The sequence below is a fragment of the Arenimonas alkanexedens genome (assembly GCF_054781355.1).
Map to the genome: position 1 here is coordinate 55309 of NZ_BAAGUO010000002.1, position 52364 is coordinate 107672.

69 protein-coding genes, 1 tRNA gene and 1 pseudogene (2 of these 71 only partly in view) are annotated in these 52364 nt (G+C 67.2%); 28 read left to right on the plus strand and 43 right to left on the minus strand.

Features of this window, described 5'->3' with window-relative positions; all coding sequences use genetic code 11:
* The 9 genes from ACYVGY_RS04665 to ACYVGY_RS04705 form a co-directional block, all read right to left on the minus strand.
* Positions 1–2009 carry the 5' portion of a glycosyl hydrolase 108 family protein gene (locus ACYVGY_RS04665; protein ID WP_460456306.1) on the minus strand. It extends 598 nt beyond the left edge of the window, so 2009 of the gene's 2607 nt are visible here — the first part of the coding sequence; it begins with the start codon at positions 2007–2009; its stop codon lies off the left edge, out of view.
* Complete coding sequence (locus ACYVGY_RS04670; RefSeq protein WP_460456307.1) at positions 2006–4033, minus strand: hypothetical protein; 2028 nt, start codon at positions 4031–4033, stop codon at positions 2006–2008. Before ACYVGY_RS04670 ends, ACYVGY_RS04665 begins: the two co-directional genes overlap by 4 nt.
* A 1-nt stretch (position 4034) precedes the next feature.
* Positions 4035–4547: a hypothetical protein gene (locus tag ACYVGY_RS04675; RefSeq protein ID WP_460456308.1), complete on the minus strand. Its 513-nt coding sequence runs from the start codon at positions 4545–4547 to the stop codon at positions 4035–4037.
* Positions 4548–4563: 16 nt separating this feature from the next.
* Positions 4564–5055, minus strand: a complete 492-nt coding sequence (locus ACYVGY_RS04680) for an HNH endonuclease (protein ID WP_460456309.1) — start codon at positions 5053–5055, stop codon at positions 4564–4566.
* Entirely contained in the window at positions 5048–5515 is a 468-nt protein-coding gene (locus tag ACYVGY_RS04685; protein WP_460456310.1) for a hypothetical protein, read from the minus strand. Before ACYVGY_RS04685 ends, ACYVGY_RS04680 begins: the two co-directional genes overlap by 8 nt.
* A gap of 3 nt (positions 5516–5518) precedes the next feature.
* On the minus strand, positions 5519–7951 hold the full coding sequence (locus ACYVGY_RS04690; RefSeq protein WP_460456311.1) for a phage tail protein: 2433 nt from the start codon (positions 7949–7951) through the stop codon (positions 5519–5521).
* A complete protein-coding gene (locus ACYVGY_RS04695; RefSeq protein ID WP_460456312.1) occupies positions 7951–8517 on the minus strand; it encodes a hypothetical protein in 567 nt (188 codons plus the stop codon). The genes ACYVGY_RS04690 and ACYVGY_RS04695 overlap by 1 nt, the downstream gene beginning before the upstream one ends.
* Before the next feature lie 78 nt (positions 8518–8595).
* The gene (locus ACYVGY_RS04700) at positions 8596–9108 is read right to left on the minus strand and encodes a hypothetical protein (RefSeq protein ID WP_460456313.1); all 513 of its coding nucleotides are present in this window, start codon (positions 9106–9108) and stop codon (positions 8596–8598) included.
* Positions 9109–9164: 56 nt separating this feature from the next.
* Positions 9165–10028 (minus strand): phage capsid protein, encoded by an 864-nt coding sequence (locus ACYVGY_RS04705; RefSeq protein WP_460456314.1) that lies wholly within the window; start codon positions 10026–10028, stop codon positions 9165–9167.
* 221 nt (positions 10029–10249) lie between these two features.
* On the opposite strand from ACYVGY_RS04705, the gene ACYVGY_RS04710 reads away from it, so the two are divergent.
* A complete protein-coding gene (locus ACYVGY_RS04710) occupies positions 10250–10432 on the plus strand; it encodes a hypothetical protein (RefSeq protein WP_460456315.1) in 183 nt (60 codons plus the stop codon).
* A 69-nt stretch (positions 10433–10501) separates the two neighbouring features.
* Here the strand turns inward: ACYVGY_RS04710 and ACYVGY_RS04715 are convergent, their stop codons facing one another.
* From ACYVGY_RS04715 to ACYVGY_RS04810, 20 genes are all read right to left on the minus strand, one after another.
* Entirely contained in the window at positions 10502–11389 is an 888-nt protein-coding gene (locus ACYVGY_RS04715) for a hypothetical protein (RefSeq protein ID WP_460456316.1), read from the minus strand.
* Positions 11373–11621 carry a Bbp19 family protein gene (locus ACYVGY_RS04720; protein WP_460456317.1) on the minus strand — a complete coding sequence of 83 codons (249 nt, stop codon included), beginning with the start codon at positions 11619–11621 and terminating at the stop codon, positions 11373–11375. The genes ACYVGY_RS04715 and ACYVGY_RS04720 overlap by 17 nt, the downstream gene beginning before the upstream one ends.
* Positions 11618–11902 (minus strand): hypothetical protein, encoded by a 285-nt coding sequence (locus ACYVGY_RS04725; RefSeq protein WP_460456318.1) that lies wholly within the window; start codon positions 11900–11902, stop codon positions 11618–11620. The genes ACYVGY_RS04720 and ACYVGY_RS04725 overlap by 4 nt, the downstream gene beginning before the upstream one ends.
* 106 nt (positions 11903–12008) lie before the next feature.
* Positions 12009–12536, minus strand: coding sequence for an HNH endonuclease (locus ACYVGY_RS04730; protein WP_460456319.1), 528 nt, complete (start codon positions 12534–12536; stop codon positions 12009–12011).
* Positions 12533–13816, minus strand: coding sequence for a hypothetical protein (locus ACYVGY_RS04735; protein ID WP_460456320.1), 1284 nt, complete (start codon positions 13814–13816; stop codon positions 12533–12535). The genes ACYVGY_RS04730 and ACYVGY_RS04735 overlap by 4 nt, the downstream gene beginning before the upstream one ends.
* Before the next feature lie 110 nt (positions 13817–13926).
* Positions 13927–15543 (minus strand): portal protein, encoded by a 1617-nt coding sequence (locus ACYVGY_RS04740; RefSeq protein WP_460456321.1) that lies wholly within the window; start codon positions 15541–15543, stop codon positions 13927–13929.
* Positions 15543–15725, minus strand: a complete 183-nt coding sequence (locus ACYVGY_RS04745; protein ID WP_460456322.1) for a hypothetical protein — start codon at positions 15723–15725, stop codon at positions 15543–15545. The genes ACYVGY_RS04740 and ACYVGY_RS04745 overlap by 1 nt, the downstream gene beginning before the upstream one ends.
* Before the next feature lie 50 nt (positions 15726–15775).
* Complete coding sequence (locus ACYVGY_RS04750; protein ID WP_460456323.1) at positions 15776–16192, minus strand: hypothetical protein; 417 nt, start codon at positions 16190–16192, stop codon at positions 15776–15778.
* Between the two features lie 65 nt (positions 16193–16257).
* Positions 16258–16509: a hypothetical protein gene (locus tag ACYVGY_RS04755; RefSeq protein ID WP_460456324.1), complete on the minus strand. Its 252-nt coding sequence runs from the start codon at positions 16507–16509 to the stop codon at positions 16258–16260.
* Positions 16506–16724, minus strand: a complete 219-nt coding sequence (locus tag ACYVGY_RS04760; RefSeq protein WP_460456325.1) for a hypothetical protein — start codon at positions 16722–16724, stop codon at positions 16506–16508. Before ACYVGY_RS04760 ends, ACYVGY_RS04755 begins: the two co-directional genes overlap by 4 nt.
* A complete protein-coding gene (locus tag ACYVGY_RS04765; RefSeq protein ID WP_460456326.1) occupies positions 16711–17208 on the minus strand; it encodes a hypothetical protein in 498 nt (165 codons plus the stop codon). Before ACYVGY_RS04765 ends, ACYVGY_RS04760 begins: the two co-directional genes overlap by 14 nt.
* Positions 17205–17537: a DUF1064 domain-containing protein gene (locus ACYVGY_RS04770; protein ID WP_460456327.1), complete on the minus strand. Its 333-nt coding sequence runs from the start codon at positions 17535–17537 to the stop codon at positions 17205–17207. Before ACYVGY_RS04770 ends, ACYVGY_RS04765 begins: the two co-directional genes overlap by 4 nt.
* The gene (locus tag ACYVGY_RS04775; RefSeq protein ID WP_460456328.1) at positions 17534–17701 is read right to left on the minus strand and encodes a hypothetical protein; all 168 of its coding nucleotides are present in this window, start codon (positions 17699–17701) and stop codon (positions 17534–17536) included. The genes ACYVGY_RS04770 and ACYVGY_RS04775 overlap by 4 nt, the downstream gene beginning before the upstream one ends.
* On the minus strand, positions 17698–17991 hold the full coding sequence (locus tag ACYVGY_RS04780) for a hypothetical protein (protein ID WP_460456329.1): 294 nt from the start codon (positions 17989–17991) through the stop codon (positions 17698–17700). The genes ACYVGY_RS04775 and ACYVGY_RS04780 overlap by 4 nt, the downstream gene beginning before the upstream one ends.
* The gene (locus ACYVGY_RS04785) at positions 17988–18548 is read right to left on the minus strand and encodes a hypothetical protein (RefSeq protein ID WP_460456330.1); all 561 of its coding nucleotides are present in this window, start codon (positions 18546–18548) and stop codon (positions 17988–17990) included. Before ACYVGY_RS04785 ends, ACYVGY_RS04780 begins: the two co-directional genes overlap by 4 nt.
* Entirely contained in the window at positions 18529–19407 is an 879-nt protein-coding gene (locus ACYVGY_RS04790) for a hypothetical protein (protein ID WP_460456331.1), read from the minus strand. Before ACYVGY_RS04790 ends, ACYVGY_RS04785 begins: the two co-directional genes overlap by 20 nt.
* Positions 19404–19706, minus strand: coding sequence for a hypothetical protein (locus tag ACYVGY_RS04795; RefSeq protein ID WP_460456332.1), 303 nt, complete (start codon positions 19704–19706; stop codon positions 19404–19406). Before ACYVGY_RS04795 ends, ACYVGY_RS04790 begins: the two co-directional genes overlap by 4 nt.
* A complete protein-coding gene (locus ACYVGY_RS04800) occupies positions 19706–19903 on the minus strand; it encodes a hypothetical protein (RefSeq protein ID WP_460456333.1) in 198 nt (65 codons plus the stop codon). The genes ACYVGY_RS04795 and ACYVGY_RS04800 overlap by 1 nt, the downstream gene beginning before the upstream one ends.
* Positions 19900–20226, minus strand: coding sequence for a hypothetical protein (locus ACYVGY_RS04805; protein ID WP_460456334.1), 327 nt, complete (start codon positions 20224–20226; stop codon positions 19900–19902). The genes ACYVGY_RS04800 and ACYVGY_RS04805 overlap by 4 nt, the downstream gene beginning before the upstream one ends.
* 191 nt (positions 20227–20417) lie before the next feature.
* A complete protein-coding gene (locus ACYVGY_RS04810; protein WP_460456335.1) occupies positions 20418–20633 on the minus strand; it encodes a hypothetical protein in 216 nt (71 codons plus the stop codon).
* A gap of 104 nt (positions 20634–20737) precedes the next feature.
* Between ACYVGY_RS04810 and ACYVGY_RS04815 the strand changes: the two genes are divergently transcribed.
* The 17 genes from ACYVGY_RS04815 (at position 20738) to ACYVGY_RS04895 (ending at position 28763) form a co-directional block, all read left to right on the plus strand.
* A complete protein-coding gene (locus ACYVGY_RS04815) occupies positions 20738–21070 on the plus strand; it encodes a hypothetical protein (protein ID WP_460456336.1) in 333 nt (110 codons plus the stop codon).
* Positions 21067–21252 carry a hypothetical protein gene (locus ACYVGY_RS04820; RefSeq protein WP_460456337.1) on the plus strand — a complete coding sequence of 62 codons (186 nt, stop codon included), beginning with the start codon at positions 21067–21069 and terminating at the stop codon, positions 21250–21252. Before ACYVGY_RS04815 ends, ACYVGY_RS04820 begins: the two co-directional genes overlap by 4 nt.
* Positions 21253–21699: 447 nt before the next feature.
* Complete coding sequence (locus ACYVGY_RS04825; protein WP_460456338.1) at positions 21700–21879, plus strand: hypothetical protein; 180 nt, start codon at positions 21700–21702, stop codon at positions 21877–21879.
* On the plus strand, positions 21876–22097 hold the full coding sequence (locus ACYVGY_RS04830) for a hypothetical protein (protein ID WP_460456339.1): 222 nt from the start codon (positions 21876–21878) through the stop codon (positions 22095–22097). Before ACYVGY_RS04825 ends, ACYVGY_RS04830 begins: the two co-directional genes overlap by 4 nt.
* Positions 22098–22203: 106 nt before the next feature.
* Positions 22204–22479: a hypothetical protein gene (locus ACYVGY_RS04835; protein WP_460456340.1), complete on the plus strand. Its 276-nt coding sequence runs from the start codon at positions 22204–22206 to the stop codon at positions 22477–22479.
* Entirely contained in the window at positions 22476–22700 is a 225-nt protein-coding gene (locus ACYVGY_RS04840; protein ID WP_460456341.1) for a hypothetical protein, read from the plus strand. Before ACYVGY_RS04835 ends, ACYVGY_RS04840 begins: the two co-directional genes overlap by 4 nt.
* On the plus strand, positions 22693–22905 hold the full coding sequence (locus tag ACYVGY_RS04845) for a hypothetical protein (protein WP_460456342.1): 213 nt from the start codon (positions 22693–22695) through the stop codon (positions 22903–22905). The genes ACYVGY_RS04840 and ACYVGY_RS04845 overlap by 8 nt, the downstream gene beginning before the upstream one ends.
* Positions 22906–22919: 14 nt before the next feature.
* Entirely contained in the window at positions 22920–23783 is an 864-nt protein-coding gene (gene bet, locus ACYVGY_RS04850; protein WP_460456343.1) for a phage recombination protein Bet, read from the plus strand.
* 3 nt (positions 23784–23786) lie between these two features.
* A complete protein-coding gene (locus ACYVGY_RS04855) occupies positions 23787–25388 on the plus strand; it encodes a YqaJ viral recombinase family protein (protein ID WP_460456344.1) in 1602 nt (533 codons plus the stop codon).
* Between the two features lie 3 nt (positions 25389–25391).
* Positions 25392–25871, plus strand: a complete 480-nt coding sequence (locus tag ACYVGY_RS04860; protein ID WP_460456345.1) for a hypothetical protein — start codon at positions 25392–25394, stop codon at positions 25869–25871.
* A gap of 46 nt (positions 25872–25917) precedes the next feature.
* Positions 25918–26079: a hypothetical protein gene (locus ACYVGY_RS04865; RefSeq protein WP_460456346.1), complete on the plus strand. Its 162-nt coding sequence runs from the start codon at positions 25918–25920 to the stop codon at positions 26077–26079.
* A 34-nt stretch (positions 26080–26113) separates the two neighbouring features.
* A complete protein-coding gene (locus tag ACYVGY_RS04870; RefSeq protein WP_460456347.1) occupies positions 26114–26638 on the plus strand; it encodes a hypothetical protein in 525 nt (174 codons plus the stop codon).
* Positions 26638–27516, plus strand: coding sequence for a phosphoadenosine phosphosulfate reductase domain-containing protein (locus tag ACYVGY_RS04875; protein WP_460456348.1), 879 nt, complete (start codon positions 26638–26640; stop codon positions 27514–27516). Before ACYVGY_RS04870 ends, ACYVGY_RS04875 begins: the two co-directional genes overlap by 1 nt.
* Positions 27509–27889, plus strand: coding sequence for a hypothetical protein (locus ACYVGY_RS04880; protein ID WP_460456349.1), 381 nt, complete (start codon positions 27509–27511; stop codon positions 27887–27889). Before ACYVGY_RS04875 ends, ACYVGY_RS04880 begins: the two co-directional genes overlap by 8 nt.
* Before the next feature lies 1 nt (position 27890).
* A complete protein-coding gene (locus tag ACYVGY_RS04885; protein ID WP_460456350.1) occupies positions 27891–28124 on the plus strand; it encodes a hypothetical protein in 234 nt (77 codons plus the stop codon).
* On the plus strand, positions 28114–28527 hold the full coding sequence (locus ACYVGY_RS04890; protein WP_460456351.1) for a hypothetical protein: 414 nt from the start codon (positions 28114–28116) through the stop codon (positions 28525–28527). The genes ACYVGY_RS04885 and ACYVGY_RS04890 overlap by 11 nt, the downstream gene beginning before the upstream one ends.
* On the plus strand, positions 28524–28763 hold the full coding sequence (locus ACYVGY_RS04895) for a hypothetical protein (RefSeq protein ID WP_460456352.1): 240 nt from the start codon (positions 28524–28526) through the stop codon (positions 28761–28763). The genes ACYVGY_RS04890 and ACYVGY_RS04895 overlap by 4 nt, the downstream gene beginning before the upstream one ends.
* On the opposite strand, the gene ACYVGY_RS04900 is transcribed toward ACYVGY_RS04895, so the two are convergent.
* Both ACYVGY_RS04900 and ACYVGY_RS04905 read right to left on the minus strand, forming a co-directional pair.
* A complete protein-coding gene (locus ACYVGY_RS04900) occupies positions 28760–29725 on the minus strand; it encodes a tyrosine-type recombinase/integrase (RefSeq protein WP_460456353.1) in 966 nt (321 codons plus the stop codon). The two genes, ACYVGY_RS04895 and ACYVGY_RS04900, sit on opposite strands and share 4 nt — an antisense overlap.
* Positions 29726–29878: 153 nt before the next feature.
* Positions 29879–29954: transfer RNA gene (locus ACYVGY_RS04905), tRNA-Thr, on the minus strand.
* Between the two features lie 250 nt (positions 29955–30204).
* On the opposite strand from ACYVGY_RS04905, the gene ACYVGY_RS04910 reads away from it, so the two are divergent.
* Positions 30205–30681, plus strand: a complete 477-nt coding sequence (locus ACYVGY_RS04910) for a PA2169 family four-helix-bundle protein (protein ID WP_460456354.1) — start codon at positions 30205–30207, stop codon at positions 30679–30681.
* 127 nt (positions 30682–30808) lie between these two features.
* Here the strand turns inward: ACYVGY_RS04910 and ispH are convergent, their stop codons facing one another.
* From ispH to murJ, 5 genes are read right to left on the minus strand one after another with little or no spacing between them, the layout of a single operon-like run.
* Entirely contained in the window at positions 30809–31759 is a 951-nt protein-coding gene (gene ispH, locus ACYVGY_RS04915; RefSeq protein WP_460456355.1) for a 4-hydroxy-3-methylbut-2-enyl diphosphate reductase, read from the minus strand.
* A gap of 7 nt (positions 31760–31766) precedes the next feature.
* Positions 31767–32279 (minus strand): signal peptidase II, encoded by a 513-nt coding sequence (lspA, locus tag ACYVGY_RS04920; RefSeq protein WP_460456943.1) that lies wholly within the window; start codon positions 32277–32279, stop codon positions 31767–31769.
* Positions 32276–35053, minus strand: a complete 2778-nt coding sequence (gene ileS / locus ACYVGY_RS04925; RefSeq protein ID WP_460456944.1) for an isoleucine--tRNA ligase — start codon at positions 35051–35053, stop codon at positions 32276–32278. The genes lspA and ileS overlap by 4 nt, the downstream gene beginning before the upstream one ends.
* A gap of 59 nt (positions 35054–35112) precedes the next feature.
* A complete protein-coding gene (locus ACYVGY_RS04930; protein ID WP_460456356.1) occupies positions 35113–36069 on the minus strand; it encodes a bifunctional riboflavin kinase/FAD synthetase in 957 nt (318 codons plus the stop codon).
* A 23-nt stretch (positions 36070–36092) separates the two neighbouring features.
* Complete coding sequence (gene murJ / locus ACYVGY_RS04935) at positions 36093–37652, minus strand: murein biosynthesis integral membrane protein MurJ (RefSeq protein ID WP_460456357.1); 1560 nt, start codon at positions 37650–37652, stop codon at positions 36093–36095.
* Positions 37653–37792: 140 nt separating this feature from the next.
* Here murJ and rpsT point away from each other — a divergent pair, with 140 nt between their 5' ends.
* Positions 37793–38062, plus strand: a complete 270-nt coding sequence (rpsT, locus tag ACYVGY_RS04940) for a 30S ribosomal protein S20 (RefSeq protein WP_034215061.1) — start codon at positions 37793–37795, stop codon at positions 38060–38062.
* Positions 38063–38180: 118 nt separating this feature from the next.
* Here rpsT and cgtA read toward each other — a convergent pair whose 3' ends face one another.
* The 3 genes from cgtA to rplU all read right to left on the minus strand — a co-directional run bounded on the left by cgtA (position 38181) and on the right by rplU (position 39993).
* Entirely contained in the window at positions 38181–39254 is a 1074-nt protein-coding gene (gene cgtA / locus ACYVGY_RS04945; protein ID WP_460456358.1) for an Obg family GTPase CgtA, read from the minus strand.
* Between the two features lie 148 nt (positions 39255–39402).
* Positions 39403–39663, minus strand: coding sequence for a 50S ribosomal protein L27 (gene rpmA / locus ACYVGY_RS04950; protein ID WP_460456359.1), 261 nt, complete (start codon positions 39661–39663; stop codon positions 39403–39405).
* An 18-nt stretch (positions 39664–39681) separates the two neighbouring features.
* A complete protein-coding gene (gene rplU / locus ACYVGY_RS04955) occupies positions 39682–39993 on the minus strand; it encodes a 50S ribosomal protein L21 (RefSeq protein WP_460456360.1) in 312 nt (103 codons plus the stop codon).
* Positions 39994–40297: 304 nt separating this feature from the next.
* Here rplU and uvrA point away from each other — a divergent pair, with 304 nt between their 5' ends.
* Both uvrA and ACYVGY_RS04965 read left to right on the plus strand, forming a co-directional pair.
* Complete coding sequence (gene uvrA, locus ACYVGY_RS04960; protein WP_460456361.1) at positions 40298–43198, plus strand: excinuclease ABC subunit UvrA; 2901 nt, start codon at positions 40298–40300, stop codon at positions 43196–43198.
* Positions 43195–43593, plus strand: a complete 399-nt coding sequence (locus ACYVGY_RS04965; RefSeq protein ID WP_460456362.1) for an acyl-CoA thioesterase — start codon at positions 43195–43197, stop codon at positions 43591–43593. Before uvrA ends, ACYVGY_RS04965 begins: the two co-directional genes overlap by 4 nt.
* A 3-nt stretch (positions 43594–43596) precedes the next feature.
* On the opposite strand, the gene ACYVGY_RS04970 is transcribed toward ACYVGY_RS04965, so the two are convergent.
* Positions 43597–44049, minus strand: coding sequence for a copper chaperone PCu(A)C (locus tag ACYVGY_RS04970; protein WP_460456363.1), 453 nt, complete (start codon positions 44047–44049; stop codon positions 43597–43599).
* 38 nt (positions 44050–44087) lie between these two features.
* Between ACYVGY_RS04970 and ACYVGY_RS04975 the strand changes: the two genes are divergently transcribed.
* The 3 genes from ACYVGY_RS04975 to ACYVGY_RS04985 are packed head-to-tail and all read left to right on the plus strand — an operon-like array spanning position 44088 to position 46697.
* Complete coding sequence (locus ACYVGY_RS04975; protein ID WP_460456364.1) at positions 44088–45551, plus strand: DUF4139 domain-containing protein; 1464 nt, start codon at positions 44088–44090, stop codon at positions 45549–45551.
* Between the two features lie 10 nt (positions 45552–45561).
* On the plus strand, positions 45562–46311 hold the full coding sequence (locus ACYVGY_RS04980) for an enoyl-CoA hydratase/isomerase family protein (protein WP_460456365.1): 750 nt from the start codon (positions 45562–45564) through the stop codon (positions 46309–46311).
* A gap of 8 nt (positions 46312–46319) precedes the next feature.
* On the plus strand, positions 46320–46697 hold the full coding sequence (locus ACYVGY_RS04985) for a hypothetical protein (protein ID WP_460456366.1): 378 nt from the start codon (positions 46320–46322) through the stop codon (positions 46695–46697).
* Position 46698: 1 nt separating this feature from the next.
* On the opposite strand, the gene ACYVGY_RS04990 is transcribed toward ACYVGY_RS04985, so the two are convergent.
* The 3 genes and pseudogenes from ACYVGY_RS04990 to ACYVGY_RS05000 all read right to left on the minus strand — a co-directional run bounded on the left by ACYVGY_RS04990 (position 46699) and on the right by ACYVGY_RS05000 (position 49129).
* A complete protein-coding gene (locus ACYVGY_RS04990; RefSeq protein WP_460456367.1) occupies positions 46699–47550 on the minus strand; it encodes a sulfurtransferase in 852 nt (283 codons plus the stop codon).
* Positions 47547–48349, minus strand: a pseudogene (locus ACYVGY_RS04995) (NUDIX hydrolase). Before ACYVGY_RS04995 ends, ACYVGY_RS04990 begins: the two are co-directional and overlap by 4 nt.
* A gap of 51 nt (positions 48350–48400) precedes the next feature.
* On the minus strand, positions 48401–49129 hold the full coding sequence (locus ACYVGY_RS05000) for an FKBP-type peptidyl-prolyl cis-trans isomerase N-terminal domain-containing protein (protein WP_460456368.1): 729 nt from the start codon (positions 49127–49129) through the stop codon (positions 48401–48403).
* Positions 49130–49292: 163 nt separating this feature from the next.
* Here ACYVGY_RS05000 and ACYVGY_RS05005 point away from each other — a divergent pair, with 163 nt between their 5' ends.
* The 3 genes in view from ACYVGY_RS05005 to ACYVGY_RS05015 are tightly spaced (at most 15 nt apart) and all read left to right on the plus strand, a layout consistent with a single transcriptional unit that may run on beyond the window.
* Positions 49293–50075 (plus strand): enoyl-CoA hydratase/isomerase family protein, encoded by a 783-nt coding sequence (locus ACYVGY_RS05005; RefSeq protein WP_460456369.1) that lies wholly within the window; start codon positions 49293–49295, stop codon positions 50073–50075.
* Positions 50076–50090: 15 nt separating this feature from the next.
* On the plus strand, positions 50091–51596 hold the full coding sequence (gene rsxC / locus ACYVGY_RS05010; protein WP_460456370.1) for an electron transport complex subunit RsxC: 1506 nt from the start codon (positions 50091–50093) through the stop codon (positions 51594–51596).
* Positions 51593–52364, plus strand: the 5' portion of a protein-coding gene (locus ACYVGY_RS05015; RefSeq protein WP_460456371.1) for an RnfABCDGE type electron transport complex subunit D. It continues 275 nt past the right edge of the window; the window shows 772 of its 1047 coding nt (coding positions 1–772); it begins with the start codon at positions 51593–51595; the stop codon falls past the right edge of the window. The genes rsxC and ACYVGY_RS05015 overlap by 4 nt, the downstream gene beginning before the upstream one ends.

Sequence of the window (52364 nt, forward strand, 5' to 3'; positions counted from 1 at the left end):
TCGCCTTCGTACCGCTTCGCCAGATCCTCCATGACGCCACGCACGCCCATATGTGTCTTGGCATGCTCGCTCAGCGGCACCGTTCGACCGCTGCCGAACTCCTTGGCCTGACGCTGCGCCCGAGTGATGGCGCCGCTGGTGAGCGATTCGACAGGGTCGCGGTAGACGTAGGCGATCTTGACGTCGCGCCCAGCCACCAGCGCCTGCTCGACCTTTTCGACGGCCGAACCCAGCGTGTTCATGTTGGTGTCGTAAACGATCTCGGGCCTGCCCAGGCCGGCGCCCATCGCCTCGACGCCAGTGGTCTTGCCGGCGCCGGTGCCGCCGGCGGTGAACAGCACCCGTCGATCCATGCCCTCCGGGGTGGGGCGGGCCAGTCGCTCGGCGTAGAGGTTTTTCACGAAGTCGCTGGCGGCCTCGTGCACGTCCGCTGAGCGGGTGCGATCGGACAGGTACTCGGGCGACAGCTCGCGCGCCACGTCGGTGTTGAGCACCTGCCCGCCCTTGGCATCCGGCCGGGTGGCGTACTCCGCCTCGAGTTGGGCCGGCTCACGCACCAGGCGTTCGCGCAGGGCCCGGCCCGCATCGTTGGTTTCCTTGTAGCGGCCCACCCGGTTAAGCCAGCCGCGTAGGAACTTGGCCTGACTGGGATCATTAGCGACGATCTCGCGGTAGCGCGCCTCGCGCAACTTGATGAATGCGGCCGTGTCGCCGTCCGCTTCGGCGAGCGCGCGACGGGTCCAGCCCACGCCCTGATTCACCGCAGCGTCAAAGGCCACGCCCTGCATGTCTGCCGGCAGCGCGTCGGCGGCGATGGCGTTCCAGTACCGCTGACGGTAGATGTTCGCCGCGCCCTCCCGGGTGAGCGTGGTTACGTCCACGTCCGGGTTGGCGCGCGTGCTGATGCCGAAGTTGGTGGCGCCGCCGCGATCGGCCGGGTCGTCCACGAAGCCCCCCTCGTCGTCGAGCACACGAGCCACCGCCGAATCGAACCCTGGCGAATCCGGCTCATACCCCGCCCGCAGCTCCGGCGACACCTCGACCTGCGGCCGGCGCAGGAACGTGGCGCCCCGTATGGCCTCGCCAATGTCCACGCGCTCCCCGCGCAGCAAGGAGTCGATGGCGGTGTCGATCGCGTCCCCGTGCGCACGCGCCGAGGAAGGGTCCACGGGCAGGCCCGGGCCAGCACCCCGGCGCTGCAGGTCGGCGTTCAAAGCCAGCGCCGCCTGGACCTCGACCTTGCTCGGCACGCTCGGCGCCTGCGTGGCCCGCCCAACGCCCCAGAAGGCCGCGCCAAGTACTGCGTCCACGGTCATGGCCGTGCGGTCGAAGGTTTCGTACTGCGCGGCCTGGGCCTCGTAGCCGCCAGATCGCAGAATCTCGGCCGATGCGTAGCGGTCTGCCACGCCCAGCCCGACGTTCAGGCCCGTGGTAGCCACGAGGTCAGCGACGGCGCCCTTGACCACGCCCGAGCCCGGAAGGACGGCGCCAATGCCGGTGCTAAGCCCGCGGGTGACGCCGAGCTTGAGGGCGGTGTCTTCGTCGATGCCGCTGTCGATGGCGTCGTCGGTCACGGCCATGCCCTCGGGGGCGCCGGCCGCGAGGCCCCCGCCCAATGGCCCGGCAATGGCTGAGCCCACGACGGTGCGCGGGATGATCTTGTTGACCTCATAGAGGATTTGCCCGGCCGTGCCCACCGTCGCGGCGTCGATCCCGTACTCGCGGCGGTACTGGTCGCGCATGATTTGCTGGCGGTCTTCCTGCCCCGTCCTGTCGCCCATGGACCCGGGCACGGCCTCGATGCCAGCTGCGCCTTCGATGGCGGCCCCCACGCGACTGAACCCGGCGTCGGCAAAGTTCACCGCATCGATCAGCCCCTTGGGAACCCCCTTGAACCCCTGGCTGGCATTGGTCAGGAAGCCCGGCGCCGGGGCCGCGTCGGTGTACGTCAGCCCAGCGGCCGCGTTGGCCTTTTCCTGCTCCGTCGAGAGGTCGTCGAGCCAGCTCATTGGACGCGCACCACGATGGGCTTGCGGGTTTTCGGGTCGACTTGGATGGCCCCGTCGTTGACTAGGTGATACGCCCCCTCATCCCCTGGCACCGGCATGACCGGCAGATCATCGAGCACGCTTGCCTCGAGCCCGCTGGCCTCGGCGGCGGCGCGCACCCCGCGCCCCAGCCGGTCCTCGAACTGCTGTTCATCCATGCCGTAGGGACGCAGCACGCGCACGTCGTTGATTTCGGTCACGCCGCCGGTGGCCATTTCAATGGCGGCATCAGCCACCTTCCGGTCAGCTTCGATGGTGCCGCCGGCGTCTTCGTGCCGGACGCCGGTGGACTGGGCCCGCCCGGCGTACACCGCTGCGAACACGTCAAACGCCTTTTGCCGGGCCGGGCTGCCATCGGGAAGGGCCTCGCCGACACGCTCATCGAACGCCCGGCGCAGCTCCCGGTCCCCCGGCTGGGGCACCGACTTGTCAGCACGAATGCGCGCGCCCGCCAAAATCAGCGTGGGCACGTCGGAGCCGTCGGCCCCTTTGAGCTTGCGGAACTGCGCCAGACCGGCAGCCATGAACAGCGGCTCATCGGCCGCGATGGGCTTGAGCGCCGAGGCGTAGCTTTGTGCGTCCGGCGTGGTGCCCGAGAGCACGGACAGGAAGCTCAGCCGCGCGCGGTCGTCGGCCTGGGAGAAGAACGAGCGCACCATGGCCGCTTCCTCGGGCAGCCACGGGTTGCGGGCGACGTCCTCACCGTAGGATTTTCGCAGCGAGCCCAGGATAGCGAACCGCGACTGCAGCTGCGCAGCCACCAGCCCCGGGTCACCGCCGGCCAAGGACTGGATATCCAGCGGCGGCACCACGATACCTGTCTGGTTCTGCACGAACGACAGCGGCGATTCTTGGGCCTGCTTCTTGGCGGCGTCGAACGCCGAGCGCAGGGTGCTCAGTCGGGACAGGTCGCGCTTGGGGTCGTCGCTGGGGGTGGTCTTGGTCCTCGACTCCAGCGCGCGCAAATACGCTTCCTGGTCGGCAAACGGCTGGGACCGGAACTGCTGAATCTCGGATGCCATGGCCCGGGCCTGCTGGAACGCGCCTTCCTGTGCGGTGCCCTGCACGTTGGCAATGCCTTCCTGCCAACGTTCGCCGGTGATCTCCACGCCGGTCACCAGCTGGTCACGGAACCAGGTTACCTCACGCTCGGCCACCGCTTCGCGCCTATCGGCATCCACGCCGGCCTTGGCCTCCAGCCGCGTGCGCCCCCCCATGACCTGGGACAGGAGCGCATTGCGCTTGTCGGTATCGAGCCGCGCGGCGTAGAAGCCATCCTCGGCGGTCAGGTCGGTTTCGAGCTGCGTCAGGCTCTCCACGTCGTCGCGGCCGTTGATGTACCGCTGGGTCGCGTGGTTGGTCCAGTTCTTGTCCGAAAAGTCCTGCAGCGCCTTGTCCACCTGGTCGGGCGGCAGCTCGGCCTGCAGCGCCAGGGCCCGGAACGCCCGGGCCTTGCCGTTGATGGCGTCGATGTCGGCATCCGGCGCCGCAGCCAGCTTCCCCAGGCTGTCGAGCGCCGTGGCGAACTGGCTACGGAAGTCTGCGCGCTTTGCGGCTCCGGTCACGCGGGCGATCGTGGTCCGGCCACTGACAGCGTTTCGGGTCAACCCGCCGCGCACCTGCTCAGCCAGCACCGGATCCAGGTTGGTGAAGTCGGGGGCCTTTATCTTCTCGACCTCAGCCTGATAGAACGAATCAGCCTCGCGGTAGTCCAGTTCCCCTGTGCTCACTCGGCTGGCTACGTCGTCCGCACGCGCCTGAATGGCCAGCTCGTGGTCGAGCAGCGCATTGGACGCCTTGGCCCGGGCCAGCGCGTCGTCGTCTGCGCGGGCTTTCTGGAGCTGCTGCTGGGCCATGCCGCCGATCTGGCGGGCCAGCCCGCCCAGCGCATCGAGGCCCGCCGTGCCGGGGTTCCGAGCGGCGCCACCCTGCGGCCGCACCGGCCCAGCGTTGCCGAAGCCGCTGCCGTCGGGGATGCGGGCCATATCAGCCGCCCCCCTTCATGTTGCTACCGTAGGTGCCGCTGGATACCTTGAACCCCGTGCCCGCCGACTTGCTGGACTTCCAGCCACCGGCGACCGCCGATGCGCCTTCCAGCATGGAGCCATACGCGCTCATCTTGCCGGCGTATTGGGCATTCGCCCCACTCAGCCGGGCGCCTTGCGCCCCGGCGTCGAGCCGTGCGCCGCGATCATCTCCGGCCACGATGGCCATGTACGCATCTGCCTCGGCGCCGGCGGCGATGTCGCGGTTGATGTCCAGCGGCGTCCCCTCGCCCACCCCAATACCGGCGCCGGCGAACGCCGCTTGAGCTTCGGCCTGCTGCCGCTTGCCCATCTTTCGGATTCGCTCGGCCTCGACCTGGCCCGCGCCGCGCTCGGCGTTGGCATCGGCCTCGCCTTGCTTGGCTTCGTAGTCGGCCCAGGCCGCCTGCTGCTTGCCGGCTTGATTGGCGGTGTGCGCAGCCATGCCCGCAGAAAGCAGGCTGACGGTAATCATGGCGATGGTCGCAGGCTCACACAAAATGGCTTCTCCTTTTCACCAGTTCCCACGCGGGGCACGGGCCGTCAGCCCAGAATTTGCCGCGAACAATACTGCTCACATGGCCCTGCGAAACGCCGTAGCGCCTGCCAGCTTCAATTTGGGTCGCACCGGCCGCCACCAAAGCGCGAATTGCTTGCACGTCGTCGGACGTCAACTTCGTGCAACTCCCGCGCCGGACGTTTTCGGCTGCGTCCACCGGCTCCAGATGCTCCGGGTTGCAGCAGGCGCGCACGCGGCACAGGTGGTCGATCATCTGGCCTGGCTGTAGCGCGCCGCGCACGGCTTCGAAGCGAACGCGGTGGGCGCGCCGGGTCACGCAGCAGCCCGCCACCTTACGGTTGATCTCGGCATAGCCGTCGCGGTTGAGCCGAATGGCGCGGCCTGGGCGGCTTACCGGGATATGGCAAGGCGTCGGCATCGGCCCCGCCTGCTCGGCGTGCGAGAAGTCATTCAGCTCACACATATTGGTTTCCCATCCAGAAGGGGAGGAACGTAAGGCCGCCGCGGCGTTGCGGCTGGTCGAAGGCAACCGTGAAGCCCAGCCAGATCAGCCAGCGAATGGCGGCGTGATGTCGGTCGTGCACGATGTTGATGAGGAAGGGGAAGCCGGCCAGCATCAGCTCGACTTCGGGCACCGAATGGGTCAGCAGCTCACGGCGCAGGCGGCGGGCCTCGTCGGTGGCCAGCAACCACGGGGCGCCCCATCGCGGGTTCTGCCCGTGCGGGTTGACGCCGTAGACAGCGGCGGGGACGCCATCCACGTGCGCAACGTGGCACCACCGCGCAGCCTCGGCTGACTCGAGCAGGACGTGCACGCCGTCCTCGTTCTTGCCCAAGCCCAGTTCGATGCGGTCCGCGCGCCGAAGCCTCTGGCCGATATAGGCCAGGGCGTCCGTGGTGGCAGGCTGGATCCGGACGTCCATCCGTCAGCCCTCGTTGACCGTGATCTTGTAGAACACGGCCAGAAGGTGGAACGGCATGGGCCGCGACTGGGTGATCTCGAGCTGCGCCACGCCCTTTTCCCAGCCAAGGTTGGTGAGCTGCACGTCGCCGGTGTACGGCGCCAGCGGGGCGTCGAGGTTGGCCGGAACCAGCCGGCGTGCCTGGAGCTGGGTTCCGTCGAGCTCGCCGCCGATCGTCTCGAGCAGCCGAATGGTGACCTTGTTGATTTTGCAGTTGTCGCCCTGGGAACTGCCCGAACCGGTGCCGATCTCAGGGGTCAGCGTCTTGATGCGGGTCACGTAGTTGAGTCCGATCTCGACCGCGTAGGCCAGGCGCGGGAGGGTGATGGAGCCGCCCGTGACCGTGAACTGGCCCATATCCACCCCATCAGCCACGCAGTCCACCGTCTTGCCCTCCAGATGGTCCAGGCCGGTCCAGACCGCCGATCCCGGGCCGCTGGTCCCGGTGATGGCGCTGTCGGTATGCAGGCCCGGCACAAAGCGCTCGATGTAGCGCTTGGTCACGCCGTTGATGGTCCTGTTGACGATCACCCACGTCTGTTCGCCGTCGCCCGTTGGCAGCGTGGCGACGTCCTCGTAAATGCCGTCTGTGATGATCTGGCTGGTGGCAATCAGGGATTGCTCCCGATCAACCGACAGCAGCCCAATGCGGCCGTCGGCCAGGACGTGCCACAGCAGCGGCTCCGGGTCTTTCTGGTAGGCGATCTGCTCGATGCCGACGCGGTACAGGTGCTCGGCCAGCGCCGACATATCGAAGGCGCCGTAGTTGCGCTGGTCGTACTGGTCCGGAGACATCGCCCGGATGCGGTTGCCACCGGCCTGCACGAAGAACAGCTCGTTGCCCACGCGCTCGGGGGCGATCTTCTTGGCGCCGTAGTTGGATTGCTCGTCGATCTTGGGGACGTTCGTCGGACCGAGCGCGGTTTTGCTGCCCGCGGCAAAGGTGAACTCGCCGCCGCCCGTGAGCGCGACCAGGGCCTTGCAGTGGGTGATGTGCAGGATCGGGTCGTACCGGTCCGTGCTCACCAAATAGCTGACCGGGTCGGTCGCCAGCGGTCCGCCCACGAACTCCAGCGATTCCGCAAGCGCTGAACCCCACACGGTCAGCGGGTAGCCGGCGGACCCGGCCAGCCACAGCCGCTGCTGGTAAAGCGTTCCGGTGCGCGGCCAACCGTTGACGGTGCTCCAGACGCTTTCCTCGATCGTCCAGGCATAGGGCGGGGCCGAGACCGTGCTGGTCAAGTCCTGGACGATCTCGGCATTGACCGTGGTCGTGCTCACATAGGCGGTGATCTTGACCAGCCCGCCGTTGATGCGTAGGTACTTGCCCACGTCGCCCGTCCGGAAGCCGCCCGCCCCGGTGAACAGGATCAGCTCGGCCGTGCCGAAGGTCGACGCGGTGCCCGGGGTGTCGAGGGTTGCGTACTGGAACGTGGTGGAAAGCGGCACGGCGGTAATCGTGAACGAGCCGTTGTACTCGGGCGGGTCGTTGCCGAAAACCACCACGGTCTGGCCCACCATGAAGCCATGGGGCACGCTGGTGGTGACCGTCACCGTGCCCGAGAAGAACGCCAGCCCGGTAATGGTCTGGGTGGCACTTCCGGCCAAGGTGGTGATCGTCACCGTGATGATGCCGCCGGCCGGCGACTTCGCAGAAGGCTGCGCGTAGGCCAGCGGGCTGCCGTCGATCACCCATTCCCCCGAGGACAGGGAGGTGCTTTCGAAAGCCTGGGTCACGGCAACCGTGACCACGGTGTCGCTGATGTATGCGGTGATCTCGCCGATGCCGCTGGCCGAATAAATGGCCCGGCCGATGTCGGACTCGAAGAACGCCGCGGCGCCGGCGGTGAAGGTGCGCGAGCCTACCGCCTCTGAGGACAGGGTTAGCGTGGTGGCCGGGCGCACGCCCAGCTCGGCGATGGGGTGGCTGGTGAAAGGCGCGGCTGCAAAGACCCATAGGTCGTCCGCAAACCGCTGCAGCCGATAGGGCGCCACGCCCTGGTGCAGCAAGAACATGGTGTCGCCGCCCTGGGTGTAGTCCACTTCCAGGATCTGCGCGGTGTTGTAGGGGGTGGCGATCTCGTAGGGGCTCACGCCGTCGAGGATCTGGGCGCCATCTTGGTTGTAGAACCGGGCGTAACTATCCCCGACCTCGATCATGTAGGCCTGGTCGTTGTTGAACACGAACGGGATCAGCCGCGTCCGCTTGGTGCTGTCCTTGACCTCGGCGACGAAAGCCTTGCCCCACCGGCGCAGCACGCCGCCCTGGGCCACGCAGATGCCGTTGATGATCGTCTCGGCCCCATTCTGCACCGGAGGGATATCAACGCGCCCTCGGAGCTTTGGCGAGACTTCGCCTCCCGTGAAGTTGGTGAGGGGGTAGTTGACCTTTGGCATCAGCCACGGACCTGCTGGAACCGGAAATTGCCCAGCGTTTCCGGTGGATTCTCCTGCCCATCCACGGCCTTGGCCGTCTTGAGCATGTTCTGGAACTGCCCGGCCATGGCCTCGGCCAGAGAGGTCGAGCCCGTGATGGCGTAGGCCGCGCGCGCTGCCATGGCGTAGGTCATCACGTCCACCAGAAGCGAATCCCACTGACTCGGGTCTTCCTGGTCGAACACGTAGCGCAGGTGGCAGATGGAAGTATCCATCAGCAGCTTTCGGCCCTCGAGCATGTAGGGGTCTTCGCAGCCGTCGATGCCTACGCTGTTCACCCGCACGAAGTCGCCAGGGACGGTGAACTGGTACGTCCAAGGCCCGAATGCCGGGCCGGCCGCGTCAGGAGATAGGACGACGCGCTTGCACGCGCTGTTCCACGGGTGAGCGCGCAAGACCGACAGCCGCACGAGGGGCCAGAGGTTCGACACGACGGTCACCCGGTCCGGGTCCTCGTTGAAGGACGCCACGGTCTTGTCGCCCAGCATCACCAGGGCGTTGGAGCAGATTTGTACGGCGCTGGTCACGGGCGGCTCCTAATAAACCTCGGGGCGCACTTGGCGCCCCGAGTTGTGCAACGGTCAGCAGCAGACCTCTTCGGAGCATCAGTCGTTGCTGACGAACTGCGCCCGGAGCGCCACGTCACCCGCCGGCGTGGTGGCCGCGGTGAAGGTGAGCGCGATGTCGTACTGCTTGCCCGGGTCGGCGGTCAGGCCCAGCAGCTGCCAGACCGGCTCTTCCAGACGCGCCACCGTGATGGTGCCGGACTCGCGCAGCACGTCCGTGTTGGCCAGGGCCGTGGCGATGGACTGGGCCGAGGCGAACAGATCGACATCCACGACCGCGCCGGCGTTGACCGTCGGGATGTCGTAGAGGCCGACGTCCGCGGCGGCGCCGGTGAGGGCCGTGCAGGACAGAAGCAAGGCGCCCACACGGTCGCTGGACTTGATGCGGAGCACGCGGGCGATGGACCCGATGGAAGCGGACGCGGGGATGGCGGCGCGGCCGATGCTTTCACGCACGCGGGCATTGGCCAGGCGCATCGGCACCTGGTTCGGGAGGGGCGGGGCAGCGTCTGCGGTGGTGATCGCAGCGCTCTTGACGTTTTCAACAGCCATGGTGTTCTCCTAAAGCGGGGATGGGGTCAAGGGGCTGGCGAACCAGCCCCGGCAGATCAGGACTCGATGGCCTGCACCTCGACGACCTTTTCTTCCTCGACGCGAACCGCGCCCAGGGACTGCTTGGCGTAGATGCGGACATTGAAGCCCTTGCCCGGGTCTTCACCGACGCGGGTCACCACGTCCTCGCCCTTGCCCAGCACGACACCGGACTTAGCCCAGGCGTACAGGAAGCGGGTGGTGGACACCTTGGCGAAGCGCTCGGTCGGCACCCAGGTGAAGCCCATCCAGCGGCCCTTCATCGTGCCGTTCTGCAGCATCTGCACGGCCAGGTAATCGGCCGAAGTCAGCTGCACGTCGGTCAACACGTCCGACAGGGCGGTCGCGCTGTAGCCAAAGTGCAGGTCCTCGCCCGCCTCTTCGTCGGCCTCGTTGGTGCGGAAAATCTTCTTGGTCTGGATGATCTTGGCCTTGGTCAGGCCGGTGCCGCCCACGACGATCTTCTGCGTGGCCGGGAGCGCGATGTTGCCGGAGGAACTGCGGCTGTTGCCGCCCAGGGACGAGATCACGATGTCGTCCTTGGAGCGATTCATGCCCGCCACCATGGCGTTCACGTAGTCGCTCGTCGGGTCGATCAGGGTGCGGACCTTGTCTTGGTCGTCCACCATGTCGCCGTCTTCCCAGTCGTAGAGGTCCACGAACCGGGTGGAGTGCGGCTGCTCGTTCAGCGGGGTGTCGCCATGGCGGGTGAGGCGGCGCTGGGCGGAACGCTGGCCGAGTCGGTTGATCGACTTGGACATCCCTCGGATGCCGCCCTCGATGGTCACGCACGACTCAAGGCGCGACATTTTCTGCTGCGCCACGTGCATGAAGTTGTCGCCAAATGCCTGGCGGAAGGCTTCGGTGATCTGGTTGCTCATAAGAAACTCCGGAAAGGGTTGAACAGGGGTTGTTCGTGCCGTTCCGGGTGTCCGTTTGCACGGGCCGGGTTTGCGCGGGGCAACGTCTCGCGGGCTGGTGCTCCGGGTATCCGCTGCCAAGCGGGCCGGTGCTGGGATGCTCACGGATGTACGCGGTCGGAATCCCGACTATTGGCCCCCGTGGTAGGCTCGGCGCGTCAAGTCGTGGCCGGGAGGTCGAAATGGTCTGGGTTTGGATCCTGCTGGCGCCTATCGCCATCGGCTTGGCGGCCACGGCCTATCTCATGGGCCTGCACTGGCTGGGTCGCCGTCTCGGCTGGAACGTCGAGAGCCCGTGGCTCCCGGTGCTGTGTATGACGGCCGCTGGCGTCGTCGCCGCCATGTTCCTTGGCCCGATCGGCTGACAAAGAAAGGCCCGGTTGCCCGGGCCATTCCCTACCGCTACCGGGGGACCAGGCCCGGTTCTTGCGATCTCAGACTTTCGTGACCCCGGGGGCCGGGGCCGTGCCGTAGCGCTTTGCGTACAGGTCTTGTTTGCGCTGCATCAGCGCCTTGTGCTGCGGGTGGTTCGCGTCGTTGTAGCCCTCCTGGCTGCGAATCTCCTGGAGCTGGCTGTCGAAGTCCGCGGCCGCGATGCTGGTGCCCGAGGACAGGGACTGCGCTTCCGAGAACTCGGGCCCCAGAGCCGCCATCAGCCGCAGGAAGCGCGGGTCGTTGGCGATCGGGGAGCCTTCGATCTCGGCCATGGGGATGCCGGCCTTCTCAGCCACGGCCGCGGTGACCCGGTAAGCGGCCTTGAGGTTGGTCTGGAACGTGGCTTCGTCCTTCCACTCGGCCTTGAGCTGGGTGGCGCAGGCTTCGACGTCGATCGTTTGGGCGCCCTTGGCGATGTCCGGAGCACGCGCCATGTACTCATTGAGCACATAGCTCACCTGCTCGTTGCTCAGGCCCTTGGCGTGGGCGCCCTTGAGGAAGGACTGATACAGCGGGTCAGCCTTGAGTTCTTCGATGTTGACGCCTTCGGGCAGACCCTCGGGGGCGTACTCGTCGGCCGATGCTGGTGGCAGGTCGCCCTTGCCGATGCGCTTGGAGAGCTCGTTGTAGCCGTCGGCCTGCTTTGCCAGCGTGGCGTCCATGTCGAGCGTGCCGTCGGCTTTGAGGACGCGGTACTTCTCCTGGACGCGCTCGATCAGCGCGGGGGCTTCGGTGCCTTCCTTGCCGCCGGCGAGAACGCTGCCGGTCGCTTCGCCAGTCGCCGCTGGATCCGCGGGGACAGCCGCGGCACCGTCGGCGGCGCCACCAGCGCCAGCCCCATCATCAGCCATCGCGCGATACGCATAGCGGTTATTCCTCAGTTTCATGGTCCTGAACTCCGTTGGCTTGGTTGATTTTCAGCGCGATAAACTCGACCACCGACCGCGCGCCGGCGTTGAAATCTGAACGGCGCACGCCGTCAATGCCGCCTTCGAACACCGGGCCCCGGCTGAACCGGCGCTCGAGTTCGGCCAGGATGATCGCGCCCTCGGCATGCTGTTCGAACACCCGCACGTACATGGCGGGGTCGAACGGCTCCGGGCCGGCGGGCTGGCTCACGCATCCACCAGCACGGCAACGTTCACGCCGTAAGCGCTGATGTCCGGGCGATCGGCGTAGAAGTCGCCGGGGGCGTCCGCGACCCAGTTGCGGTAGAGGTCGGACAGGCTGCCCACCACCTGCTTCTCGGTGCCCTGCTTGAGGTACACCGGGATCGTGATGTTTCCGGGGATGCGCACGCCGGCAGCGGTCGCCAGCGAGAACGTGGCGCGGCTGGTGACGGAAACCGGAGTGCCTGCGAGAGCGGTCTGGCCGGCGGCGATGTGGGTGGTCTGGGTCATGGGGTGCTCCTGGTGAAATGGTTGATGTTGTCAATGGCCTCGCGCCGCCCGCCCGCCACAGCGCCGGGGTCGGTGTTGGAGTGGCCCGCAGACAAGTACACGGACTTCATGCTACCGCCCTCTCGCCTTCGGTGTGGCCCGCCCAGAAGTGGTGGTATCTGGCCTTGGCGACTAGATACGCTTGGCTTGCTTCTTCCGGTGTCGCAAAGAATCCGAGGTGCTTAACTTTGCCCTCGGCGCGTATCTGCGCGTGCCATGCCTTCGATTGTTCCGACCACGAAACACCGATGTAACCCGATGTTGAGCCTTTCTTGGCGCGAAACTTGTTTTGCATGTTCTGCGAGTGAGTGGCCGCCCTTAGATTGGCAATGCGGTTGTTCGCTCTATCCCCGTCCGTGTGGTCAACCTCATTCTCCGGCCACTCGCCATAGTGGAGAAGCCATGCGACTCGGTGCGCCTTAAGTTGGCGACCTAGAAGTTGAATATTGATGTACCCCTGCTGGCTCACGTTGCCCGCGACCTGTCCGACAGTTATCCGGCCATTGGGCGAAACAAGCCATGTGAGCAGGCCGCTTTCCGGGCAGTAGGACAGGAACTTGCCGACTTCTTCGGCTGAGAGGTAGAGGGATTTCATGCCGCAACCCCCAAGCCAATATTGACGCCCGATGTGCCTGCCCCGATGCACGGAGAACCCGACTCAACCTTCCAGTTGTCTTGGTCGGAACCGGAGCCGGTGACGAGTAGCGGGTCTTGGCCGGTAACGTCTACGCCGTCAGCGGTGAGTCCCGCCGTGTAGTTGGCCGTGTTGTTGAAGAAGCAGTTGTTTTCAAATGACCAAATCGCGTTTACTCGGGCAATTGCGCCAGCCGTGGTTACGCTGCTAATCGCGGTAGTGGCGTCCTCAAAGATGTTGTTCCTGACGCTCCCGCCCGGCCCTCCGTTCCACGTTGCGCCGCCGTCGTAGAAGTGCCATTCCAGAATAGGCGCTCCGGTGCGGCTGAACACGCAGTTCTCGATGATTGCAGGGCCTTGCGTTCCGGTGCCGCGCCCCATGCGAATTTTCCAGTCACCATAGCAACGGAGAAAGCGACTGGCGGCGTTCGCCTCGGCGTTCAATCCTTCGGCATAGCAATCTGTCATGCGGACGGGGGAATTCGCAGCGCCGCTATCGTTTGCGGCCCATGTGCCAGCGCCCTTAATGAATCGGCAGCGAACAAAATCAGCCTCGCCAGCGTTGAATCCGATGCCGATGCCGATGCCCTTGGCACTAGCTACGTCCGCGATGAAAACGCAGTCCTCAAAGTAAGCGACTGGGACTTCTGGCGAGTTGTCTGCGACAAGCACGTTTGGGCTGCTGGTCGTGCCGCAATTGACGGTGCATCGGTAGTGATAGGTTCGGCTGTTATCAATGTGCGCGATTGCGGCCTTGTTGCTGGCCGTGGTCATTGTGCAATCGTAGGCGTAGCCGATGGAATCTCCGTGAGCCGAGAAGCAATCGCCGGAAGCGCCCGGCGCGGTCATGGTCACATTCCGGCAAATTACCGTGCATTCAAGACCTACACCATAAGCGCCGCCGAAGTTCACGTTATCGTTTGTGACGTTGGTAAGCGTGCAAGGGCCGACCACTTCGAGGGTTAGGTTTTGCGCGTAGACCCGCACATTATTGGCGAAGTTCGCAGCCGCATCGTCTTGGTTGTCCACGGTGACGCCAGCCATGTAGAACTTAATCGCACGGCGAGATGCGTATGCGCTAGAAGCTGCCGCCCAATCCGGGCCGCCCTTGTACGTCCCCGGCGCGACATAGACGGCCTTATTGCCTGACGCCGCATCGAACAACGCCTTGACCGACTGAATCGTGAGTTTCGGCGTGCTGGGCGTAAGGCCGTCGTTGGAATCGATGCCCGTGGTGGACACGAAGTAATCAGCCTGCGTGGCCGGGTCAAACCCGCCCCCCCTCCCAGCAGACGTAATTGCGCCAACACGTCCACCCAGGCCAGCCCTGCCCTGCCCGATGCGCCGGCCGATCATCGCGCGACCCCTTGCTGCTTGGTCGCGCCCTTGACGGCCTCCATCTGCATGGCGCCCGCTTGCTCTTGCTGCTGCGCGGCTTGCGCGGCTTCGGCCCGGCCCTGGCGCCGCTTGGCGATGTCGTCAGGCTTGCGACGGATGGCCGTAGGCACCCCCAGAGCCTCGCCCTTGAACTGCATGGCGGCGTCGAGGTCGATGTTGTCGAGCATTTCGGCGGCGGTTTCCGGGCTGGACTCCGCGGCGACCAGCACGCCCTGGAGGAACGTGTCCACGGCCTGCACTTCCTCGAGCTTCTGCGCGCGCGCCATGGGGCTGATGTACTTGGCCGTGAAGGTCCGGTTGCCCAGCGACTGGGGTGGCGTGCCGAGGGCGCCGGCCCGATAGGCCAAGCCAAAGCAGCGGTCAATCAGGGGCCGCAGGTACTCGGCCTGATAGCGGCCGTACACCGGGCCCAGCTTCTGCCGCAGCATCTGCATGTTCTGGTAAATCTCGGTGGCCGAACGCACCGGGCCGTCCTGCGGGGTCAGCTCGTCGGTCATAAGGCGCCGGCGCACAGCGGCCTGGAGGCGTTCCTCGGCCGTGAACCCGACGTTGAAGTCGGCGCCGGTGAGCAGCGGCTTCATCGAATCAACGGAATTGGCCACGATGATCTTGCGCGGGCCGACCTTGACGGACCGGGCGTTGAGCACGCCGTCGTCCTCGGCAATCCACATGCCGGCGATGGCCAGCTCCATGGACGCCTTCTGCATGAACTTGGTGTCGTTGAGCTCCTGCATATCCGGCAGCGCGTCATACACCGGGCCGACGCCATAGGCCGACTCGGGGATGCGCAGCCAGCGGGGCACGACACACGGGAACTCGTGGTATCCACTCTCGCGCAGCAGTTTCTGCGCCTTGACCTCGCCGTGCAGGGAGGCAAAGGGCAGATTCTTGGCCCGCAGCGCACCCACCGCACTCAGGGCCCGGGGCTCGATCACGTGGACCAGGTCCACCATGGTGTCGGGCTTGTCCTGGGCGAGCTTGCGCGTCTCGACGCTGACAGTTTCCTCGCCAAACTCGCGGACCACGGCGACGGCGGGGAGCTGGTAGTAGTGGTAGATCGTGTCGATGCGCCCGTCTGTCCGGGTGCTGGCGCAGTAGCAGCTGGCTAGCGTCCACTTCTCGAACACATAGCCGCCCTGCTCGCGGTCGTCGTCGATGTAGAGCACGCACCAGCCGGCGATCACGCTGTCGAGCACGGCCTCATAGGCCGAGGCGTCGAAGTTGGAGTTGTGGATGTTCTCCCAGATGGCCACGGCGGCGTCGTAGAGCCAGCGCTCTTCTTCGCTCGTCTCGCTGCCCACGTCCAGCAAGGCCCACAGGGTCGAGCTCGGGGTGAGGCCCTGCATGATGGCGCTGGTCAGGGTGCGGGCGCCCTCGGTGCCGGTGCCATCGAGCAGGGAAGCATTGCGGCTAAGGCCCTGCTGGGCGTCGATCTTGTTGCCCTGCAGGCCGCTGCCCAGGATCGGGTAGGTGTAGTCGTAGCACTTGCGCCACACGTCCTCGTGCGGCTGGCGCAGGGACTTGAGCGCGGATCCACGCTGCAGGCATCGCTCGAAGTTGGTGGCGCTCATCAGCCACCGCCAGGGGCAGCTGACGCCAGCATCGACGCGCCCGCAGGCCCGGTGTACCCGGCCGCGCCCATGGTGAGCAGGGACGACCGTTTCTGCCGCTTACGCTTGACCGCCAGCTCCTGATTGGCCACCCGCTGACCCTGCGTCTCGGCCGCCTGGGCTTCGGCGACGGGATCGCGCACTACGATCGCTGGGGTTTTTTGCTTGGGCGCGGAGCACATGCGGCGTTCTCTCAGCGGATGATCGGTGGGGTGGCGGTGGACGGCATCAGCCAGCCATCTGCGGTCAGCACGGGCCGGATGAGGGTCGAGGGGTCAATGGCAGCGGCTCCGGGGCGGCTGGGGATGGGCGCGATGGCGGAGACATCCGCAAGCGCCTCGGCCACCACGCTGGTGCCATATTCCGCCTTTACCGCCAGCCCGCCCTGCCGGGCAATGCGTGGCTGCAGCTCGGCCTCGATCGCGGCCAGGTACTCGGGGCGGTGCTCGCCGCTGCGCTCGGCGGTGTCGAGCGAGATCAGCCCCTCGTCGGACAGGACGGCGATCTCGGCGAGGAAGGACTCGGGGACGGTGGGCAGCGGCTCGGGCGACGGCGTGATGGGCGCGGCGCCCGGAATCTGCGGAACGAGGGCGGGTCGGTTCTTGGCCATGGGCTGGTCCTTGGGTGAGGTTGCGCAAGGAGCGTGCCGCGCTCGGCCGGTCGGGTTCCCGACTTTCACCCCAGCCAGTTCGGCGCATGGGTACGCGGCGCCTTGGCTACGTCGTGCTCGGTCGCGCGCGCCCAGAAAATCAGCAGGCGCTCCCCTTCGACGTGCCGGGGCTCGTGGCCTTGGTTCTTCCACCCCATCAGCGTGGACTTGGGGACCGCGATCTGCGCGGCGATGGCCTGCAGGGCGTAGCCGCGGCGGGAGAGGTCCAGCAGCACCTGGAACCAGTCCACGCGCTCGACGGGCCCCTTGTGGCTCACTCGCGGCTCCGAATGTCGTAAAGCCGCCTGGCCCCAGGGATGGTGATCTCGTAGTGCCGGCCGCGCGGGGCCAGGTAGCCCTGGCTCAGGCAGGCGGTGAGGAGCTGGTCGGCCGCGCGCTTGAACCGGCGCTGGAACCCCTCCCGGGTGCCGTCGCGGTTGGCGTCGAACCAGGTCAGGGCGTCGTGCAGCCGGTCGGGGCTAAACGTGCGCACGCGCGAGGCCGTCATGCGCGAGGCCGGGCGCAGGAGCGGGTCGGCCCGGCTCACTTGGCACCACCAGGAACCACGGCGTGAACCGCCACGCCGGCTTGCGGCGGATCTTGCCCTTGGCTTCCAGGCGCAGCAGCACCTGCCAGACGGCGGTGGGCTTCTTGCCCATGCGAGCGCCTAGGCTGAACGAGGTGTCACCGTCCACGAACGCTTGCAGGGTCTCGGTCATAGCGGGCGAAAGCTCGGTGGCCGGCTTGGCCTTGAATGGCGCCGGTCGCTCCCTGCTGCGCTCCGCCCCTGCCCGTTCCATCTTCGCGGCGGTAGCGCGGCTGGTGACCAGCTGCACGAGCTGGTTCCCGGTGTAGCCGGTTTCCTTCATGGCGCCGACCGGCAGGCGCTCGGGCTGCTCACCCCGGGCCAGGAAGTCGGCATAGGCTGCGGCCAGCTCGGCGCGCTCGCGCTCTTTGGGGTTAAGGCTCAGGCTCAAGAGAACTCCTCCGTCGCCCAGCCGCCCTTACTGGCCTTCACCGCCACGAACCGGAAGGGGTACATGCCGGACGCCACCTTGATCTTCACGCGGGCGTCGTCGGTCCAGTGGCCCTTCACTTCGTGGCACTCCATCGTGCCGTCGGCCAGCATCACCGCGAAGTCGGGGGTGTAGAACGTCGCGTCGGCCAGTCGCAGCTTCAGGCCCTCGAACCGGCGCCAGACAATGGTCCCGGCGTGCTGCAGCAGGGCCAAGTGTTGGTCATACCGGGCCTCGGTCTTGTTCATCGTGCCGCGCGGCAGGCGGCCCAGGGCGTAGTTCTGGGTCATACCGCCCTCGCCTGCCGCAGGAACGTCTTAAGCCCGACGCGCAGCAGCGGGGCCTTTGGCATGCCGATGCGGCTCAGACGCACCATCTTCGACTTCGGGCTGTAACTGGCCACCTCGACCCACCAGGGCGCCAGGTAGAACGGGGTTCCGACGGTCGGGCTCATGAATTCTCCAATGCGGCCACACGGCCCAGTGTCAGGTTGAGCGCGGCCAGCTCCGCCCGAAGGCCGGCGGTCTTGAACCGCAGCCGGAGCATCGTCTGGTCGCCGTGGATGCCATGGGGGCCGCGATGGCACAGCGGGCAGACGCCGATGGACGTGAAGTGCTGCCCCTGCTCGACGTGGTGCGCCTCCACCGGCGCCGGGCCGTCGCACAGGGCGCAGCTGGTCGCCTTGACCTTGGCTAGGTGCGCGGACTCGGCGCGGGTGAAGCTGGCGGCGTTTTTCGTCCTCATGCGTCCGGACCCGCGGCCTCGGTCTTGCGGTCGACGCCAAGCCGCTCGGCTATTTCGTCCAGCGCGCGGCGGGCGACCTCGGGCGATGCCGGCGTCCGCTCGGCCTCGGCTTCCTTCGCGATCGCCAGCGCGGCGCCGGGCAGTTCCACGCCGGCCATCACGAAGGCGGCGGCCAGTTCATAGGCATCGCGCAGCATCCGGTCGGCCTTGTCGGCGTCGGCGCGGCGGTAGGCGTAACCGTCCAGGTACTGCCATATCAGCCGGGCGAATGGGCTGGGCTCGGGGTTGCCGGCGCGCAGCTCGATGCGCACCTGCGGCAGGGTCGGGATGCCGAGGCACAGCGACCGGAAGCGGGGCGCCGTCGGCGGCCAGTCGCTCGGGACTAGCGAAACGGCGCGCAGGCCGGCGGCGACCTGGTGCGGCGTCAGCCCCGCCAGCACCGCGGCCCAGGTGTCACCCGCAACACCGTCCGGGGCGGCGCCGTACTGGCTCACCCACGGGTGGCCGAACATGGACGCCATGCGAAGCCAGAAGCCGTCAAGCGTCGAGGCTGACACTCTCGCCCTCGATGGTTCGGGCTTCGCGCTCTCGGCGCTCGGCAATGGCGTGCTCGACTTGCTCGACGGCAGATAGGCGACGAGATCCGCCGCGTTCACGGGTTTGGACATGGTTGGCTCCGGGGGCGGGCCTGGCGCCGTCGGCATGACGGCCCCTGGCGGTCTGGATGGCGTAGGCGAAGGGCTTACGGACGCCGGCGGCGATGGCTTCGCGGGCGGTGTCGGCCAAGGCTTCCGGCGTCACCCCCTCGGCAAGCGCCGCCTGCAGGTCGGGGTGGCTGGGGTTGGTCTGGCCGCAGCCGGCGTCCCGCATAGCCCGGCAAGCGAGCCCGGCAAGCGACGGCGAGGCCGGCGCGCTGCTCTCTGGCTTCTGCTCTTTGGTGTTGGTGTTGGTGTTGGTGCTAGTGGGGTCGGGTGCGGCGGATTTGTCGGAATCTGTCGGATTCGCGTCGGATTGTCCGGAAGTCTCGGCGCTGTCGCGTTCCGCCCTGGCCGACTTGCTGCGGTGCTTCCGATCCCACTCGCGCTTATAGTCGGCGCGCTCGGATTCGTTCCGCATAGCGTCGTATTTGGCGTGATTCAGAAGCACCCATCCGCCGTCAATTTCGGCGATCCTGCGGCCTTCGTTCTCTTTCGTGCGGCTGTAGGGGTCGGGCGACATCATGCTTTCGAGGCCCTTCTCGACCTCGGTGATTGTGATGTTCGCCAGCCGGGCCAGGCCGGGAATCGAGCCATAGACGTTCCCGGCCTTGTCGCATTGCGAAAGCAGCGTCACCCATAGCCAGCGGGTCGCCAGCGGCTCGGAAACGATGGTCGACGCAGCGATCGACCTGAACAGCTTGGTGTATGTGTCGCTCACTGGCGCAGTTCCCATACCGTCGCGGCCCGGCCCGTGGCGGTCGGCCTGGTTGTGCCCGAATCGCGCACGAGCAGCTGGTCGCGCAGGGTCGCCATCCGGCGCGCGACCGCGACCGAGTCCAGCCCGGTGTTCGCGGCCAGCTCGTCTTTCGTCTGCGGTCCGTGCTGGCGCAGAGAGTCCAGAATCTGGCGACAGTGGCCGGCGGCGAAGTTTTGGGCCTGGCGCGCGGCCTGCTTGCTGGTGCCAGGGTCATGCCGGCGCGCGAGGGTGAAGTCGAAGGTGACCTGAAGGGCTTCCATCACAGCCTCCCCTTCCGTACGTCCGCGATCAGCGGCGAGCGCCACTTCCGGGCCAGCAGGTGGCAGACGTGGGCGCCCAGGACGGCGAGGCCGGCAGAGATCAGCAGGAAGGCCGTGGCGGACACATCGCCGGCGCGCCAGTACCAGCCGGCGGCGAAGGCGAGCGCGACGGCGCAGGCGAGCAGGAGGCCCCTCACGACGCCACCCCGACCAGCACGCGGCGCAGCGCGGCGTTCTCGTCACGCAGGCGTCGGTTCTCGCTCTCGGTCTCGGTTTCCAGTCTGCGGATGCTGTGCAGGTCATACCCGCGGTCGTGGAGCATCCACAGCAGCGGAGCGTCATTGCCGCAGGCGTCCATCAGGGCGGTGAACTTGTCCCACTTGATGCCCTCGCCGCCCGACTGCCAGCGGCTGAACTGGCCCTTGTCCACGCCCAGGGCCTGCTGCAGCTGCTTGTCCAGGTCGAAGCCGGCGACCTTGGCGCAAAGCTCGAGGGCGCCGCCAAGGCTGCGCTCGCGCATGACCTCTTCCGGGCGCAAGGGAACGGGGATAGCGAGTTGGGTACTCATCACTTCGCAACCTTGTTGAGTGGCGTTGAGAGGCTCCGGCGGGCAACGCTGAGGCCATGAACGCAGCGAACAGAAAGCCCCGCCCCGCCCAGCCGTGCTCCGACAGGGGCAGCGACGATCAGGGCGTGGGCGAGGCGGGGCATTCAGGCAGCCTTCTCGACCGCACGCACCCACAGCAGCAGGGACGCATCGAGGGCGGGATCAGCAGCGGCCATGCGCGCGGCCAGGTCGCGGCCTATGCCGCGGCTGCCGTTGCACACGCCGGCGATCGTGCTGTAGGGGATTCCGAGCAGTTCGGCCACCTTGGTGGGGCCGCCTTTCTTCTCGACGTAGGCTTTCCAGTAAGTTCGTGCGTCCATATTCCGACCAGTGCGCGTTACGCGTTGTGGTGAAGTATGCACAGCGCGTACCCGCTACGCAAGGGGGGCTCTTACGCTGATAGCCCCCGAAGGCTTCTCACTCCATGACACAGCTATCAGTCAATCTCACCGCCCGGCGAGAACAACTAGGGCTCAGCGTTCCCGAAGTACATGCAGCCCTGAATAGGCTGGGCTTCGATGTCGCTTTCTCCACTGTTGCCGGTTGGTTTAATGGCAGAAGGGGAGTGCGAAAGATGGAGCACCTGAAAGCGCTGTGCATGGTCTTGGAAACCGACCTCAGTGCACTGGCGGGCGACGAGATCGAGGTAGCTAATGGCAAAGTGGAGGCTTCTGTCTTGCGCGAGTTGCGCGAACTGAGCCCGGCCCAGCGCGAAGCCGTGCTAGCGTTGGTTCGGAGCATGAAGGGGGGTGTATGAAGAACATCCTGTGGGTCGCGTTCTGGGTGGCCGATTTCGCCACCTTCGTCTACCTGACTTTTCTCGACGGCACTGACTACAACTGGTGGAATTGGCTTCTAATCGTGCCGATCAACGCATTTCTGGCGACCATCTGGCCGATCTACTGGCTGATCTTGCGGCCCATCTTCGGCGACGGATGAGCCGACAGCTCCAGCCCTGGATGGGTTGGCTCGCCGTGGCCGGCGTTCTCGCTGTAGCCATCGAGCTCGGTCAATGGGCTGCGCGCCAAAATGCCCAGCGCGATCAAGGCATCACCTGGCTATGGGCCTACAGTCCACGCTCGATGCAAACCTACTTAGTCCGATCCGCTCCTGACGGGGATGCACGCGGCCTCTCGTTTCGCTTGGAATCCAGCGCCCCCTACTCTTTCCGCGGCTGCAGCCCTTCCAAGGGCGACGACGGCACTCCATGCCTGGACCAAAACGGGGACACGTGGCGGTTAGAGCTGGACTGATGTCGCGCTAAATGCCTGCCCCGCAACGGGGCTCAGTACATTTTCAATTAACTACGCATTGCGCGTTGACACGGGTACGCGTTACGCGTAATGTCGCTCCTAGAGGCCCACCCCGGGCCATGGGAGACGACCCATGCAGGACATCCACGATCCCCGCCGCATCCCGCTCGACCCGCAGCCCGAGTCTTGGCCGCTGCTGGGGTCCATCCGCTTCTGGTTGACGTTCGGAAAGCAGCGCGCCGACCTGGCGCTGCTGCCGGCGATCGCGCTGGCCTGCGTGGCGATCGTTCGCGCCGTGGCGGTGCTGGCGTGAGCCGGGTTCAGTCGCCGGTGACGGCCATCGGTATCCAGCGCCGGCTGCAGGCCATGCGCCGCGCTGCGGTGACGGACATCCTGCAGGCGCGGAAGTGTGGCCGCCAGGTCTATCGGACGATGGCTGCGGTGCTCAAGCGCCTGCCGGCCTGCCGCGAAGTGATCGACCCGGCGCCGCGCCTGCCGGAAGCCCTTGCATGTTTCGGGGGTGCGAAGTGAGCCGCCACGCCCCGCCGTCGGGCTTTCGGGTGGCCATCATGCTGCTGGCCTTCGGACTGGCCGGCATGGTCGCCGACGTGGCGCTGCGATGGTACGGGGTCTCGCCTTGAACGCCGTCTGCAACCGCGAGGCATTCACCGACCCGCGCCCGGCGACTCAGGCCGAGCTGCTCAAGCAGGCCGACCATCGCGCCATTGCGGCGAAACTGCGCATGCGGGCGGCGATCCAGGACATGGACGCGGCCAAGATCGACCTTTTGCGTGGTGACGACGATGCGCACAACGCGCTGGCGATGGCCGTGCTGTCCTACAAAGCCGAGTATCGCCGCTGCCTTCAGGCCCGGCAGGACGAGGCGCAGCTGCTCTTGGGCGGTGCCCGGTGAACTTCCTCCTGGCTGCGCCATGCCTGATCGTTTCGGTCCTGGTCATTTGCCTGATGTATGCCTGGCACCCGCCGAAGGTGCAGCTGCACGACCTGACGCGCTCCGGGGACTTCCTCGACCAGATCGACCGGACGCACAACAACGACCTGTCAATCGCCCACTACGAGGCTCGGCGCGATGCGCTCGGGCTCGGTGCCTGCCGGGAGGTGCGCAGTGTCTGACCTCCACGACCTGGCCCAGTCCGCCGCCCTGTGCAGCCCCGAGCAGCTGAAGGCCGTGTACGCCTCGCTGCCGGTGCCGCAGACGCCCGACGTGCGGCCCTGCGCCGACGAGTTGGCCCCCATCCCCGCCGGCCGCCGCGCCGTCGAGAACATAGCCGGAACCTGCGCGGCCGTTGCCGCCCTGGTGCTGGCCTTCATTCCCTGAACCACGGAGATCCCATGAACGCACTCGCCAAGATCCATCAGGGCACCACCCTGGTCAGCGCCGAGCAGGCCGACGCCATCCGCACGGCCCTCAAGACCAGCCTCTATCCCGGCGCCTCCGATGGCTCCGTGGACATGGTGCTGGCCTACTGCCGCGCCGCCGGCCTCGACCCGATGAAGAAGCCGGTGCACATCGTCCCCATGTGGGACAGCAAGGCGCGCGAGATGCGCGACGTCGTGATGCCGGGCATCGGCCTTTACCGCACCGACGCGGCCCGCACCGGCGAGTTCGCCGGCATGACCGAGGCGGAGTTCGGCCCGATGGTCACCGAGCGCCTGGGCGCCCGCGAGTGCGCCTTCCCCGAATGGTGCCGCGTCACCGTGTCGCGGCGCCTGCCGAGCGGCCATGTCGCGCAGTTCACGGCCGTCGAATACTGGGTCGAGAACTACGCCATCAAGGGCGGCAAGGATCAGGATCAGGCGCCGAACGCGATGTGGACGAAGCGCCCGCGCGGCCAGTTGGCGAAGTGCACTCAGGCCCAGGCGCTGCGCATGGCCTTCCCGGAAGCGACCGGCGGCATGCCGACGGCCGAGGAGATGGAAGGCAGGGAGATCATCGAAGGCACCGCAACTCAGGTGCAGGCAACGCGCAGCCTGTCGGCGCCGGCTGAGCTGCCCCCGTACTCTCAGGCCGACTTCGACGCAAACCTGCCGAAGTGGTGGGGCCTGATCGCCAGTGGCAAGAGCACGGCCGACGAGGTGATCGCCAAGGTGCAGACGAAGGGCCGGCTCACTGCCGAGCAGATAAAGGAGATCCGCAACCCGCCCAAGGACGAGGAACCCACCGCCGAAGCCGGCGACGAGCAGGGGGAGGGCTGAGCCATGCGCACCTTGAACCTGATCCAGGGGTCGCCCGAGTGGGCCGCCCACCGGGCCACTACTCGCAATGCCTCTGACGCCCCGGCAATGATGGGCCTGTCGTCCTACAAGACGCGCGCTCAGCTGATCCGCGAAGTCGCCACCGGCATCACGCCGGAGATCGATGCCGGCACCGAGGCGCGTTTCGCCGACGGTCACCGCTTCGAGGCGCTGGCCCGGCCGATTGCCGAGCAGATCATCGGCGAGGATCTGTATCCGGTGACGGGCGTCAGCGACTGCGGCCGCTACGGCGCCAGCTTTGACGGCCTGACGATGGGCGAGGACACGGCGTTTGAGCACAAGACGCTGAACGAATCGCTCCGCGCTGCGTTGCGGGACGTGCCCGAGTATGGCGCCGATCTGCCCGAGCAGTACCGGGTCCAGATGGAGCAGCAGTGCATGGTCAGCGGCGCCGAGCGCGTCCTGTTCATGGCCTCGAAGTGGGATGGCGACACGCTGGTCGAGGAACTGCATGCCTGGTACGTCCCCGACCCGGCCCTGCGCGCGCGCATCATCGCCGCCTGGGAGCAGTTCGACGCCGACGTCGCCGCCTACGTCCCCGAGCCCGTCAAGGCTGAAGTGGTCGCCGCGCCGGTGGCAGGCTTCGGCACGCTGTCCCTGCGGGTCGAGGGCCGCGTGCTGGCCTCCAATCTGGACGCCTTCCGCGCGGATGCCGATGCGTTCATTGAGCGCCTGCCGCGCCCGGCCGATCTCCAGTCCGACCAGGACTTCGCCGACGCCGAGGCAGCCGTTAAGGCATGCGGTGAGGCCGAGTCCCGGATCAAGTCGGCACGCGAGGCTGCGCTGGCCCAGATGGCCGACGTGGACTCGCTGCTGCGCACGGCCGAGTCGATCTCCGAGACCATCCGCGCCGCGCGCCTGGCGCTGGAGAAGGCCGTCAAGGCGGAGAAGGAGAACCGCCGGCTCGACATCGTGAACAAGGCCCGGGCCGCGTGGACTCAGCACATCACCGACCTGACCGTCGAAACCAAGGGTGTCGGCCTTCAGGTGCAGGCGCCGGACTTCGCGGGCGCCATCAAGGGCAAGCGGACGCTCAGCAGCATGCAGGACGCCTGCGACACGGCGCTGGCCCAGGCCAAGATCGCGGCGAACGAGTCGGCAAGGCACATCCGCGCGGCGCTGGCCTGCCTGAGCGAGGAGACCGAGGGCCAAAAGCACCTGTTCCCGGACTATCAGAGCTTCGTGCACAAGCCGATCGACGACATCCGGGCGCTGGTGCGCGGCCGCATCGCCGAGCACAAGCAGCGCGAGGAGGCGAAGCTCGAGGCCGATCGCGAGCGCATCCGGGCCGAGGAAGCGGCGCGGCTGGAGCGTGAGCAGCGGGAGCGCGATGAGCAGGCCCGCAAGGCGGCCGAGCCGGCGCCCGAGCCTGCCCCCGTGCCCGTCTCCAAGGGCAAGACCCGCCCGGCGCCCGCCAAGACCAGGCCGACCGACGACGAGATCATCGACGCCATCAGCCTGCACTTCCGGGTGCACGAGTCCAAGGTGATCGAGTGGCTGTTCGATGTCGACCTGAACGCGGCGTCGCAGCGGCTTGTCGCCTGACCCATGCCCGCCGTCAAGTCACGCAAGCCCGAGCGCCTGCTGCTGTCCATCGTGAAAGGTGGACTCCAGCCCGCCGACGGGTACACGGCCTCCCGCCTGCGGGCGCGGGGCTACCGGGTGGGCGACCAGGTGCTGGCTGTCCTGACCAAGCCGCGCAATCCAAAATTCCACCGGCTTGTGCACCAGTTCGGCCAGCTGCTGGTCGAGAACATCGATGCTTTCGAGAACCTGGACGGGCATCGCGTGTTGAAGCGGCTCCAGATTGAGGGCGGGATTGCCTGCGACGAGATCCCGCTGGTCATGCCCGGCATCGGGCCATGCAGCTACAAGGTGCCGCGTTCCCTGTCCTTCGAGTCGATGGACGAGGGCGAGTTCAACGAGACGTTCCGCGATTTCAGCCGCTACGTCAGCAAGACCTACTGGCCGGGCATGAAGCCCGAACAGATCGAACAGATGGCCGGGCTGATGCCCGACGCCGCCTAACCCCATCCCCAAGCCGAGCCGGGCGGCGAATCCCGGCAGGAGTTCTATGAACCTCGACAACATCGACTATCTGCGCCGCATGGGTGAGCCCGAAGCCAGCATTGCGTACCTGACGCGCACCGTCCACTTCGACGGCGAGGCGGTGGTGGTGAGTGCGCCCGCCGAGGAACGCAAGCCGGTGTATCCCAACCCACAGACAGGCGACTGAGCATGAACCTCACCCACTACCCGGAGCCGCCCAAGTGAGCAAGGACAACGAAATGACCACCGAACCGATGGGCCGCGATGAGGCGGTGATTTCCGAAGCTGCGATGGCCGCGCTGTGCAGCTACCAGCAGGCCGACGCGGATGGCGTCATGGTACTGGTGAGCCGCGAAGCCCTCACCCACGCAATCGCCGCCCTGCGCGGTGGCGGGGAGGTGGCTAAGCCGCGAGTTGGCGAGCGATTGGCCTGCGTGGTGTTCGGAACGGAAATGCTTGAGGCGTTGCACAAGGACGGATATGGCGTCGAAACGACTGGTAGCTTCCGCGAACACACCAGCGCGTTCATCCGCAAGCATGTGCGCGAGAATTTCGACACCCACCCCCTTCCTGCCGTGGACAAGGTGCGGGGGATGGGCGTGATGTTCGGTCGCATGGACTCGGCTGACTTTGAAGCCGACACCGTGACGTTCGCAATGGAGCCGGGCTACTACGCCGCAGCAGGCCGCTATCGCATCGAGCGCGTGGACGCCGCCATGCTCCAAGCCTCGCAAGGGGGTGGGTGATGGGCCGTCGCCTTTTCATTTCGTTCAGCGGAGGCGAAACGTCGGCGTTCATGGCGCAATGGCTTATTGCCAATCGCCTAGACCGTTACGACGAGGTTGTGGTGGTATTCGCCAACACCGGCCAGGAGAACGAGGCAACCCTTGAGTTTGCGGATAGGTGCGACCGCCATTTCGGGCTTGGCTTGATTTGGGTCGAGGGGGTCATGCACGAAGGCCAGCGCAAGGGTGCATCCGCAAAGGTTGTTTCGTTCGCAACGGCGTCACGCGATGGGCTTCCGTTTGAGCAGATGATCCAGAAGTACGGCATTCCCAACCAGAAGTACCCACATTGCACCCGAGAGCTAAAGCTGAACCCCATGACCAACTACCTTCGTGTGATCGGCTGGGAGGTTGGAAGCTACGACACGGCGGTTGGCATTCGGGCGGACGAGATTGATCGTATGTCGGTCAAGGCTAAGGCCAACAGGATCATCTACCCACTGATCGCTGACGCTCCTATGACAAAGCCGCAGATCAACGAGTGGTGGTCAAAGCAGCCGTTCCGGCTTGGCCTTGCGGGCTATCAAGGAAACTGCCGCTGGTGCTGGAAAAAATCAGCACGGAAGCACATGACGCTGATGATTGAGGACCCCTGCCAGTTCAATTTCCCCGAGCGCATGGAAGGCATGTACGCGCAGATCGGCGTTGCGAGCGGCCAGCCGCGGACCTTCTTCCGAGGCAACCGATCAACGAAAGACCTGCGCACCGAGGCCGCATCGCTCCCCGCTGGCTTTGTGCCGGCCGAAAACGACGCCGCGTTCGATCCATCACTTGATGTTGGCGGGGCTTGCGGTGAGAGCTGCGAGGTTCACGCCGACGAGGACCAACCCCATGAATAACCTACCGCCGATGTTGTCGCTGCCGAACACGCCGATCAAAGACTGGGACGGGCTGGCTGACTACATCCAAGCCTATGCCGAAGCCTACGGCCAGCAAGTCGCCGCCGCGAAGGATGCGGAGATTGCTGCGATGCGTACCGAGCGCGATGCGCTGGCGGCGAGGGTGGCGTGGCAGCCGATTGAGACTGCGCCGAGGGATGGGAGTGACTTCTTCTGCGCGGTGCTCTACGGCAACGGAATGTGGCCAGACCTTGGCGTCGGCTGGTGGACTGCTACCCATCGGAATCCCCACGCCCGTGACGGCTTTGGCGAGATCATCGCGCCAACCCACTGGATGCCCCCCGCCGCCCCGCAGAACGAAGGAGAGAAGTGAGATGGCGGCCGACCTACACTCACTACAATACCTGCACCCGTTCTATGTGGCATCCGGCCTTTCCGATCTTGACGCCGCGTTCGAGGACGGCAAGGCTCGGGCCATTTCAACGCTTGGGCGCCAGATTGAGCGCATCAAGAGCGCCAAGCGCGAGGACTACGAAGCGGCCTTCGGGGTCATTTCAGTTGTCAAGGATTGCTTGACTACTGACGAAGGAGAGAGCCATGACCACTAACCCGAAGGAACTGGAAGCGAGGGCGCTTGCAATGCTTGCGGAGGAAATGAACCACCCGGAGGACATGGTTTCTCAGTTCGACAGGACCGCAGAGGCAATCGCCGCAATCACCCGCGCCCTCCAGCCCCGGCCCGAGGATGTGGGGGCGGTGGATGATGTGGTGCTGGCCGCAGCGAAAGCCATATTCCTAGAGGATACGGGGTACACGCTTTTGGACGATGCCGACCCCACGCATCCCAGCCACTACACCACAAAATATTGCCGCATGGCCCTAGCCGCCCTAGCCGCCATGCCCGCGAACCAGGAGGTGCTGGCGGTGGCTGGGGAGATGGATGCGGCAGAAGCGATGCCCGACCGCCTGACAGCATGGGCCGCCAGGCTCCGCGCTGAGGTGAAGCCATGAGCACAGACGAAACCCTTGCCATCATCACGGCGCTGGTCGCGGGGGACCGTTGGCTTTCTGCCGACGCCTGCGCGGCCTACCTTGGCATGACCACGCCAAAGGGCGACATCAACCGGCGCGGCTTCTTGGAGCGCGTGGCCTGCCGGCCTGACTTCCCCAAGCCAAACCCGGTAACCCGCACCTGGAAGAAGTCGGAAGTGGATGAATGGGCCAGCGAGCAGCGTCGCAGCGCCTAGTCGAGCCGCTGCGCCATATCGGCAGCGGACTCGTTGTAATAGATCATCAGGGAGCGCGGGTCGCGGTGGCCGATCACTCGCGCAAGTTGCAGCACGTCGAGCTTCTTTGACAGCCGCCATATCGCCTCGCTTCGGGTGTCGTGGAAGTGCAGATCGCGCAGCGCCTCGGGGCGGTTCTTTCGCCACAGCGCATCACGCAGCGCATCGTCCAGCCCGAACGCCGGCCCGTCGCTTTCTGGAAGCGCCCGCAGAATCTCGCAGGCCCGCGTAGTCAGCGGCACCTCTCGCCGGTCGCCGTTCTTGGTGACGGGCAGCACCACATACCGCGCGGCAAGCCGAATGTCCGGCCAGCGCAGCGCCAGTATCTCGCCTGACCGCATGGCGGTTTCCAGCGCGAACAGGAAGGCCAGCCCGACCCGGTTGGTGGCTGTCGCGGCGGCAAGCTCGCCCACGCCGAACGCGGCCACGACTTGAGCCACTTCGGATTCGGCCACGCGCCGCGCCCTGCCGCTTGGCGTCTTTGGCAGGCGAACGTCGGCCATCGGGTTAACGCGCAGCCAGTGCCAGTCGCGGCGGCATGATTCGAGCACCGACCGGATCAGCGTCATTTCACGGGCCACGGTTCCGGGCTTGACCTTTTCCAAGCGGGCCTGCCGCCAGTCTGCGAAGTCAGCGCCGGAGAGGCCGGCCAGTTTGCGCCGGGCCAGCGGGTGCTCGGCCAGCGCCTTGAGTCGCACGGCTTCCCATCGCTCCCCACGGTGCCGGGGCGATACCTCGCGCGTGTAGCGGGCGTAGGCGTCGGCCAGGGTGCGGTCGGGTAGCTTCTTGCCCGCCAGCTCCGATTCACGCTGTAGCGCCCACGCTGCGGCTTCCTGCCGCGTCTTGAAGGTTGCGGAGTCGCGGACGCCTTTGATGGACACCTGCACCCGCCATCGGATGCCGTTGCGCTGGATGCTAGCCATGCCGGCATCGTATGGGGATTTCGTGGGGAGTTGGGGCGGGCGTTACGGGGTGAATCCGGGGGAGAGAGGGGCCGCCCAAGGCCGTGAGAGTCAAGCGGGGCGGGCGTCTCGGGGTGAATCCGGGCAGAGCTGCACGGTTCTAAAAATAGGGGGTGGTGCCGGAAATAGGAATCGAACCTACGACCTACGCATTACGAATGCGCCGCTCTACCAACTGAGCTATTCCGGCGGGAGCCGCGGATTCTAGTCTGAGCCGGGTTTCCGGTCAATTTGGGATTCCAGCACTGCCCCTGAGACCCCAGCGCGGCATCCGACCTTACCCGACCCAGGCCCCCTGCCCCGTTCAATGGCCTAACGCGAGATTCAGGCCAGGATTCGTAGGGTGGTACCCGCTGAAGGCATAAACATTCGCCGCAACAAGAGGCAACAAGAGATCACCCTTCAGCGTGATCACCGGCCGAATCAAAGGAGAAATCCTAATGACGACCAACAATTCCGAACTCCGTACCGAAAAGGTCGAGACCCTAAACGAGCTGATCCAGGCCACTCGCGACAGCGCCGACTTCTACGCTGACGCTGCCAAGTCCGTGACTAATCCGGGACTGCGCAGCCTGTTTGGCGACATGGCCGAGTCCAAGCAAGGCCTGGTCGGCAGCATGGCCCGCGAGGTGCGCGCCGAAGCTGCCGAGCCCGCCACCAGCGGCACCCTGCTGGGCAGCTTCCACAAGTTCTATTCCACGCTGCGCGCCGAGATGGCGAAGGACCACGGCGACTACGCCTACGTCAAGGAACTCGAGAAAAGTGAGGACCGCCTGATGGCGGCCTTCCACGACGTCATCAAGCGCGACGACGCGCCCAAGGCGGTCAAGGAGTCGCTGCTGAGCTACCTGCCGAAGGTGCAGCAGCACCATGACGCCATGCGGGATCGAAAGTGGGCGATGGAAGCCCGCCACTAGACCCACCCCGCCCGGGACTGAGATCAGCACCGGAGCGCCGGACCAGCCGGCCGGCAGGAACAAAAAAAACGGGCCCGGATTTCCGGGCCCGTTTCCGTGGTTGCGTCGGCCGGCCTGCAGCCCGCGCTTAGTTCACCAGGCTGATGCGCAGTTCCTTGGGCAGGGCGAAGACCACGTTTTCGGGCTCGCCCTCCAGATGCTCCACGGTGTTGGCACCGAGCTCGCGGAGCCGGAACAGCACGCCCTGCACCAGCACCTCCGGGGCCGATGCGCCGGCGGTCACGCCGACCCGGGCCACGCCGTCCAGCCAGCGGGGGTCGATATTCTCCGCCCCGTCGATCAGGTAGCCGCGGGCGCCCTGCTTCTCGGCCAGCTCGCGCAGCCGGTTAGAGTTGGAAGAATTCACCGAGCCCACCACCAGCACCACCTCGCAGCGCCCGGCCAGCAGGCGCACGGCGTCCTGGCGGTTCTGGGTGGCGTAGCAGATGTCGTCGTGCTTCGGGCCCTGGATGGCCGGGAAGCGCGCCTGCAGGGCGACGATGATTTCGCGGGTGTCGTCCACGCTGAGCGTGGTCTGGGTGGTGTAGGCCAGGTTGTCGGGCTGGGTCGGCACCAGGGTGGCGACGCCGGCCACGTCTTCGACCAGATGGATATGGTTGTCGCCGTGCTCGCGGCGCCACTGGCCCATCGTGCCCTCGACTTCCGGATGACCGGCGTGGCCGATCAGCACGACGTCGCGACCGGCGCGGCAGTGGCGGGCCACTTCGATATGGACTTTGGTGACGAGCGGACAGGTCGCGTCGAATACCTTCAAGCCGCGTCGTTCGGCCTCCGCGCGCACCGCCTGGGACACGCCGTGGGCGCTGAAGATCACCGTCGCGCCGGCGGGCACTTCATCGAGCTCCTCGACGAACACGGCACCGCGCTGGCGCAGGTCCTCGACCACGAAGCGGTTGTGCACGACTTCGTGGCGAACGTAGATCGGCGCGCCCAAAGAATCAATGGCGCGCTTGACGATCTCGATCGCCCGGTCGACGCCGGCGCAAAAACCACGGGGATTCGCAAGCAGGATGTCCATGCCGGGATTATCCCTTGTCTTTGGCCGCGGGAGCGGTCGAGAAGCTGAACAGCACCAGGCCGATGGCGCCGCCGACGATGCAGGCATCGGCGACGTTGAAAGCCGGCCAGTGCGGCAGTTCGGTGAAGCCCAGGTACCAGTCCACGAAGTCCACGACATAGCCGTAGCGGACGCGATCAATGACGTTGCCAATCGCCCCGGCGATCACCAAGGCGAAGGGCAGCGCCGTGCGCCAGTCGCTGCGCGGCGTTCGCGCCAGCCAGGCCACCAGCACGCCACTGATCGCGAAGGCCAGCGCGGTGAAGAACCAGCGCTGCCAGCCCCCGGCATCGGACAGGAAGCTGAAAGCAGCGCCGTAGTTGTGCACCAGGGTCCAGTTCCAGAAGCCGTCGATGACCGGCACCGGCTGCAGGTACTCGAGCCGGGTGACCGCCAGCCATTTGGTGAACTGGTCGACCAGCACCAATACCGCCGACAGGCCCAGCCAGGCCAGTGCGTTCGGACGCGGGCGCGACATCAGAACCACCGCCGGGTTTCGCCGGCGCCGTTGACGTTTTCCACGCAGCGGCCGCACAGGCCCGGGTCATCCGCGTGCTGGCCGACATCCGCGCGGTAGTGCCAGCAGCGCACGCACTTGTCGTGGGTGGTGGACACGGCGTGGATCCAGCCGCCTTCGCGCGGCTCCACCGGCACCGGCTTCATGTCGAAGCGCGAGGTGATGAAGAAGAAGCGCAGCTCCTCAGCCATCGGCGCCAGGCGGTCCATCACGGCCGCATCGACATAGACCTCGACCTCGGCTTCCAGGGAGGCACCGATCGCGCCGTCGGCACGCATCGGCTCAAGTACCTTGCTGACCGCTTCGCGCATGGTCAGCAGGCGATCGAAGTCGTCCGGCGACAGCGCCGCGCTGGCCGGCATCGGCGCCAGGCCCTCGTACCAGGTGCTGAACAATACGTTGGCCTCGCGCTCGCCCGGCAGGTGCTGCCAGATCTCGTCGGCGGTGAAGCTCAGGAACGGCGCCACCCAGCGCGCGAAGGCCTCGGCGATGCGGAACATGGCGCTTTGCGCCGAACGCCGGCCAGCGCTGTCCACCGGCATCGTGTACATCCGGTCCTTGGTCACGTCCAGGTAAACCGAGCCCAGGTCGTTGGTGCAGTAGTTCTGCACCATCGCCACCACGGCGGCAAAGTCGTAGCGGGCATAGGCCGCCTTGATCTCTTCCTGCAGGGCCAGCGCCCGGTGCACGGCCCACTGGTCGAGCAGCAGCAGCTTGTCGTTCGGCAGCAGGTGCTGCGCCGGATCAAAGCCATTGAGGTTGCCCAGCAGGAAGCGCGCGGTGTTGCGGATGCGGCGATAGGCATCGGCGGTGCGCTTGAGGATGTCGTCCGACACCGACATTTCGTTGCGATAGTCGGCCGAGGCCACCCACAGACGCAGCACGTCGGCGCCCAGGGTGTCGTTGACCTTCTGCGGCTCCACGGTATTGCCGATGGACTTGGACATCTTCCGGCCCTGCGCGTCCACGGCAAAGCCGTGGGTCAGCACTTGGCGATAAGGCGCCGCACCGTCCATCGCGATGCCGGTCAGCAGCGAGCTCTGGAACCAGCCACGATGCTGGTCGGAACCCTCGAGATAGAGGTCCGCCGGCTTGCGCAGGCCGTCGCCGGCGCGCGCGGCCAGCACGCACTCGTGGGTGACGCCGGAGTCGAACCAGACGTCGAGGATATCGGTGACCTTGAAATAGTCGTCGGCCTCGCCGCCCAGGAACTCGGCGGCATCGAGCGAGAACCACGCATCCGTGCCCTGCCCCTGCACCCGGTCGGCGACCTGTCGCATGAATTCGACCGAACGCGGATGCGGCTCGCCGCTGACCTTGTGCACGAACAGCGCGATCGGCACGCCCCAGGTGCGCTGGCGGCTGATGCACCAGTCCGGCCGGCCTTCGATCATGCCGGTGATGCGGGCCTCGCCCCACTCCGGCACCCAGCCGACCTGCTTGATCGCGGCCATCGCGTCACGGCGCAGGTGGGCCTGCTCCATCGAGATAAACCACTGCGGCGTAGCCCGGAAGGCGACCGGCGACTTATGCCGCCAGCAGTGCGGGTAGCTGTGCTCGAGCTTGCCCGAGGACAGCAGCACGCCGCGCTCGGCCAGCAGCGCGGTGATGCTGTCGTTGGCCTTCCAGATGTATTGGCCGCCGAACAAGGGCGTGCCCGGCAGGTAGACGCCATTGCCGCCCAGCGGATTGATCTCGGCGGCGGCGTACTTGTCCAACAGGCCGTACTTCAGGCCGACCTGGAAGTCTTCCTGGCCGTGGCCCGGGGCCGTGTGCACGGCGCCGGTGCCAGCGTCGGTGGTGACGTGCTCGCCCAGGATCAGCGGGATTTCGCGCGCGTAGAAGGGATGCTGGAGGTGCAGGTGTTCCAGCGCTGCGCCGGTAGCGTGACCGAGCACGGTGACGGTGTCGATGCCATAGCGCTTGAGCGCGCTTTCGGCCAGCGCTTCGGCAAGCACCAGCAACTGGCGGCGACCGGCGCGCGCCGGGCCTTCGACCAGCACGTAGTCGATCTCGGCGCCCAAGGTGACGGCGACGCTGGCCGGCAGGGTCCAGGGCGTTGTGGTCCAGATCGGCACGCCGACGATCGCATCGCCCGGCGTAACGCCAAATTTTCCGGCCAGCGCGATCGGATCGAGCGCGTCATAGGCCACGTCCACCATCGGCGAAACCTTGTCGGCGTATTCGATCTCCGCTTCGGCCAGGGCCGAGCCGCAGTCGAAGCACCAGTGCACCGGCTTCACGCCGCGGCTCAGATGCCCGCGCTCGATGATCTTGGCCAGCGAGCGCAGCATGTCCGCCTCGAAGCTGAAGTCCATGCTGCGGTAGGGATTGTCCCAGTCGCCCAGTACGCCCAGGCGCTGGAAGTCGCGCGACTGTCCGGCGATCTGCTCGGCGGCGTATTCGCGGCACTTGGCGCGGAAGGCACCGGCATCAAGCTTGTCGCCGACCTTGCCGTGCTTTTTCTCGACCACCAGCTCGATCGGCAGGCCGTGGCAGTCCCAGCCCGGCACGTAGGGCGCATCGAAGCCCGACAGCAGCTTCGACTTCACCACCATGTCCTTGAGGACCTTGTTCACCGCGTGGCCGATATGAATCGACCCGTTGGCGTAGGGCGGGCCGTCGTGCAGCACGAACAGCGGCCGACCTTTCGCCTTGGCACGCACCTGCGCGTACAGGCCCTGCTGCTGCCAGCCGGCCAGCATCGCCGGCTCGCGCTTGGGCAGGTCGCCGCGCATGGGGAACGCCGTTTCCGGCAGGCTGATGGTGTGCTTGTAGTCCTTGCCGCCGTTATCGGTCACGCCAACGCTCCGCTTTCTTGCTTGTCGTGGCGCAAGACGCGCCGGGCTTGCGCCGAATCCAGGTCCATCTGGCGGACCAGGGCGGGCAAGTCGTTGAATTTTTCCTCGTCGCGCAGTTTGGCGACGAACTCGACCTCGAGCCGACGTCCATAAAGGTCGCCTTCGAAGTCGAACACATGCGCCTCGAGCAGCGGCTCCACACCCTGCACCGTCGGCCGCGTGCCCAAGCTTGAGACGCTGGCCATCGGTTCGGGGCCGATGCCGTGCACCCAGGTCGCGTAGATGCCCGACAGCGCCGGGCGCTTTCCGGCGAGGCGGATGTTGGCGGTAGGGTAGCCGAGCTTGCGGCCAAGCTGCTTGCCGCGCACCACTTTGCCGCTGATGGCATAGCGCTGCCCCAGCTCGCGCGCGGCGCCCTCGAGGTCACCGCTAGCCAGCTGCTGGCGCAGCGCGGTGCTCGACACGCGCTCGCCCTGTGCCAGCACCGGCGCGATCGCGCTGGCGCTGAAGCCCAGGGTTTCACCCAGCGACTGCAGCAAGGCCAGGTCACCGGCCCGGCGATGGCCGAAGCGGAACTCCGGCCCGACCCACACCTCGCGGGCGCTGAGTCGGTCAACCAGCACCCGACGCACGAACTCGTCCGGCGCCATCGCCGTCATGGCCGCGTTGAAGCGAAGCAGGCCGACCACGTCCATACCCAGGGCGCGCAGGCCCTCGAACTTGGCGCGCGGCAGCGAAAGCCGCGGCGGCGCCTGGTCACGCCCGAAGAATTCGCGCGGCAGCGGCTCGAAACTCAGCGCCACCGCCGCCAGCCCAGCGGCGCGCGCACGGGTGCGCACGTGGCCGACCAGCGCCCGATGCCCCAAATGGAGGCCGTCGAAGGCGCCGATGCAAACCACGCTGCCCTGCGGGCAAAGTGATTCGCCCTTGACGTCCCGGAACAGCCTGCTCATGCCGGAATTATAGCCGCGTGTGCTCACGGCCCGCGCAGTTCGCGCGGCCGCCAGCCGCTGGCCAGCAGGCCTAGGCCGTAGGCACCGGCACCCGCAGCCACGACGCCCAGCATCAGCAGCCAGCGCATCGAGCCCGACCACGCGCGCCAGTCGCCAACCGCATGGCTGGCGGCCAGCACCGCCGCCGCCAGCGCCAGACTGGCCACGGCGACCCGCAGCAGGTGGCGCGTCCAGCCGGGGGAAAGTTGGAAGCTGGCCTCGCGCCGAAGCGCCCGCCACAGCAGCCAGGCGTTGGCCAGGCCGGCCAAGCCGGTGGCCAGCGCGATGCCGGCGTGGGCGCCGGGCACCTTGCCCAGCCAAAGCGGCGTGACCAGGGCGGCGGTCAGGGCTACGTTAATCAATACGGTACGGATGGCCGCCTTCATCGGCGTGCGGGTGTCCTGCCGCGCATAGAACGCCGACAGCAGCACTTTGCTGGCCATGAAGCCGGGAATGCCCAGACTCATCGCCATCAGACTCAGCGCGGTCATACGGCTGTCGGCCGCGTCGAACTGGCCGCGTTCGAAGATGGTCGCCGCCAGCGGTTCGGCCAGCAGGGCCAGGCCCAGGGCCGCGGGAATCGCCAGCAGCAGCACCGTGCGCAGGCCCCAGTCCAGCGCGGAGGCATAGCCTTCGGCGTCGGCGTCGGCGCTGCGGCGGGCCAGATGCGGCAGGATCACGGTCGCCAGCGCCACGCCGAACAATCCCAGCGGGAACTCAACCAATCGGTCGGAGTAGTAGAGCCAGCTCTGGCTGCCGTCGATCAGCAGCGAGGCGAACATCGTGCCGACGATCAGGTTCAGCTGCGCCACCGAGGACGAGAACAGCGTCGGCAGCATCAGCCGCCCGACCTTGCGCACGCCGGGATGATTGAGCTTGAGCCGCAGGCGCGGGCGCAGCCCCAGCCGCCCCATCGCCGGCCACAGCAGCATTAGCTGCAGCACGCCGGCGGCCAGCACGCCCCAGGCCAGCGCCGAAATCGGCGTCTCGAGCCAGGGCGACAGCCAGAGCATGGCCGCGATCACGGCCAGGTTGTGCAGCACCGGCGTCACCGCCGGCAGGGCGAAACGCTGGAAGGAATTGAGCACGGCGCCGGCCAGGGCGGTCATCGACACCAGGGCCAGGTAGGGGAAGACGATCCGCAGCAGGTCGGACGTGAGGGCAAATTTGGCCGGGTCGTCCAGGCTGCCGGGGGCGATAAACGCCACCACCAAGGGCGCCGCCAGCATGCCCAGGCCGCTGACCACCAGCACCGCGGCGCACAGGGCGCCAGCGACATGGTCCAGGAAATCCTTCAGCGCGGCCGGGTCGTTGCGCTGGCGCAGTTCGGACAGCACCGGTACGAACGCGGACGCGAACGAGCCTTCGGCGAAGATCCGCCGCAAGTAGTTGGGGATCCGGTAGGCCACGGCGAAGGCGTCGACAATGCCGCCGGCGCCAAACAGCTGGGCCTGGATCACGTCCCGGGCGAAGCCGGCGATTCGGGACAGCAGGGTCATGCTGCTGAAGACGGCCGTTGACCGCAGCAGACCGCCCCGGCTCACGACCTGGCTCCGGCCGGCGACGGCAGCAATTGACTCAAGCTACTGAATCCTCCATAATTTCTGGTCTTTCCAGCTCGACCCCCATTTTCCTGCCGGTTTTTCAAGATCCGGCCGTCCACTCTCGATTCCAGGAGCCCTCCGTGGCCAACATCAAGTCCGCCAAGAAGCGCGCCAAGCAGACCGTCGTCCGCAACGCCCGCAATGCCAGCCAGCGCTCCATGCTGCGCACCGCCGTGAAGAAGGTCATCAAGGCCCTCGAAGCCAAGGACGCCGCCGGCGCCGAAGCCGCCTTCGCGACCGCCCAGCCGATCCTGGACCGCTACTCGGCCCGTGGCCTGATTCATCGCAACAAGGCTGCCCGCCACAAGAGCCGCATCAGCGCCCACATCAAGGCCCTGAAGCAGGCCTGATCCCGCGGCGCCCTCGGGCGCCCGGCCGATCGGCGAGAAAAGGCCGGCGAAAGCCGGCCTTTTTGCTGCCTGCGATTTGCATCCGCCGGCCGGGCCGGCGTGCTGCTGCAGGCAGGCCTCAGGCATTGCGGGACATCTCCGCACGCGCGGCGACGTCTTCCGCCGCCTCCAGGTCGGCGGCCTTCTTGTCATCGAAGAACTGCTGGATCTTGAGCACGATCGGCCAGGTGCCGTCGCGGCCGATGGCCGAGGCCATGAACCACGGTTCTTGCCAGTCCAACGCCTTGACCACCTCTTCGGCGCGCGCCTGGCGCTCATCCTCGGGGATCAGGTCGCACTTGTTGAGCACCAGCCAGCGGGGCTTCTCGAGCATGCCGGGGTCGTACTTGCGAAGCTCGTTCTCGATCGCACGCACTTGCTGCACCGGGTCGACGCCTTCGTCGAACGGCGCCATGTCCACCAGGTGCAGCAGGACGCGGGTGCGCTGCACGTGGCGCAGGAACAGGCTGCCCAGGCCAGCGCCGTCGGCAGCGCCCTCGATCAGGCCGGGGATGTCGGCGATCACGAAGCTGCGGTCGGTTTCAACGCTGACCACGCCCAGGTTCGGATACAGCGTGGTGAACGGGTAATCCGCCACCTTCGGCGTCGCCGCCGAAACGGCGCGGATGAAGGTGGATTTGCCGGCGTTCGGGAAGCCCAGCAGGCCGACATCGGCCAGCAGCTTCAGCTCCAGCCGGATCTCGCGCTCATCGCCCGAGGTACCGGTGCCGGCCTTGCGCGGGGCGCGGTTGACCGAGCTTTTGAAGTGCACGTTGCCCTTGCCGCCCAGTCCGCCCTGCGCCACCAGCAGGCGATCGCCGTGGTCGGTGAGGTCGCCGATGATTTCGTCGGTCTCGACGTTGATCACTTCGGTGCCGATCGGCACCCGGATCACCACGTCTTCGCCACCCTTGCCGAAGGCCTGCCGACCCATGCCGTTCTGGCCGCGCTGGGCACGGAACTGACGCTGGTGACGGAAGTCGATCAGGGTGTTGAGGTTCTCGTCGGCCTCGAGCCAGACGCTGCCGCCATTGCCGCCGTCGCCGCCATCGGGGCCGCCGAGCGGGATGAACTTCTCGCGCCGGAAGCTGATGCAGCCGTTGCCGCCGTCGCCGGCGATGACCAGGATCTGGGCTTCATCTACGAATTTCACTGGATGCTTCCCGGGCGGCGGAACGGGGCGTTCGCCGCGATTGTGGGCTGTCCGCGCCGCGCCGTGAAGGGCAAGGGGCGGAACGGGCCGGATTCTGAAACGAAAAGCCCCGCCGAAGCGGGGCCCTTCAGGCGGTACCGGGCGGGGTTCAGGCCGCCGGGACCACGCTCACGGTACGGCGCTTGTTCGGGCCCTTGACCGCGAAGTTCACCACGCCGTCCACCAGGGCGAACAGGGTGTGGTCGCGGCCGAGGCCGACGCCCATGCCCGGATGGAACTGGGTGCCGCGCTGGCGGATGATGATGTTGCCAGCCTCGATGGCCTGGCCACCGTAGATCTTGACGCCCAGGTATTTCGGGTTCGAATCGCGGCCGTTGCGGGACGAGCCTACGCCTTTTTTCTGTGCCATGACGTTATCTCCTCGGGCTTAGCCGGCGATGCCGGTGATTTCGATTTCGGTGAAGTACTGCCGGTGACCCATCTGCTTGCGATGGTGCTTACGACGGCGGAACTTGACGATGCGGATCTTGTCGAGGCGGCCGTGCGACTTGATGGTCGCGGTGACCTTCGCGCCAGCGACGTTCGGGGTGCCAACGGTGACGGTGTCGCCGTTGCCAACCATCAACACGCTGTCGATGTCGAAGCTCTTGCCTTCCTCGAGGTCGATTTTCTCGACCTTCAGGGTCTCGCCCTGCATAACGCGGTATTGCTTACCGCCGGTAACGATGATTGCGTACATGACCGGGATTCCTCTAGTAGTTATTTTAGAAAACGCCTGCCCGCGGTCAACGGACAGAAGCGGAATTCTAGGGGAAAAACCCCTTGCTGGTCAAACCCTTCGGACCCTGCCGAGCGGGCGCCGGGCCGGCCGCGCACGCCACCTCGCGCAGCGGCCACCACCGAGGCCTCGCCCACGCACCGGGGAGCGCACGCAAGTTATTGAGCTGCCAAGGCTTTACCGCCCGCAGTCCGGGGGTCACGGTCTGCCGACATCGGGCTGCTAGACTGCCCGGTTCCTTACTTCCGGAGCCGCCCCCAGGCGCATGGACACGATCCGCATTCGCGGTGCCCGCACCCACAATCTCAAGAACATCGACCTGGACCTGCCCCGGGACAAGCTCATTGTCATCACCGGCCTGTCCGGCTCTGGCAAGTCCTCCCTGGCCTTCGACACCATCTACGCCGAGGGCCAGCGCCGCTACGTCGAGTCGCTGTCGGCGTACGCCAGGCAGTTCCTCAGCGTGATGGAAAAGCCGGACGTGGACCATATCGAGGGCCTGTCCCCGGCCATCTCGATCGAGCAGAAGTCGACCTCGCACAACCCGCGCTCGACCGTCGGCACCATCACCGAGATCTACGACTACCTGCGCCTGCTGTTCGCCCGCGTCGGCAGCCCGCGCTGCCCGGACCACCACTATCCGCTCGAAGCCCAGACCGTCGGCCAGATGGTCGACCAGGTGCTGGCGCTGCCCGAAGACCGTCGCTACATGCTGCTGGCGCCGGTGGTGCGCGACCGCAAGGGCGAGCATGCCCAGGTGTTCGACCAGCTGCGCGCCCAGGGCTTCGTGCGGGTGCGGGTGAACGGCGCGCTGTACGAGCTCGACGAGGTGCCGACGCTCGCCCTGCGCCAGAAACACACCATCGAGGCCGTGATCGACCGCTTCAAGCCGCGCGACGACCTGAAGCAGCGCCTGGCCGAAAGCCTCGAAACCGCACTCAAGCTGGGCGACGGCCTGGCCCAGGTACAGGACATCGACGACACCAGTGCCGCGCCGCTGTTGTTCTCGTCGAAGTTCAGCTGCCCGGTCTGCGACTACGCCCTGCCCGAGCTCGAGCCGCGCCTGTTCTCGTTCAATTCGCCGATGGGCGCCTGCCCGACCTGTGATGGCCTGGGCATCACCCAGTTCTTCGATCCCGGGCGCGTGGTCGTGCATCCGGAGCTGAGCCTGGCCGCCGGTGCCGTGCGCGGCTGGGATCGCCGCAACGCCTACTACTTCCAACTGATCGCCTCGCTGGCCAAGCACTACGGCTTCGATCCTGACACCCACTGGCAGGAGCTGACCGAACAGGTCCGCCACGCCGTGCTGTACGGCAGTGGCGAAGAAATCGTCACCTTCACCTATCTCACCGAGTCCGGCGGCCGCACCCAGCGCAAGCACGTGTTTGAAGGCATCGTGCCCAACCTCGAACGCCGCTATCGCGAAACCGAATCGCAGGTCGTAAAGGAAGAGCTGGCCAAGTTCATTTCCGACCGCGCCTGCCCCGACTGCGGCGGCGCCCGGCTCAACCGCTCGGCCCGCAACGTGCTGGTGGCCGACCGCAATCTCTCGCAGCTGACCCAACTGCCAGTGGACGAATCGCTGGAGTTCTTCTCGCACCTGAGCCTGGCCGGCTGGCGCGGCGAGATCGCTGCCAAGATCGTCAAGGAGATTCGCGACCGTCTGCGCTTCCTGGTGGACGTCGGCCTTGACTACCTTACGCTCGAGCGCAAGGCCGACTCGCTGTCGGGTGGCGAAGCCCAGCGCATCCGCCTGGCCAGCCAGATCGGCGCCGGCCTGGTCGGCGTGATGTACGTACTCGACGAGCCTTCCATCGGCCTGCACCAGCGCGACAACGAGCGCCTGCTCGGCACCCTCACCCGCCTGCGCGACCTGGGCAATACGGTGATCGTGGTCGAACACGACGAAGACGCGATCCGCCTCGCCGACCATATCGTCGACATCGGTCCCGGCGCCGGCGTACACGGCGGTGAAGTAATCGCCCAGGGCAGCTACGAGGACGTCCTCAAGGCGCCGCGCTCGATCACCGGCGCGTTCCTGTCGGGCCGCCGCCGGATCGAAATCCCGACGCAGCGGCGCAAGCCGAACCCGAAGATGACCATGCATCTGCTCGGCGCCAGCGGCAACAACCTCAAGGACGTGGACCTGGCGATCCCCGCGGGGCTGTTCACCTGCATCACCGGCGTCTCGGGCTCGGGCAAGTCGACCCTGATCAACGACACGCTCTACCACCTGGCCGCGAACGAGCTCAACGGCGCATCGCATACGCCCGCGCCCTATCGCGAACTGCAGGGCATGGACCTGTTCGACAAGGTCGTGGACATCGACCAGTCGCCGATCGGACGCACGCCGCGCTCGAATCCGGCGACCTATACCGGCCTGTTCACCCCGCTGCGCGAGCTGTTCGCGCAGGTGCCCGAGGCGCGCGCACGCGGCTATTCCCCGGGTCGTTTCAGCTTCAACGTGCGCGGCGGCCGCTGCGAAGCCTGCCAGGGCGACGGCCTGATCAAGGTCGAGATGCACTTCCTGCCCGACGTCTACGTGCCCTGCGACGTCTGCCACGGCAAGCGCTACAACCGCGAAACCCTGGAGATCCGCTACAAGGGCTACACCGTCCACGACGTGCTCGAGATGACCGTGGAGGACGCGCTGAAGCTGTTCGAGCCCGTGCCTACGCTGTCGCGCAAGCTCGAGACCCTGGTTGACGTGGGCCTGAGCTATATCAAGCTCGGCCAGTCAGCCACCACGCTGTCCGGCGGCGAAGCCCAGCGCGTGAAGCTGTCGAAAGAGTTGAGCCGCCGCGACACCGGCCGCACGCTCTACATCCTCGACGAGCCCACCACCGGCCTGCACTTCCACGACATCGAGCACCTGCTGGCGGTGCTGCACAAGCTGCGCGACGACGGCAACACCATCGTCGTGATCGAGCACAACCTGGACGTGATCAAGACCGCCGACTGGGTGATCGATCTCGGCCCCGAGGGTGGCCATCGCGGTGGCCAGATATTGGCCCAGGGCACGCCCGAACAGTTGGCGGCCGTGAAGAACTCCCACACCGGCCAGTTCCTGGCCAAGATGCTGTCGCCCAAGACATCGACGCCAACCAAGAAAGCGCCCGCGACCAAGAAGGCCGTGCCGGCAAAGAAAGCGAGCAAACGCGCATGAGCAAGACCATCTACGCCCTGGACATCGAGTCGCGCTGGCGCGACATGGATGCCTTCAACCACGTCAACAACGCCAGCTACCTCGGCTACATCGAAGAAGCGCGCGTGCGCTGGTTCAAGTCGCTGTCCACCGACTGGGCCGGCGAGACCTCGGCGCCTGTGATGGCCTCGGTGACGGTGAACTACCGGCGCCCGGCGCACTGGCCGGAAACGCTCCGGATCGAACTGTTCGCCGAGCGCGTGGGCGGTAAAAGCCTCACCCTCGGCCATCGCATCCTGTCGTCCGCCGATCCTTCCATCGTTTACTGCGACGGCCACACGGTGCTGGTCTGGATCGAACGCAGCGGCCAGTCGGTGCCGCTGCCCGACGCCGTGCGCGCCGCCTGCGGCGACTGAAGCTCAGGGCGCCGCCGGCGCCTCGCGCTGTACCGGGAAGGACGCGAACAGCCGACGTCCATCCGCCAGCACCAGCCGCACGCCGGCGACGTCGCCATCGGCCAGCGGCCGCAGCGGCCGCATCAGCATCAGGTGCAGGCCGCCGGGTTCGAAAGCCAGTGCCTCGCCCGGCGCGATCACGAGCTTGCCCGCAGGCCGCATCCGGCTGACGCCATCCTGTATCTCGGTGCGGTGAATCATCGGCATGCCGAAATCCCGGCTCTCGACACCGGCGACTTCCACCGGGGTGGCGCAGGGATTGCGCAACACCAGATAGCCCGCCAGCGAACTGGCGCCCGGCGGCGCGGCGCGAATCCACTGCGTTTCGATGACCGGCAGGCACTCCGGCGACGACCCAACCGCGGCTGAAGCCGGCTGGACCAAACTCAACCCCAACAACAAGAGCAATGCGTTCATAGGCCTATGATAAACCCACGCGTCACAAGGAGTTGTCAATGAACCGCAGTCTGCTCACCGCCGCCATCACACTGGCCACCGTCGCCACCGCCCAAGCCGCCGATACTGGCCTCACCGTCTACAGCGGCGACTACGACGCCGTCGTGCAGTCGGAAGCCATGCCGGGCGGGCCGGGCTACGCGCTGGTAGCGTCCACCCTGGAATTCGACCTGGCCACGGGCAGCAACACCGTGCAAAGGGGCGGCCTGCCCGCGGCGCTCGACGCCAGCTCGGTACGCCTGCGCCCGAAGGGCGATGCCCAGGTCCGCGGCCAGCGCTTCGACTTCGCGCTGGCGGGGCAGGACGACCTGCTGCGCCGCACGCTTGGGCAGAACGTCACGGTCGAGCAATCGATCGGCGACAGCCGTCAGTCCTGGACCGGCGTGCTGCTGGCGGCCGGCAACGGCCTTACCCTCCGCCTGCCCGATGGCCGGGTGAAGGTGCTGGCCAACTACTCCAACTTCGAACTCGCGCGCCTGCCCGCGGGCCTGGTGAACGAGCCGACGCTCAGCTGGGAACTGGTAGCCGCGCGCGCCGGCCGACAGACCTTCGATCTTGGCTACGCCACCGCAGGTCTCGCCTGGCGTGCCGACTACCAAGTGGATGTGTCCGGCGGCGCCCGCGCCTGCCGCATGAACCTCGAAGGCGCCGCGATGGTGGCCAATCGTGCCGGCGCAGCCTTCAATGACGTCGCCCTGACCCTGGTCGCCGGTGAGCCAAATCGCACACAGGCCTCGGGGCCGCGCGTCGACAAGCGCTATCGCAGTGAAATGATGGTCGCCGATGCCGCGGCGCCGGCGCCGGAAGTGTCCGGCGAATACCATGCCTACCGCATCCCCGGCAGCGCCGACCTGCCCCAGGGCAGCGTCCAGCGGATTCCACTGATGGCACCGGCGCGTGGCGTCGACTGCGTGCGCCAATACGAAACTCGGGCCCCGATCGGCACCTGGCGCCCGCCGCAGCCGATGATTGACGCCAACTTCAGCGCAGTCGAGGGCGAACAGCCGGTGATCGCCAGCCTCGGTTTCAGCAACACCAAGGCGGCCGGCCTGGGCGTGCCGCTGCCCGCCGGTCGTGTGCGCGTATTCGAAGCCAACAATCTGTTGGGCGAAGCGATGGCCGGCCATACGCCTGCCGGCGACGAGCTGGTGCTTGAGCTCGGCACCGTGTTCGACCTGACGGCGGAGCGCAAGCGGGAGGAGTTCCGGCTTGATCGCGCGGGCCGCCAGATGGAGGAACGCGTCAGCGTGCTGGTGCGCAATGCCAAGGCCGAGGCCGCCACCGTGCGCATCCACGAAGCCATGCCGCGCTGGAGCGACTGGGAAATCGTGTCTTCCACGGTGCAGGCTGGCGAGCGCGATGCGCAGTCGGCCCAGTTCGACCTGACCGTGCCCGCGGGCGGCGAAGCGCGCCTCACCTACACGGTGCGGTATCGTTGGGCTCCCGACGTACGCATTGATTGAAGGCCCGGCCATGATCGAACTCCACCGTCACGGACATATTCAGGAAATCCGGCTCGCGCGCCCGCCGGTGAACGCACTCACGCCCGAGCTGCTGTCGGCGCTGCGCACCGCCGTGCAGGCGGCGCCGTCCGAAGGGGCGCAGGCCATCATCCTCACCGGCGGCAGCAAGGTGTTCTCGGCCGGCATGGACGTGCCGCACCTGATGGGCCTGGAGCGCGACGCGCTCGCGGCCGGCTGGGCCTCGCTGTTCTCGGCCGCGCGTGCGATCGCCAACTGCCCCGTGCCGGTGGTTGCCGCGCTAGGCGGCCACAGCCCGGCCGGCGGCTGCGTGCTGGCCTTGTGCTGCGACTATCGGGTCATGGCGCGCGGCCCGTTCCGCATCGGCCTCAATGAAGTACAGGTTGGCCTGGTCGCACCGGACGCCATCCAGCACCTGCTGCGCCGCGTGGTCGGCCCCTACCGCGCCGAGCGGCTGCTGGTGTCGGGCGCGCTGGTGGACGCCGAATTTGCGCATTCCATCGGCCTGGTGGACGAACTTACCGACGCGGAGCACGTGCTGGTGCGCGCCCAACACTGGCTTCAGGAACTGCTGGCGCTGCCGACGGCCTCGATGCTGGCCACTCGCCGCATCGCCCGGGCCGATCTGGTGGCCGCGCTCGAGCACTTCGACGACCGCAAGCTCGATGGCTTCATCGATGCCTGGTATGCCCCGGACACCCAGGCGGCGCTTCAGGCGCTGGTGGCACGGCTCAAGAAGTGATCGCAGTGATGTCGCGTCGCTGGCTGCTGCTGGCCGCCTGCCTCTGGCTGGCGGCCTGCGCCAAGCCAGTGCCGGTCGACTACCGCCAGTACGTCGGCCACTGGCGCGGTGACGGCACCCTGCTGGTGATCGGCGCCGACGGGCATGCCGACTACGAACGCGCCACCGGCAAGTCGCGGATATCCATCGAAGGTGTCTGCCACACGTTCACCGAAAACGGATTCAAAATAGGCGTGGGCTTGCTCAGCGCCGACTTCGACGTGTCGCGCGCCCCCCGACTGGTGGACGGGCGCTGGCGAATGACGGTGGACGGCGTCGAACTGACGCGCGTTGATATCCTGCCGACGGGGCCCGCGGGCGAACCCGGCGAAACGCTTCGACTCTGAATCACGCGCCCGTCGCGACCGGTCGGTCGCGATCGCTGACCCAGCCGCTCCATGAGGGCGCATAGACCCGAGCGCCCGGCAGTCCGGCATGAGCCATCGCCAGCGCATGGTGGCAGGCCGTGACCCCCGAGCCGCAGGACAGCACCAGCTCGGACGCCGCGCGGCCAGACAGCACGGTGTGGAATTCCGCCGCCAGCATCGGCGCCGGCTTGAAACGACCGTCGGAAAGATTGGCCGTGAACGGACGGTTCAAGGCGCCCGGGATATGGCCGGCTACCGGGTCCAATGGCTCGACTTCGCCGCGGAAACGCTCGGCGGCCCGGGCATCGACCAGCCAGCCCGGCGCCTCGTCCAGCCGCGCCAGGATCTCGTCGGTGCCGACCACTTGCCGTGGATCGAAATCACCGGTGTAGCGACCCGGCGCGCGCGCCGGCAGCAAGGCATCGAGCGGCAGGCCGCGCGCCGTCCAGGCCGCGAGTCCGCCGTCGAGGACCGCCACGCGTTCGTGCCCCAGCAGCCGCAGCAGCCACCAGAACCGGGCGGCGGCCATCGCACCGTCGCCGGCGTCGTAGGCCACCACCTGGTGCTCGGGCGTGATGCCCAGACGCACCAGCAGCGCGCAGAAGTCAGCCGCGTCGGGCAAGGGATGGCGACCCCAGGCCGCCGGCCGGCGATGGTCGCTCAGGTCGCGGTCCAGGTGCGCGTAGCCGGCGCCGGGAAGGTGTGCCTCGCGCCAGGCCTGCTCACCCGCGTCGGCATCGGCCAGGGAAAACCGGCAGTCCACCCGCACGAGGGCCGCGTCGGACGGCGCAGCGGCCAGCGCCTCGGCCGCGACCAGCGTCGTCCAGTTCACTTCGCCTGCTCCAGGCGCTGGCGGAAGTTGACCAGCATCGCCGCGGTTGCACCCCAAATGCGATGACCCCCGTAGTGATATTCGAGCAAGCGACGGGGACGTCCCTGCCACTCCACTTCGGACTCCTGCACGTTGCGCGGGTCGAGCAGGAAACCCAGGGGCACTTCGAAGGCTTCGGCGACTTCGGAAGGATCAAGCAGCGGCTCGTAGGCCGCCGCCACCGTCGCGACCACGGGATAAACATGGAAGCCGGTGATGGTGACGAACGGATCGAGGTAGCCCAGCGGCGAGGACTGCGCGAACGCCAGCCCCACTTCCTCGTTCGCCTCGCGCAGGGCGGCCGCGACCGGGTCGACGTCACTGGGCTCGATGCGGCCACCCGGGAAACTCACCTGCCCGGCGTGCAGCCGAAGCGCCTCGGTGCGGCGGGTCAACAATACCTGCGGGCCGTCGGCGCGCTCGACCAGCGCAACCAGCACGGCGGCCAGGCGCAGCGGCACGTCCAGCGGCAGCAGGTCGGCGAGTTCGGCGTGGTTCCAGCCGGGGCCGGCGGGAGGTTGATCGAGCGGGTGCAGCGCGCGGGGAAGACGTTCGAACGGATCGAACGAGGGACTCACACCCGTTCCGCCTCGCGACGCGGCAGCACGACGTCCATGAGCTGGAGACGCTCGTCGTCGTTCATCTGCGGCCAACGCCCGATCTCGGCGCTGGTGCGGTGGCAGCCTTCGCACAGGCCATGGGCGTCCAGGGAACAAATCCCGACGCAGGGGCTGAGGACGGCGCGGTAAGGCGTTTGCATGATCGGAAACGACGATGCCGCGCCGTAAAACGGCGCGGCATCGAGGCTGGATTACTCGGCGCTGACGAGCTTGATGTCGAACACCAGGGCCTGGCCCGGGCCGACCGGCGAACGCGGATCGTTACCGAAGGCCTTCTCGGAGGGCACGAAGATCTCCCAACGCGAACCGACCGGCATCAGCACCAGCACTTCACGCACGCCTTCGACCGGGAACTCGCCGACCTTGAAGCTGATCGGGGTCGGGTTCTGCTGCGCGTAGGTGTTGAAGAACTCCTGGCCGCTCGAAACCGAACCGCGGTAGTGCATGCGCACCGTGCTGGCCTCGGTCGGCTTGGCACCGGTGCCCGGCTCGATGATGCGGTACTGAAGGCCGCTGGGCAGGGCGGTGACGCCCGGCTTGCTGCGGTTGGCCGCCAGGAAGGCGTCCGACTTGGCCTTGTTGGCATTGGCTGCGGTTTCGAACTCAGCGCGCGCCTTGGCGACGATACGCTGCTGCAGGCCCGCCAGCTGCGCGTCCATCTGCGGCTTCGGGTGGGCGGCTTCCTTCTTGGCAAAGCCGTCCTGGATGGCGCGGATTACGGCGTTGATGTCGACATCCACGCCCTGCTGGGCAAGGTCGCTGCCGAGGTCGTAGCCAATGGCATAGCTAAGGACCGGCTTGTTGACCGGCGCTGGCGCAGGGGCCTGCTGCTGGGCGGGGGCCGGGGCGGTCTGGGCGACGGCAACGCCGGCTCCGAGACCAAGGGCCGCCAGGGAGGCAGCCAACAGACGCAACTTCATCGGGAAATCTCCAGTGGTGGAAACGGGGACGCTGTGGCGACCCATAAGGCCGCGCTAGGATATCCCCCGCACGGCTGAACCGCTACTGACACAGGCCATTGACCTGTCTACGACCCGCGCGGACGCCCCGAGTTCCCCGATCCCCTGTCCTTCCGGAGCCCCCATGACCTTCCGCAACCTTCTCGTCGAGGACGCCGGCGCCGTCCGCCGGATCACCCTCAACCGCCCCGACAAGCTCAATGCCCTCAATCAGGAAACGCTGACCGAACTGCACCAGGCCTTCGCCGCCGCAGAGGCCGAGGCTGGCGTGCGCGTGGTGGTGCTCACCGGCGCGGGCCCCAAAGCCTTCGTAGCCGGCGCCGACATCGCCGAGATGAATGGTCTCAGCCCAGCCCAGGCGCGGGACTTCTCGCGCCACGGCCAGCGCCTGATGAGCCGCATCGAGCAGTTGGGCAAGCCGGTGCTGGCCATGGTCAATGGCTTCGCCCTCGGCGGCGGCCTGGAGCTGGCGATGGCCTGCCACCTGCGCATCGCCGCCGACACCGCCAAGCTCGGCCAGCCCGAGATCAACCTGGGCCTGGTGCCGGGTTTCGGTGGCACCCAGCGCCTGCTGCGGCTGGCGGGTCGCTCCGCGGCCTTGGAGCTGTGCCTGCTGGGCCAGCCAATCGACGCCGCCAGAGCGGCCGCGCTGGGCATCGTGAGCCGCGTGGTGCCGTCCGCCGAGCTTGAGGCCGAGACCCTGAAGCTCGCGAACCAGCTGGCGCAGGCGGCGCCACAGGCGCTGCGCGGCATTCTGGACGCGGTACTGCTCGGCGGCGAAGCATCGCTCGAAACCGGCCTGGAGTTCGAGACCCAGGTGTTCGCCGTCACCTTCAGCACCGAGGACATGAAGGAAGGCACTAGCGCCTTCCTGGCGCGTCGAAGCCCGACCTTCACCGGCCGCTGAGCAAGCCTCTTGGCCGTGCGCCTGCATACCTTCCCCGGCGGCCTGGCGCTGGCCGGCCGCAAGGCCGAGTCCCTGGCGGGCGGTTTGCAGGCCATCGCAGCGCCGCCCGAACTTCGCCTGAGCCTGCAGCAGCACGCCGGCCTGCCGGCCCTGCCCTGCGTGGCGCCGGGCGAACAGGTGGCCCGTGGCCAGCTACTGGCGCGCGCCGACGGGGAGTTCAGCGCCCACCTGCACGCGCCGCTGGCCGGCCACATCGTCAGCATCACGCCAGGCGAGCCGGACGCTCTGCCGGGCCGCCAGGGTCCACACCTCATCCTGCGGCCCGAAGGCCAGGCCCAGGCTGCGCCCTGGCCGGCGCTGGACCCGGTGCTTTCCGCACCCGACACCCTGCGCGAACGCATCCGTGCCGCCGGGCTGGTGGGACTGGGCGGCGCCGGCTTCCCGACCGCGGAAAAGCTGTCGGTGCCACGTGAGCTGCTGGTGCTCAACGGCGCCGAATGCGAGCCCTGGATCGCCTGCGACGACGCCCTGCTGCGCGAGCACGCCGATGAGGTGGTCCGCGGCGGGCGGGTGATCGCCCGCATCGTCAGTGCGACCCAGGTGCTGCTGGCGATCGAAGACAGCATGCCCGAAGCGCTGACCGCGGCTCGCGCCGCCAGCCTGGCGCACGGCGACGGGCAGGTGGAGGTGGTGTCGGTGCCGACGCGTTACCCGGCGGGCGGCGAACGCCAGCTGATCCGCGTGCTGACCGGCCGCGAGGTGCCGCGCGGCGGGCTGCCGCGCGACATCGGCGTGATCGTGCACAACGTCGGCACGGCGCGCGCGGCCTGGCGTGCGGTGGCGCTGGGCGAACCGCTGATTGATCGCATCGTCACCGTCACCGGGCCGGGCGTGGCGCGGCCCGGCAACTTCATCGTTCCCCTGGGCACGCCGATCGAACACTTGGTGGCCGAGGCCGGCGGCTACACCGCCGCCGCGCAGCGCCTGCTGTTGGGCGGCCCGATGATGGGCATGGCGCTGCCGCACGACCAATTCCCGATCGGCAAACCTGACAATTGCGTGCTGGTGCTGGGCGATGCCGACGTGCGCGCCAGCGGTGACGAGATGCCGTGCATCCGCTGCGGCGATTGCGCCAGCGCCTGCCCGGCCCGCCTGCTGCCGCAGCAACTGCTGTGGCAGGTGCGCGCCGACCAGCTGCCCGCCGCGCAGGACCAGGGCCTGTTTGACTGTATCGAATGCGGCTGCTGTGACCTCGCCTGCCCCAGCCATATTCCGCTGACCGCGCACTTCCGCTACGGCAAGGCGCAGCTGCGCAGCCAAGCCGCCGACCTTGTCCGTGCCGACGCCGCGCGCCAGCGCCACGAATCCCGGCTCCAGCGCCTGCAGCGGGAGGCCACCGAGCGCGACCAGCGCCTCGCCGAACGCCGCGCCGACGTCAGCAGCGCCGATGCCGTGGCCGCCGCGCTGGCGCGGGCCCGCGCGCGCCGGGCCGGCCAGGCCGACGGAGACGCCGAAGCATGAAGACGTTTGAAACCGCTGCGGCGCCGCACCTGCCCCCGCGCCGAAGCGTGCGCGAGGTGATGGGCCTGGTGCTGCTGGCGCTGGTACCGGGCACCGTGGCCCATGTCTGGTTCTTCGGCCCGGGCGTGCTGGTGCAGATCCTGCTGGCGGTTGGCTTCGCGCTGGCCTTCGAAGCGGCGATGCTCACGCTGCGCAAGCGCCCGCTGCAGCCCTTCCTGGGCGACCTGAGTGCGCCGCTGACGGCGGTGCTGTTCGCGCTGTCCATGCCCTCGCTGGCGCCCTGGTGGGTAGCGGCTATCGGCATGGTCGCGGCGATTGTTTTCGCCAAGCATTTGTACGGCGGGCTCGGCCACAACCTGTTCAACCCCGCGATGGTGGCGGTGGCGGTGGTGCTGCTGTGCTTCCCGCGCGCGTTCACCCAGTGGCTGCCGCCGGCCGGGCTGGATCCGGCACTGGCGCTGCCGGGCCTGGCCGACACACTGCGCGCCATCCTCACCGGCGAACTGCCGGCGCCCTGGCAATGGGACATGTTGGCCCGGGCGACACCACTGGACTCGATGCGCACGCTGGCCAGCGAAGGCGCCACCCTGGCCGAGATTCGCGCCGACCCGCTATTTGGCGATTTTGGCGGCCGTGGCTGGGAGTGGGTCGCGAACTTCTACGGACTGGGCGGACTGTTCCTGCTGTGGAAGCGGGTGATTCCCTGGCAGGTGCCGGCGGCGACGCTGGGCACGGTCGTGCTGCTGACGCTGCCGTTCTGGCTCTACG

Bases quoted from the DNA above. Each gene is read 5' to 3' on its own strand.
- ACYVGY_RS04670 (WP_460456307.1), bottom strand. From the start codon at position 4,033: ATGGCCCGCATCCCCGACGGCAGCGGCTTCGGCAACGCTGGGCCGGTG.
- ACYVGY_RS04675 (WP_460456308.1), bottom strand. From the start codon at position 4,547: ATGATTACCGTCAGCCTGCTTTCTGCGGGCATGGCTGCGCACACCGCC.
- ACYVGY_RS04680 (WP_460456309.1), bottom strand. From the start codon at position 5,055: ATGTGTGAGCTGAATGACTTCTCGCACGCCGAGCAGGCGGGGCCGATG.
- ACYVGY_RS04685 (WP_460456310.1), bottom strand. From the start codon at position 5,515: ATGGACGTCCGGATCCAGCCTGCCACCACGGACGCCCTGGCCTATATC.
- ACYVGY_RS04690 (WP_460456311.1), bottom strand. From the start codon at position 7,951: ATGCCAAAGGTCAACTACCCCCTCACCAACTTCACGGGAGGCGAAGTC.
- ACYVGY_RS04700 (WP_460456313.1), bottom strand. From the start codon at position 9,108: ATGGCTGTTGAAAACGTCAAGAGCGCTGCGATCACCACCGCAGACGCT.
- ACYVGY_RS04705 (WP_460456314.1), bottom strand. From the start codon at position 10,028: ATGAGCAACCAGATCACCGAAGCCTTCCGCCAGGCATTTGGCGACAAC.
- ACYVGY_RS04710 (WP_460456315.1), top strand. From the start codon at position 10,250: ATGGTCTGGGTTTGGATCCTGCTGGCGCCTATCGCCATCGGCTTGGCG.
- ACYVGY_RS04715 (WP_460456316.1), bottom strand. From the start codon at position 11,389: ATGAAACTGAGGAATAACCGCTATGCGTATCGCGCGATGGCTGATGAT.
- ACYVGY_RS04725 (WP_460456318.1), bottom strand. From the start codon at position 11,902: ATGACCCAGACCACCCACATCGCCGCCGGCCAGACCGCTCTCGCAGGC.
- ACYVGY_RS04730 (WP_460456319.1), bottom strand. From the start codon at position 12,536: ATGAAATCCCTCTACCTCTCAGCCGAAGAAGTCGGCAAGTTCCTGTCC.
- ACYVGY_RS04740 (WP_460456321.1), bottom strand. From the start codon at position 15,543: ATGAGCGCCACCAACTTCGAGCGATGCCTGCAGCGTGGATCCGCGCTC.
- ACYVGY_RS04750 (WP_460456323.1), bottom strand. From the start codon at position 16,192: ATGGCCAAGAACCGACCCGCCCTCGTTCCGCAGATTCCGGGCGCCGCG.
- ACYVGY_RS04770 (WP_460456327.1), bottom strand. From the start codon at position 17,537: ATGACCCAGAACTACGCCCTGGGCCGCCTGCCGCGCGGCACGATGAAC.
- ACYVGY_RS04775 (WP_460456328.1), bottom strand. From the start codon at position 17,701: ATGAGCCCGACCGTCGGAACCCCGTTCTACCTGGCGCCCTGGTGGGTC.
- ACYVGY_RS04780 (WP_460456329.1), bottom strand. From the start codon at position 17,991: ATGAGGACGAAAAACGCCGCCAGCTTCACCCGCGCCGAGTCCGCGCAC.
- ACYVGY_RS04795 (WP_460456332.1), bottom strand. From the start codon at position 19,706: ATGGAAGCCCTTCAGGTCACCTTCGACTTCACCCTCGCGCGCCGGCAT.
- ACYVGY_RS04805 (WP_460456334.1), bottom strand. From the start codon at position 20,226: ATGCGCGAGCGCAGCCTTGGCGGCGCCCTCGAGCTTTGCGCCAAGGTC.
- ACYVGY_RS04810 (WP_460456335.1), bottom strand. From the start codon at position 20,633: ATGGACGCACGAACTTACTGGAAAGCCTACGTCGAGAAGAAAGGCGGC.
- ACYVGY_RS04815 (WP_460456336.1), top strand. From the start codon at position 20,738: ATGACACAGCTATCAGTCAATCTCACCGCCCGGCGAGAACAACTAGGG.
- ACYVGY_RS04820 (WP_460456337.1), top strand. From the start codon at position 21,067: ATGAAGAACATCCTGTGGGTCGCGTTCTGGGTGGCCGATTTCGCCACC.
- ACYVGY_RS04825 (WP_460456338.1), top strand. From the start codon at position 21,700: ATGCAGGACATCCACGATCCCCGCCGCATCCCGCTCGACCCGCAGCCC.
- bet (WP_460456343.1), top strand. From the start codon at position 22,920: ATGAACGCACTCGCCAAGATCCATCAGGGCACCACCCTGGTCAGCGCC.
- ACYVGY_RS04855 (WP_460456344.1), top strand. From the start codon at position 23,787: ATGCGCACCTTGAACCTGATCCAGGGGTCGCCCGAGTGGGCCGCCCAC.
- ACYVGY_RS04860 (WP_460456345.1), top strand. From the start codon at position 25,392: ATGCCCGCCGTCAAGTCACGCAAGCCCGAGCGCCTGCTGCTGTCCATC.
- ACYVGY_RS04865 (WP_460456346.1), top strand. From the start codon at position 25,918: ATGAACCTCGACAACATCGACTATCTGCGCCGCATGGGTGAGCCCGAA.
- ACYVGY_RS04875 (WP_460456348.1), top strand. From the start codon at position 26,638: ATGGGCCGTCGCCTTTTCATTTCGTTCAGCGGAGGCGAAACGTCGGCG.
- ACYVGY_RS04880 (WP_460456349.1), top strand. From the start codon at position 27,509: ATGAATAACCTACCGCCGATGTTGTCGCTGCCGAACACGCCGATCAAA.
- ACYVGY_RS04885 (WP_460456350.1), top strand. From the start codon at position 27,891: ATGGCGGCCGACCTACACTCACTACAATACCTGCACCCGTTCTATGTG.
- ACYVGY_RS04890 (WP_460456351.1), top strand. From the start codon at position 28,114: ATGACCACTAACCCGAAGGAACTGGAAGCGAGGGCGCTTGCAATGCTT.
- ACYVGY_RS04895 (WP_460456352.1), top strand. From the start codon at position 28,524: ATGAGCACAGACGAAACCCTTGCCATCATCACGGCGCTGGTCGCGGGG.
- ACYVGY_RS04900 (WP_460456353.1), bottom strand. From the start codon at position 29,725: ATGGCTAGCATCCAGCGCAACGGCATCCGATGGCGGGTGCAGGTGTCC.
- ACYVGY_RS04910 (WP_460456354.1), top strand. From the start codon at position 30,205: ATGACGACCAACAATTCCGAACTCCGTACCGAAAAGGTCGAGACCCTA.
- ispH (WP_460456355.1), bottom strand. From the start codon at position 31,759: ATGGACATCCTGCTTGCGAATCCCCGTGGTTTTTGCGCCGGCGTCGAC.
- ileS (WP_460456944.1), bottom strand. From the start codon at position 35,053: ATGCGCGGCGACCTGCCCAAGCGCGAGCCGGCGATGCTGGCCGGCTGG.
- ACYVGY_RS04930 (WP_460456356.1), bottom strand. From the start codon at position 36,069: ATGAGCAGGCTGTTCCGGGACGTCAAGGGCGAATCACTTTGCCCGCAG.
- rpmA (WP_460456359.1), bottom strand. From the start codon at position 39,663: ATGGCACAGAAAAAAGGCGTAGGCTCGTCCCGCAACGGCCGCGATTCG.
- rplU (WP_460456360.1), bottom strand. From the start codon at position 39,993: ATGTACGCAATCATCGTTACCGGCGGTAAGCAATACCGCGTTATGCAG.
- uvrA (WP_460456361.1), top strand. From the start codon at position 40,298: ATGGACACGATCCGCATTCGCGGTGCCCGCACCCACAATCTCAAGAAC.
- ACYVGY_RS04965 (WP_460456362.1), top strand. From the start codon at position 43,195: ATGAGCAAGACCATCTACGCCCTGGACATCGAGTCGCGCTGGCGCGAC.
- ACYVGY_RS04970 (WP_460456363.1), bottom strand. From the start codon at position 44,049: ATGAACGCATTGCTCTTGTTGTTGGGGTTGAGTTTGGTCCAGCCGGCT.
- ACYVGY_RS04975 (WP_460456364.1), top strand. From the start codon at position 44,088: ATGAACCGCAGTCTGCTCACCGCCGCCATCACACTGGCCACCGTCGCC.
- ACYVGY_RS04980 (WP_460456365.1), top strand. From the start codon at position 45,562: ATGATCGAACTCCACCGTCACGGACATATTCAGGAAATCCGGCTCGCG.
- ACYVGY_RS04985 (WP_460456366.1), top strand. From the start codon at position 46,320: ATGTCGCGTCGCTGGCTGCTGCTGGCCGCCTGCCTCTGGCTGGCGGCC.
- ACYVGY_RS05000 (WP_460456368.1), bottom strand. From the start codon at position 49,129: ATGAAGTTGCGTCTGTTGGCTGCCTCCCTGGCGGCCCTTGGTCTCGGA.
- ACYVGY_RS05005 (WP_460456369.1), top strand. From the start codon at position 49,293: ATGACCTTCCGCAACCTTCTCGTCGAGGACGCCGGCGCCGTCCGCCGG.